Consider the following 57,671-nt stretch of genomic DNA (forward strand, 5'->3'; position numbering starts at 1 on the left):
GAAAATTCCCCAAGCTCCCTCTCTGTCCAGCAATGCTCTAAAGTTGATAAATATCAATCTAACAAAAACTCAAAGCCCTATTGTACAAGCTTTACAAGCATAAGTTGTTGATAGTTTTGCATGACAGGTTCGGTAGAGCCAACTTTACTAATTATTGAGGGTAATAATCTGGGCGCTAAAACCCTGTCTAGTTAACTCTTGTACCCGTTGTTTAGCTTGGTATTGTTGCTGAAATAACCCCACTTGAATAACATTTTCTCCCGCGCGGATAAATGCGAGGGGTTCAATTTCTTGAATTTTTGCCAACGCTTCTGTACTATTACTCTGAACTTCAACGCGAAAGAGTTGATTAGTTGCAATAACCCGCTGCTGTGGTGGGGGAGAAGGGGGTTTATTGGCGCGATTTTGCGGTGTGGGTGCTGGTGGATTGAGAGTTTGACGATTATTATTATTAACCACCGTAGCATCGGCAGGACGCACGGTAGCGGGAGCTTGAAAAACGTATTCTCTCAGGGGTTGATTACCGGAAACTGGGTCCGCCACCGGGGAGCGAACTGATGGAGAATTAACTGGGGGTAAATTTAAGGGTGAACATTGGGAACAATTAGCACCACTGGGACTGTCTGAACGTTTAGTTGGTTGTCTCACCGCTGGTGGTGGGGGTAAACGACGACCGGGATAAACATTCTGGGCAAAAGATAAGTCTGCTTTTAGCAGTAGCGTTCCTTGAGCGATTATCCCGACTTTTAACCAAAATAAAGCCGAGAAAAACAGTAGGTTTGTTCTCATCATACTGGTTTGTCCTCACACGAAATTTGGGTACACCATGTCCAAATTTTAAAGTAGGAGATGCTAGTCTAGAAAGTATATTGGTTAAAAATCATTACAAGATTTATGGGAAAAGTTGTTGTCGGTCTATCGGGGGGAGTAGATAGCTCTGTTGCCGCTGCCGCCTTACACGCTCAAGGTTATGATGTTATTGGCTTGACCCTGTGGTTAATGAAGGGTAAAGGTCAATGCTGCTCCGAGGGGATGGTAGATGCGGCCTTTATTTGTGAGCAGTTGGGGGTTCCCCATCATATCGTCGATAGTCGCGAGCTTTTCCAAAAAGAAATTATTGATTATCTGGTTTCTGGTTACGAAGCGGGAATCACACCGCTGCCCTGTTCTCAGTGCAATAAAGCGGTAAAATTTGGGCCGATGTTGCATTATGCTAAGGAAACCTTAGAAGCGGATACTATTGCCACCGGTCACTACGCTAGAATTCGTTTTTCTCCTGAAAATAACCGTTATCAACTGCTGCGCGCCGTCGATAAAAATAAAGATCAATCCTATTTTCTCTATGATCTAACTCAAGATGTACTGCGTGGGACTTTATTTCCCTTGGGAGAACAAACCAAGGCAGAAACCCGCAGAATTGCCCAGGAATTCGGCTTAAAAACAGCAGATAAACCCGATAGTCAGGATTTATGCTTAATTGAAGCTCACGGAACTATGCGATCGTTCTTGGATAAGTATATCGCCGTTAGTGAGGGGGATATCGTCGATCTCGAGGGCAAAGTTTTGGGTAAACATAGCGGTATCCATCATTATACGATCGGACAACGCAAAGGCATCGGCATCGCCGCCGCTGAACCCCTCTATGTGGTCAAACTGGATCCCGTCATGAATCGGGTTATCGTCGGTAATCGCGAAAGTGCCGTTAGTACCGATTGTCTTGTCGGACGCATGAACTGGGTTTCTATTGCTGAACCCACCACCCCTATCCGCGCGCAAGTACAGGTCCGTTATCGTTCTCCGGCCGTTCCCGTCAATGTTATTCCCCTGGAAAATAATCAAGTGAAGCTGGTTTTCGATGAACCACAATTTAGCATCACCCCGGGCCAAGCAGCCGTGATTTATGAAGGGGAGATTGTCCTCGGTGGGGGGATTATCTCAGGAGCCACCCCATAGGGAGAGCCACCAATTCACAGAATAACCTGATTATGGTTCGGGGGTCATTCTGCCAATTAGGGACTCTCCCCGGCAGGTTGAGCTAAAAATTAACGACGGGGTACAGAAGCCTCGATGTTAATATTCATAGCGGAGACTCTTGGTACAGGATTGCCTTTGGCGCTACCGAGACCCCGGGCCATAGCCAAGAAGCTGGAAGGATCGCCGGCTTTGGGTTTTTGCTCTTGGGGAACATAGCGACGGACAGCATTCTGCCAAACGATTTGGGGGAAGCCCAAAATACCACGATAGTAGCCATCGTAGCGAGGCGAGGTGATGTTGAATGGACGTTCACCAATTTCGCGGCTGGCTAGGGTGCGACGACGTTGGTAGGGAACGGTATCATAACCAAAGCTTTGCAGATACTCGTCACTGTTGAGAAGTTGATCGACAAAACCTTGAATGCCTTTGGTGGCAACGACAATCGACCAAGCAATTTTTTCTCTTTCGCTATAGACATCGCGACCGAGGACTCTTTGTACTACCTGTTCGACAAAGCGATAGTTGCTGTTTTTCTCGTAGAAGCTGTTATAGAAGGTTTTCGATAACAGTAAACCACGAATGAAATCCCGCACGGATAATTGTCCATTGCGTAATTGGGATTCGAGGAAGGGTTCCCGATCCCATTTGAAGGCATGGAAGAAAATCTGACGGTAAGCGGCTTCGATTAAATCGTCCAGGTCGCTAGGGGAGAGGACATTTTCTGTCGTGTAAACTCTCGGTTTTTCGTCTCCACCGACATCATAACCAGCTACCCGCACGTTTTGGGACTTGGGGGCGTAATTTAAAAGAGGAATGGCCAAGGGTAAACCTCCGTATCCTTAGAAATGCTTAAAAAACTTTCCTCCTAATGATAAGGGAGTAGGTGCCAACTAGAAAAGAAATATTAAAAATTCTTACAATTGTTAAGAAAACTTGCTTACCATCCGGGGAGTGGGGAGCGCCGGAGCAGGGAGAGGGGAGAAAAAAGCTGATGACTGATAACTGATAACTGATCACTGATAACTGAATTTACCAGCCACTAATCGAATAGGATGATGGTTCGGGGGAATCACTAGAGACTGACTCCGATGACTGATTGCGGGATTCAGCACAAAAAGTGGCCGTATTAAAACCGCCAAAACGTTGAACTGTGCTAGTGCGGAGACGTAAATCGGCATCGGCAAACCAAAAACGCTCGATCGAGGTCATAGTTTCGTATTCTGTAATTAAGACTAAACCTTCCTGTTCATCAATGTGATAACGGCCCGCCACGGGAATGATTTCCGCATAACCTCGCTCCCGCAGGAGAACACCCGCTTGGGGATTATCTTCGTCGGGAATTAGCGCAAAAACGGTGGTTCCTTGATGATTTTCGTTTTCTTTGTCCCACTGCATCGAACCATCCCAACTGACAAAGGCACCCCCCACCGCCTTGGCGGGATCGACTTCGTGCATTTCACAGATAGCGATAATTTTCGGGTTATCGGCACCTAAAGCTTCCACATAAATCTCGGAATCGCCGGTTTCTGAGCGTCGAAAGGGTAAATGATGGGTAGTGCGCTGAGATTTCCACTGTCCCGCACTTTTCTGAAAAAAGGTCATCCCGTCCATAGTTTTTATCCTCTATTTTTCCCATCTATTTTAACGCCATGGCCGTTTTCTGTAACCCTTGTCCTCCTGTCTCTCTCATTCATCCCCAAAATAATCATGATCAATTCTCTTGATTTCATAGATTTTTTGGGTCGATACACCTAAATTATAATCAATCATCAATTGACCTAATTCTTCCCCATCAATCAGCACTATTTTTATCTCATTTCTAGGGGCATATTCTAAAGCCTCTTTGGTAAAATAGGAAGTGGTGATGAAAATACCTTTTTTGGCTCCTTGTCCCGCTAATGCCCCGACAAATTTCTGGATTTCTGGACGACCAACGGCATTATTATCAGCCCATCTTTTGGCCTGAATATAGATTATATCTAAACCGAGTCTATCTTCTTTTATTATTCCATCAATCCCTTGATCACCGCTCTTACCTACCGCTTTACTGGCATCTCTAATCGAGCCACCATAACCCATTTTTACCAGTAATTCTACTACTAATTTTTCAAAAGCATCTGGGGATAATTTTCGCAGAATAAAAAGTAAGTCTGTTGCTAATGCTTGACGAATTTCTTGATAGAATTTTTCTAGTAATTCATCTGGTGTTTGTTCTTCTTCGTTTGATTTACGATGATCGTCAACGGAAATATTGTCATCTTGTTTTTTAACTCTAGTAAATTCTTGAAATTCGGGAAACTGTCTGAGAAATTTGGTATCAATTCGAGCAGGATTTTGAGATAAGATTTCTTTTCCTTTCTCAGAAATTACAAAAGTTGCCCTTTGGGGTGAGTCAATTAATCCCGCTTTCTTTAAATAGGTTTTTGCCCAACCGACTCGATTAGCAAAAATTTCTTGTTGTCCACTGGGAAGCATTTCTTTTCTTTCCGCTTCCGTGACTTGAAACTCTCTGACCAAGGCTTCAAAAATTTCTCGATATTTATAAACTTTGCCATCTGCAAGTATTTTTAATAGGGGCAACATAATCGATTGAAAATCGGGAATGGGCATAGTTCAGATAAAAAGCGGGGGCAGTCATCACAATTATACAGCCAAGAATTTAGATAATAATACCAAATCTGTTTTTAATAGTGCGATTAACTGCCAATCGAACTTTAAAAACCCACTCCCTACTTCCCTAATTCCCCACTTCCCAGAAAAGCCTTTTCAGTGATCAGTAAACAGTAAACAGTGAAATAAAAACTCACATCTGATAACTGATAATTGATAACTGATAACTGATTCAAAACTGACGGCTTTAAATATAACTTAACTCAGTAAAAAAGACCTATTCGGATGGACAAGAAAGCCTTTTTTCAGGGCCTCTCGTCCTAATAACATCCGAAAACCCATGACATCGCGATTAGTCAAGGTTAATTCGATCGCCCATTGACGACCGCCGAGCAATACACTTGTTCTAATAACAGGACGTAGTTGACTTTGACCCCCAGAATTTTTTACCTGTCGCCATTCGAGGATTTCTGCGGTGGTGGTGACAGTGTGGTGACTATCTTTTTGGTAGGGATGAACTTGAAAGCGCAGCCAATTGCGATCGCCATCTCGAAAAGGATGCAGATCAAAAGCGTGTAGGGCCGAGGAGCGAGCGCCTGTATCAATCTTGGCCTTTATTTTGGTAATGCCTAAATCAGGTAAATCCAGCCATTCTCGCCAACCGATGATGATTTTATCGGGTTTCATCCGTCTATTTAGTTTTTTCTTCTTCAATCTCCCGCTGCATTTGGGCGATTTCTTCGGGAGTCATCGCTTCCAGGCGTTTTTTAAAGACGGCATCTTCGTAATCCTTGCGCTGTTTGCCGTAGGTCATATTATCGGTGGCAACTCGAAACAGATAGGTAAAAATCCAACCGATGACACCACCTACCAACACCGCTTGACTCCAAATTCCCGCCGAAGCACTATCTAAACCGGTTTTTTGCAGGACAATGTAGAGGATGCCGCCCATAGCAAACATCCCTATACCGATCCCGATGACATCAATGCGTCTCATGGGTTTTTTGGGTTAATAACTTAAGCTTTTAGGGTACGACGTTGGGGACGGAAGTTAAGGAAAGGACTTAACAACAGCATCCCGGGGAAGAAAAAGCTCATCAGAAAGTACATAAACCCTCTTTCCCAAGAAGAAGCCACATACCAGCGCGTATTGAGGTAGTAGTAGATAACGGCGGGAATTACGAGCAAATACAAGACACTGAGAGATAGGTAGATCAGGGCGATGATAATGGTTTCTTGCGTCAGAATTGATTGCATAAGGATTTATTTTTATCAATGGCTGTCGGTGAACGGCAATTCACCTGCTGATTATTTTACCTTGTCTTTCCCCCTTTGTGGCGATCGAATTGGCGGGCTAAAATAATTTACTGAAAATACTCTTGCTAATTAAATTATTTGTGATATGATAAAAAATTGTCGGTCAAATAACGGGGGCGTGGCGGAATGGTAGACGCTACGGACTTAAAATCCGTTGAGCCTTATAAGCTCGTGAGAGTTCGAGTCTCTCTGCCCCCATCAATCGAAGTCTATATTTAAACTGAGTATTGGGTATTTTAGTACAAATGCCCAAACTGCCTTTCCTTGTCCCCAGAAAAAACTTTTTCAGCTAGACCTATCTAAAATATCCAATAATTCTAGGGGATGATGAATGAGATGATCGGGGTTAAATTGAGTGAGAATTTGAGGGGAATTAAAGCCCCAAGCGACGGCCACCACTTGCACTTGACTTTTTTTGGCAGCAGTAATATCTCTGGTTTCATCGCCGACATAAATCATTTCATCGGGACAGAATTTATTTTGTCGGATCAGGCGATCAAGAATTTTGTGTTTGCCGAATAAAGGCGTTCCCGAACAGATAAAATCAAATAAATTTAAGAGTTGATTATTTGCTAAAAATATGGTGACATTTTCTTTGGTATTAGAAGTTATTATTCCTAATCTATAGCCTCTTTCTTTAAGGGTAAGGAGGCAGTTATCCCAGCCATGGAAGGGTTTCAGACATTCAATTTGTTTATTTAATTCCCGTTTAACTCGATAGAGTAAAAAAGGGATTTTAACGCGGGAAACTTGGGATTGTTTAATAATTTCTTGGGAACTAAGGTTTTTTAGTCTGGCCAAATCTTCCTCGTTGACGGGTTGATAACCAAAATTTTTAGCCAAACGATTGACAATCTCCACGAAAGTATCGTGGGTATCGGCGATAGTACCATCAAAATCGAACACGACTACTTTAATTGTCATCTTGTGCGGGGTTCGGGGAATGAGCTAAATTAGCCTGGGCATTACGTCGCCACTGCTGGGGTTTAATTCGACGTAGGGCTGACGAGATGAAACGACGATCCCACTCCTCTATAGTTAGATTAGCTAATTCATCCAACCTTGGCGAAAGGTTTTCCGGACGAGGTTGAAAATCCTCCACGTCGGTAACTTGGGCAAAACGTTGATTCCAAGGACAGACATCTTGACAGATATCGCAGCCAGCGACCCAACCCTGTAAATTCTTGGCAATTTCTGTAGGCAAAGTTACAGAACGATTTTCAATGGTATGGTAGGCAATACAGCGATTAGCATCCACCACAGAGGGACTAACTATTGCTTGGGTGGGACAGGCGCTTAAACAACGGCTACAGGTGCCACAATGGGCGCTATGGGGTCGATCCGGTTCTAAAGGTAAATTAGTTAATATTTCCCCTAAAAAGACCCAACTGCCGTAATTACGGGTAATTAAGTTACCATTCTTGGCAATCCAGCCGATTCCTGCTCTTTGCGCCCAAACTTTATCCTGTACCGGTCCAGTGTCCACATAGTAACGGGTTTGAATTTGCTCCCCCTGACTTTCTAACCATTGACTGAGGGCTTTTAATTTTTTACTTAATACTTTGTGATAATCCCTTCCCCAAGCATAACGGGAAATTTTGCCATGGTTTTGTTCTTGACTGTGTTGCTGGGGGGTGTAGTAGTTAAGGGCGAGACAAATTAGCGATCGCACTTCCGGCCAAAGAGTTTTGATATCCTGTCGTTTCGGGTTAGTCATCCAATCCATATCAGCGTGATAACCGCGCTCTAACCAGCTTTTTAGATGGGATACCGCCGAGTCTTGGCTGTCCACAGAGGCAATACCGACCCCATGGAAGCCCAACTCTAGCGCTTTTTCTTTGATCTGTTTTTCTGTCACCATAGAAATATCTTAAGTCAAGTATTTGTAACAATTATTTACAATTATCAATTTATTGAGCCAAATCCCAGGCTGAACAGTTAGAAACCATGATCAACGAAGAAACTGTGGTTCCCGTCCCCGCTATATCGTCCTCATACTAAATCCAGTTATTAAAAACTGATTATTTATTCTCCGTTTTGCCTTTTGCATGAGTAGAAAACGGGTTTCTCCGAGAAACCCGTTTTCTGTGCGTTACTCAACGGATTTAGTATAACTATTGACTTGCTCAATTAACACCCGTCCCTAAAATGACTTGCACTTTGCTAGTACAATTATAGTAAAATAAGAAAGATTAAAACAAATAACCATGTCTCAACCGATTACCATCGAAGATATCTATAAACTTTTTGAGAAAACTAACGAAAAGTTTGAACAATCACGCCAAGAATACGATCGCCGGGCCGCCGAAGCCAAGGACGAAGCCGATCGCCGGGCTGCCGAAGCCGATCGCCGGGCCGCTGAATACGATCGCCGGGCCGCTGAAGCCAAGGACGAAGCCGATCGCCGTTTGGCCGATCTAGAGAAAACAGTGGCCAATACCAGTCGTGCTGTGGATAGTTTAACCACTCGCTGGGGAAGATTTGTCGAGGAATTAGTCGAACCTGCTGTTATTAGCCTATTTCGTGGCAAAGGTATCGATGTTAAAGAAACCTATAGTCGTGCCAGGGTAAAACGGCAAGGAATAGCCATGGAGATTGACGTTTTAGCCGTCGATGAAACCGAGGTAGTTTTAGTAGAATGTAAGTCTCGTTTATCGAAAGATGATGTCAATGAATTTTTAGAAAAATTAAGTCGATTTAAACAAGCATTTCCCCATTATAAAAACTATCAAGCTTATGGTGCAGTGGCAGGAATAGAAATAGATGAAGGAGTAGATCGTTATGCCTATAAACAAGGTTTATTTGTGATTAAACCATCGGGAGAAACGGTAGAAATCATTAATGATTCTGGTTTCGAGCCTAAATTATGGTAAGAGAAAGATGTTCCCCTCATCCGGCAAAGTGTTGACAGCAGGTTTAATTTTTCCAACCTAGGACTAGACTAACTTATGGATACGATGCACGATTAAGTAGTTGGACAAAAGTAAAGTTAACTGTAGGGTAAGGAGTCAGTAGCCGGTCGTCAGGAGTCGGTCGTCAGTAAGAATTGCGGCAATTTACATTTCTTAAGATAGACAACAGAATTTATGTCCGACTACTTAGTATTCATATTTTGATTCAGCAAACCCTAATTAATTTTTGAGGATTCAAAAACCGCAAAAATAAGGACTAAATCACCTAAAATCTGTGAATAGAGCATTTAAAATTCTCCTGACGACCGACGACAGGCTCCTAACCCCAACAACAATTTTTGATTTTTACCAGAGGTCTAGTAACGACTTGTCCTAAAATTGCCAATACCCAGTTTCAATGCACAAGAGCCTGATGGCTAAAAACCGGCTCCAGTTTTTGCCCAGGATAGCACAGCTTGATCGCAGTGGATCGTAAAATGAGATAATGCTAACTTTGAGAGTCAGAGAGACTATGAGTGAATTCGACTACGATTTAATTATTATCGGTGCTGGAGTTGGTGGCCACGGGGCAGCCCTACACGCAGTCAAATGTGGGCTAAAAACAGCTATTATCGAAGCCAAAGATATGGGAGGAACCTGTGTTAATCGCGGTTGTATTCCTTCTAAAGCTTTACTGGCAGCCTCGGGACGAGTGCGCGAATTGGCCGATAGTGACCATCTGAAAAGTCTAGGTATTGCCATCGGTGGCGTTAATTTTGACCGTCCGACAATTGCCGATCATGCTAACAACCTTGTCAGTAAAATTAGAGGCGATCTCACTAATAGTCTTAAACGTCTCAAGGTTGATACTATCCACGGTTGGGGAAAAATCGCCGGCCCGCAAAAAGTTAGCGTCATCGGGGATAGTGGCGAAAAAATCTACACCGCTAAGGATATTATGCTCTGTCCGGGGTCGGTTCCCTTTGTCCCACCGGGGATCGAGATCGATCATAAAACGGTTTTTACCAGTGATGAGGCCGTTAGATTAGAAACTTTACCCAAGTGGATCGCAATTATCGGTAGTGGTTATATCGGTCTGGAATTTTCGGATATATACACCGCTTTGGGTTGTGAAGTGACGATGATCGAAGCTTTAGATAGTCTCATGCCTGGATTTGACCCAGAAATCTCGAAAATCGCCGAAAGAGTTCTGATTAAACCTAGAGATATCGAGACTTATGTGGGAGTTTTGGCAAAAAGTATTAAACCGGGGAATCCTGTGGCCATTGAACTGGTGGACGCAAAAAGCAAAGAAGCGATCGAAATTTTAGAAGTAGATGCTTGTTTAGTCGCTACAGGGAGAATCCCTGCGACAAAGAATCTCGGATTGGAATTTGTCGGGGTAGAACTGGATAAACGCGGTTTTATTGCGGTTAATGACAAAATGCAGGTAATTCAGGACGGTGAACCGATTCCCCATCTCTGGGCCGTGGGCGACGCTACGGGTAAAATGATGTTAGCTCACGCTGCTTCGGGTCAAGGGGTAATAGCCATTGAAAATATCTGTAATCGCCCAAAAACCATCGATTATCGCAGTATTCCCGCCGCCGCTTTTACCCACCCCGAAATTAGTTATGTGGGTTTAACGGAACCGCAAGCAGAAGCTTTGGCACAGGAAGAAGGGTATAAGGTTGCTTCTGTCAAGACCTATTTTAAGGGAAATTCTAAAGCTTTAGCGGAAGGAGAAACGGAAGGCATCGCTAAAGTCGTTTATCGTCAGGATACGGGGGAATTACTCGGTGTTCATATTATCGGTATCCACGCATCGGATTTAATTCAAGAAGCGGCCAATGCGATCGCTGAACGTAAATCCGTCCATGAACTCGCTTTCCGCATCCACACCCATCCGACTCTCTCAGAAGTCCTCGACGAAGCTTACAAACGCGCTGAAGTGGCAGCATAGAGTCAGTTATCAGTTATCAGTTATCACCGTTAAGTTTCCGACTCCTGAATTCTGACTCCTTTCTCTTTTTTTACTTTTTACTTTCAAGATTATGTTTGGATTAGGTTGGCCAGAAATAGTCATTATTGCTGTAGTTGTTCTCCTGATATTTGGGCCGAAAAAAATACCCGAATTTGGGGCAGCTTTGGGAAAAACTTTACGGGGATTTAAAGAAGAAATCAATCAAGATGAGCAAGAAATTGAAGACAGTGACGAGAAGATGAGATAGACTGCGGCTGTCAGGGCGAAGGCAATTCGCCCCTACAATGAGTTTATCGAACTGCGTGCGCCCAAAAATTGAGATGCCCCCCCTAATTTGTTAAGCTAAAGGTTTTGATGTACTTAGTTTCTAACCTTCTTTTTAGGTAGGAGAATTGCCAGATTCTTTCTTGGAGCCTCTTGCCCTCAGAAGCTGTTTACTGTTTACTGTTGACTGTTCACTAAATATCTGCTTCTCCCCCCACCACCACATCGCGGATACGGAGACTGGGGCCACCGCAGCCGACGGGTAAACCACTTTGACCCCCTTTTCCGCAGCCTCCCGACTCGTCCCAGTAGAAATCATCCCCAATTGCCTCAATATTGGCTAGGGTTTTAAAGACATTACCAGAGAGAGTCACATCTTTAACCGGTTCAGCAATTTCTCCGTCGCGAATCATCCAAGCTTCCCCGGCGCTAAAAGTGAACATTTCGCCGTTAGTCATGCCTCCCTGCCAATTTTGGGCATAAACTCCCGTTTTTATCCCCGAAAATAACTCTTTAACGGGAGTGGTTCCCCGTTCAATCCAAGTGTTGGTCATGCGGACAATGGGCGGATAATGATAATTGAGACAACGAGCGTTACCGGTCGGTTTTTCGCCTAATTTGCCCGCCGTTTCCCGCGAATGCAGTCTTCCCACCAAAACCCCATCTTTAATTAACTGAGTCGTCGTTGCGGGGGTTCCCTCATCGTCATAAAAATAACTGCCCCGATGACCTTCCGGATAGGCCCCGTCAAAGATTTGCAGGTTATCCGGTCCGAAACGTTTGCCCATACTCATCACTTCCAAAAGGTCGGGATTTTCGTATAACATATCTGCCTCGGAAAGGTGGCCAAAAGCCTCATGGACGAACAGACCGGTTAAAATGGGATCGATGACGACGGTGTAGGTATCGCCCTTGACAGGGGGCAAAACTAGGGCTTGTAGGGCCCGTTTAGCCGACCCCTGCACCTGTTCTTCTAAATTGACCAGATCCTCGAAAGCTTTTCGGGATCCCGTGGTTTCCCGGCCTGTTTGTACGCTGTCGCCATCCCTAGCGGTGGCCGAAAAACGCATTTCTAAGTCCGACCATTTTTGTTCGATTAAAGTCCCGTCAGAAGTGCCTAAAAGAATATGTTGACTGCTATCGCTGTAACGGACGGAAGTGGTGGCAATACTGGGATGATGTTGACGCAGTAAGTTATTATAGCGATCGCAGAGGGCTTTTTTATCGGCTAATGGCACTAAACGCGGGTCTGTTCCCGTTAAAGGCAATTCACAGGAGATAATTACAGGTTCTACCGGAGCAATTAGGGTTTCTTCTTCCCCAATTAAACGGGCAGCAGCGATCGCATCTTCTAATCGTTCCTGTAAACTGGATAATTGATTAAAGCTGGCAAATCCCCAACCTCCTTTATAACAAGCGCGTACCTGACCACCGATAGCAATACCTTCGCTGAGGGTTTCCACTCGTTCGGAACGCAGTAGAATATTAGTCCCCCGCGCTTCTTCTAGACGAATTGTCAGAAAATCGACGCGGTTTTTATAACGGTTAATCAGTTCACTAATCAGGTTTTTATAGTCGGTGAGAGTATCGGTCATAGGAATTATGAATTATGAATTATGAATTATGAATTGGGAAGTGGGGTGATGGGGTAGTGGGGTAGTGGGGAGATGGGGTGTGGGGTGTAGGGGTAGTGGGGCATTTGGCTGAAATTTCGCTAAACCCCTATATCCCTAAACCCCTATATCCCTAAATCCCTAAACCCCTATATACCCTTTCTAACTGATAACTGATAACTGATAACTGAAATTAGGCGAGATAATCCTGTAAAGCTTTCACCTCTAAAGGTTGGGATTGCAGGGATTTTAAGGCCGCTACTGTCGCTTTTGCCCCGGCGATAGTGGTGATAATGGGTAACTTATAATCGAGGGCAGTGCGGCGAATTTGTCGGCCATCATTTTGGGATTCTTCACCACTGGGAGTATTGACAATAAACTGAATCCAGTCATTTTTGATCCAATCGATAACGTGGGGACGACCTTCGTGAATCTTTAGCACTAAATCGATATTTTCGCAACCGTTTTCTAACAAAACTTCACGAGTTCCCGAAGTGGCGACGACGCGAAAACCGAGGGATTGCAGATCCTTAACCACGGGGACCATGGGGGTTTTATCGCGATTGTTCATCGAGACAAAAACCGTCCCACTGGTGGCTAAAATCACGCCGGCGGCCATTTCCGCTTTAGCGAAAGCTTTGCCAAAATCGCTGTCAATCCCCATTACTTCCCCTGTAGAACGCATTTCTGGTCCCAGGAGAGTATCAGCACCGGGGAACTTCTGGAAGGGTAAAACCGCTTCTTTCACGGCAATATGACGGGGAATTGCTTCGCTGATGATACCCAATTCTGCTAGGGTTTTGCCCGACATGACGAGGGAGGCAACTTTTGCCAGAGGAACTCCCGTTGCTTTGGAAACGTAGGGAACAGTACGACTAGCGCGGGGATTCGCTTCTAAGATATAAACTGTCTCCCCCTGTACCGCATACTGGATATTCATCAAACCGATTACTTTTAAAGCTTTCGCTAGTTCCACCGTCCATTGTCGAATTGTGGTTAAAACCGAGGCACTCAGGGACGTATGGGGGATAGAACAGGCAGAATCGCCCGAATGTACGCCCGCTTGTTCGATATGTTCCATTAATCCCCCGATAACTACTGTTCCCGTGGCATCTGAGAGGGCATCCACATCCACTTCGATGGCATTTTCGAGGAATTTATCGATTAAAATCGGGTGATCCGGTTCTATCTGTACCGCATACTTCATATAGCGTTCCAATTCGCTATCGGAATAGACGATTTCCATCGCCCGACCGCCTAAAACATAGGACGGACGTACTACCACGGGATAACCGATGCGTTTAGCCACGGCTTGGGATTCTTGGAAATTGCGGGCAATACCGTTGGGGGGTTGTCGGATATCTAATTCTCGGAGGATTTTTTCAAACCGTTCCCGATCTTCGGCGGCATCGATCGAATCGGGTGAAGTTCCCCAAATTTTGGTATTTACGGGACAATTAGGCGATTCTAAATATTTTTGCAGGGGAACCGCCAGTTTTAAGGGAGTTTGCCCACCGAATTGAATAATTAAACCCTCTGGTTGTTCCGCTTCGATGATATTTAAGACATCCTCTTTAGTCAGGGGTTCAAAGTAAAGGCGATCGCTGGTATCGTAATCGGTGGAGACAGTTTCCGGGTTAGAGTTGACCATAATCGTCTCAAAACCGGCTTGACTGAGGGAAAAAGCGGCATGACAACAACAGTAGTCAAATTCTATCCCCTGACCGATGCGATTAGGACCACCACCAAGGATCATCACTTTGCGTTTATCGGAGGGTAAAACTTCCGATTCTACCCGTTCGTAGGTGGAATAATAGTAGGGTGTTAGGGCTTCAAATTCCGCCGCGCAGGTGTCCACCATTTTATAAACGGGAACAATACCTAAACCCTTGCGATAACTTCTTACTTCGTCCTCGCTGCTGTTGGTGGCGAAGGCTATTTGGCGATCGCTAAAACCCTGTTGTTTAATAGCGAATAGATCCTCTTTGCCGAGACTTTTCAGGGGAGTTCGTTTGAGGAACTTCTCAGTTTCCATCAAATCGGCCAATTTATCGAGGAACCAGGGATCAATCCCGGTTAGTTCGTGGATTTCCTCCCCATTCATGCCCAATTTAAAAGCATGATAGATACTATAAACTCGTTCGGGGTTAGGTGTCCGCAAACTGGCCCGGACTTCCGAGAGGGGGGGGAGAGTTTCGACTTTATCGCAACCAAAGCCAAAACGCCCCGTTTCTAGGGAGCGCAGGGCTTTTTGGAAGGATTCTTGGAAAGTTCGACCGATAGCCATAGCTTCCCCGACGGATTTCATCTGGGTAGTTAGAATCGGTTGCGAGCCGGGGAATTTCTCGAAGGCAAAGCGAGGAATTTTGGTGACGACATAATCGATAGTCGGTTCAAAGGAAGCCGGGGTTTTTTTGGTGATATCGTTGGGAATTTCGTCTAAAGTGTAGCCTACTGCTAGTTTAGCGGCAAATTTAGCGATCGGGAATCCCGTGGCTTTTGATGCTAGGGCCGAAGAACGGGATACCCGGGGATTCATCTCAATCACGATTACGTCGCCGTTAGTGGGATTAACGGAGAATTGGATGTTCGATCCGCCGGTTTCTACGCCAATTTCCCGAATAATTGCCTTAGAATAGTCCCGGAGGCGTTGGTATTCTTTATCGGTTAGGGTTTGGGCGGGCGCAACCGTAATCGAGTCGCCGGTATGGACCCCCATCGGGTCAAAGTTTTCGATCGAACAGATGATCACCACGTTATCGGCTAGATCGCGCATAACCTCTAATTCGTATTCTTTCCAGCCAATTAGAGATTTTTCGACGAGAATTTGCGATGTAGGCGAACAATCTAGCCCATACTGGGCCATCGGTTCAAATTCTTCTTGGTTATAGGCAATACCGCCCCCGGTTCCCCCTAAAGTGAAGGCTGGCCGGATAATGAGAGGATAGGAACCGATCTGATGACCGATCGCTTTTGCCTCCTCTAAATTGTTGGCAATCCCCGAAGGACAGACGGGAACACCGATTTTCTCCATTGCTTTTTTGAATAGTTCCCTATCTTCGGCTTTTTCAATAGCGGGGAGTTTTGCCCCGATCAGTTCCACGTTATATTTTTCTAAAACGCCGCTTTTGGCTAAAGCTACCGCAGTATTCAGGGCAGTTTGACCACCCATAGTCGGTAGAATCGCATCAGGACGTTCTTTAGCGATAATTTTCTCGACAATTTCCGGCAGAATTGGTTCAATGTAGGTGCGATCGGCCATTTCCGGGTCGGTCATGATCGAGGCGGGGTTAGAATTGACTAAAATTACCTCATAACCTTCTTCTCGTAGGGCTTTACAGGCTTGAGTTCCCGAATAGTCGAATTCACAGGCTTGTCCGATGACAATCGGGCCAGCGCCCAAGATTAGGATTTTTTGCAAGTCATCACGGCGTGGCATAGGCTTAGGGTTGCTTGAGGATAAACCCCAATCATTGTATATGTTGTCACCCTCGATCCCCCAAAGCTTTATTTAGGTTTAATGACCTTGTTTGCTTGAGCAGGCAGCAGGCAGCTTTTTTCTCCCCATTTCCCTGATAATTGATCACTGTTTACTGATCACTGATATCGCGTACAATGATAAGATTGTTTTCAAAGATACAATAGGCGTTTGTCTTCGCTAGAGAGTTTATGAAAGTTGGCGATCGAGTTCGTGTAATTGAGTCCGTGGTAGTTTATCATCATCCTGAACACAAATCGGATCCTTTTGACGTGAAAGGATTAGAGGGAGGGGTGAAAGCTTTTGTCACCGAATGGCGTGGCAGACCGGTTAGCGCCAATCTACCTGTCCTCGTCGAGTTCAGTAAAAAGTTTAAAGCCCATTTTCGAGATTTTGAGTTAGAAATCGTGGAAAAAGCCGCCGAATAGGGACTTTTTCGCTTATTCTAAGCTACGAAGCGAATAAATTTATTTTTGCCCACCTGTAGGACTTTTCCGGCTAAAGCTTCGGCTGTCTCAAAACTTTTGTCCACATCGGTGATTTTCTCGCTATCGATCCTGACTGCGCCCCCCTGAATCTGTCTTCTCCCTTCGCCGCTACTTTTACATAAGCCGGTGGCCGCAAGAAGATAGAATAATTTCAGGGGAAAAGTGACCGATGTGAGGGAAAATTCGGGTACAGAGGCCGCAGCTGCCGTATTTCCCTGTAGAACTATCTCCTGCGCCGTTTTTTGTGCCTTTAATGCCTCCTCTGTCCCGTGAAACTGGGCAACTACCTCGATCGCCAGTTGTTTTTGTGCCTCTCGCGGATTGCTTGGCATAGCATCTAAGGGCAAGTTTGTCAATAGTTCGTAATAATCTTTTAACAAAGCGTCGGGGGTTTTTTCCAGTTTCGAGTACATGGACAGGGCCGATTCCCGCAATCCCACATAATTATTCAGGGATTTGGACATTTTTTGACTGCCATCGGTTCCGATTAAAATCGGTAAAAGTAGCCCGAATTGCGGTTTTTTGCCGAAATATTTCTGTAAATCGCGACCGACGGCAATATTAAATTTTTGATCGGTTCCTCCCAATTCGACATCGGCCTCAACAGCTACGGAATCATAACCCTGCATTAAGGGATAGAGAAATTCATGGAGAAAAATCGGGTTTTCCTTGTCGTAGCGTTCGGAAAAGCCTTCTTTTGCCAACATTTGCCCGACGGTCATGGTGGAGAGAAGTTCGAGAATTTGCGAGAGGTCTAATTTCCCCAACCATTCCGAGTTATAGCGAATTTCTAGGCGATTAGGGGTGTTAAAATCTAAAATTGGGCGTAATTGTGCCAGATAATTCTCGGCATTGGCTCTCACTTCTTCGCTGGTCAATTGTTTTCTAACTTCCGATTTTCCCGTCGGATCGCCGATTCTAGCGGTAAAATCGCCAATAATTACCACTGCTATATGACCAGCATCCTGGAAGGCCCGCAGTTTCCGAAAAGGAATACTATGACCTAGGTGAATATCGCTGCCGGTGGGGTCAATACCTAGTTTAATTCTTAAAGGGCGATCGGTGGTTTGCAGTAGTTGGGTTAAATTTTCCCTAGGATCTTGGGAGTTGGGTTGATGGGGGAATAAATCACTGGTTCCACGGGTTAGCCAGTCTAGGGAGGAAGATACGGTCATTGTTGCACATTTTCCACAGCCTTCCTATTATAGTTTTTTAGTATGTCAAGTAACAAGCAAAAGATAAATAAACTGGTATCCCAATAAGAGTCGATAACATCTTGACAATTCTCTCGATCAAATATAGAGTCTTAAAATCTTACTATCCCGAATTATCAAAAAATTTCCCTGTCTTGAATTGCGATCAGATAAGCCGATGAATCCTAGTTATAACAACTCCATACTATTGCAGAGGATCAAAGTTTCTGTAATTGTTTCTACCTATAAATCAGCGGAGTTTATCCGGGGTTGTCTAGAGGATTTGGTTACTCAAACTCTTTATGAAAAGGGAGAAGTAGAAATTATTATTATCGATAGTGCTTCTCCGGAGAATGAAGGGGAGATTATCCAAGAGTTTCAAGAAAATTATCCTAATATTATTTACCAGAGAACTCAAGAACGAGAAACCCTTTATCAAGCTTGGAATCGTGCTATTAAACTAGCTAGGGGTTCCTATATCACCAATGGGAATACTGATGATCGTCGCTGTTTTAATGCTCTGGAAATTATGGCTAATTATCTAGATAACAATAGAGAGATTAGTTTAGTTTATGCAGATCAATTAATTACCACCCTCAAAAATGATACTTTTGCCACCACCCCAGCTTTAAAACATTGGAATTGGCCAAATTACTCCTATGAACAGATGCGTCAAGGTTGTTGTGTGGGTTCTCAACCAATGTGGCGAAAAATGCTGCACGATAAATATGGTTATTTTCAGGAAAATTTTCACTGTGCTGGTGATTATGAATTTTGGTTAAGAATCGGCAGTCAAGGTGAAAAAATGGCTTTGATTCCTGAGATTTTAGGGTTATATTATTTAAATCTCCAAGGCTTAGAACATGGCAGTAATGGTCAAGCATTAGAGGAACATTATCAAGTGTGTAAAATCTATAAAATTCCCCACCCAGACATTAAGGATCTAGAAATTAAATCCAATCCAGTTAAGATGGAAGATTTAGGCATAATTTTACAGGAAGAGGAGCGAGAAAAATTACAAATAATTCAAGCTATCTCCCAGAAAAGATGCCCTATTATTGTTATTGATGGCGTGATTTTTCAAATCAATCAAGGAAAATTAGCCAGGGTTTGGTCTTCAATTCTAGAGCATTGGAGTCAATTAGAATTGAGTCAACAGATTGTTATTTTAGATAGAAATAACAGCGCACCAAGATGGGAAGAATTTAAATATTGGCCTGCGGAATCCTACGATTATAATTGTACGGGAAAGGATGCCAGAAAAATCCAAGCTATTTGCGATCGCCTACAGGCTAATTTATTTATTTCCACTTTTTATACCAGTCCCTTAACCACTCCTTCTCTACTTTTGCTTGCTTCTGAATCCCCAGAAGAAAATGGTAATTTACCAGTAGATTTAGAAAAACACTATGCAATTTTATCCGCTTCTAGAATCATCGCTTTTTCCTCTGATATTGCCCAAGATTTAAGAAAGTTATACCCCAAAATTACCCCCGAAAAGATTAATATTATCGAGCTTTTTGAAGTTAATCAAAAAATCGCTGAAGAAATCACTAATTTTTTCCAGTATGCGCTCAGGGAAAGTAAGGAATCAAGTCAGAATCAAGTCTGGTTAGAGTTAAGAAAGTTACAGGAAGCACAACAGATAATGTATCTGAAACAACAGCAAGATTATCGTACTATGCAAGGGATGGAAATATCCTTAAAAGAATTAGAAAATCATCATAATTATCTCCAGAAAAATAATCAGGAATTACGGGAAGAAATCAACTATTTGTCCTCTCGTAAGGGAATAGTAAAAACCCTAGCAAAAACTTCTATTTTACTTCTTGCTAAGATCAAGAAAAAACTCCCAATATTTTAGAAAATTAAGGCCAAGTTTCCTAACAACGATCCGATCCTGGCACAGCAGTGCCGAAAAGTGGTAAAGTAATGTTAAGAATTAGAGGAGAAAACACTGTGCCACATTCGATCGTCACTGGAATTTGTGAAGGGGTTGCTGATTGCGTTTCCGCTTGTCCTGTTGCTTGTATCCATCCAGGACCGGGTAAAAATGTTAAAGGAACCGATTGGTATTGGATTGATTTTGCCACTTGTATCGACTGTGGTATCTGTTTACAAGTATGTCCCGTCGAAGGTGCAATTCTGCCAGAAGAACGTCCCGATTTACAAAAAACTCCCTAATTTATCAGTTATCAGTTATCAGTTATCAGATGTAAGTTTTCAGTTTACTGTTTACTGAAAATGCTTCCCACTTCCCCATTCATAATTCATATTACTCTCTCCTATCTCCTTTTTACCTTACCATGGATTATCTTTTAGAAGTTGAACAAGTTTATGCCGGTTATGTGCAGGATTTATACATATTGCAAGGGGTTAACTTTCGCATTGCACCGAGGGAATTAGTCACGGTCATCGGTCCCAATGGTGCGGGAAAATCTACCCTCGCTAAGACGATTTTTGGTTTATTAAAACCCAGTGCTGGAACTATCACTTTTAAGGGACAAAATATCGTCGGTTGGAAATCTAATCAAATCGTTACGCTCGGAATGGGTTATGTTCCCCAAATCGCTAATGTTTTTCCATCCCTGAGCATCGAGGAAAATCTCGAAATGGGAGCTTTTACGAGCAAAGGAAATATAAAATCTTTAAAAGAGCGCATTTATGCCATGTTTCCCCGTTTGCTCGAGCGCCGTCGTCAGAAAGCTGGCACTTTATCCGGAGGAGAAAGACAGATGTTAGCCATGGGACGAGCGCTGATGTTGCAACCAGATTTATTAATTCTCGATGAACCTTCGGCAGCTTTATCTCCTATCTTAGTAACCAGCGTTTTTGAACAGATAAAAGCGATTAATCAGACGGGAACTGCAATTATTTTAGTGGAACAGAATGCCAAAAAAGCCCTAATGATGTCCGATCGAGGTTATGTTTTAGAAAGTGGTCAAGATCGTTTTCAGGGATCGGGTCAAGATTTACTCAATAACCCGAAAGTAGGGGAATTATACCTCGGGGCGGCTGATCATGGGGCCAAACGAGATGATTAGGAATTTGTTAAGGATTGAGGGGGATTTTGATTTCTTCCAGGAATTTATCCATCTGCATCAGTTCCAAGCTTCTTGCGGGAAGCTTTTGTTGCCTATTCTAGTGACAATAACCCCCAAAAACATGAGGTACATAGGGTTTGCTGAAAAAGTTTTTCAGCAAACCCTAAATATATCTGTGGATATTTATTAATCGATCAAGACAGTTGTGCTACTGCATTGAGAGCATAACTTTTAGTAATAAAAGGAGAAGTCATGGCTGTTAAAAGTCCTCCGTAATCAAGATTAAAACTGACTTCGCTTCCTACTTTTAACCTCTTGTTATGACTATCAAGAACTAGATGATCGCTACTGGAACCTAATATTTTTATCTCCTGACTTGTTTGTAATCCAGAGATAAGAACATCCTGTCTTCCTAATGCAATAATAACTCGACGGTGAATGCCTTGATCGATAAAGCTGGGAACATTACCAAAAGCATCTCGACCAATTTCTCCAGAGGGTAGAGATGGTTTATCTTTAGATTCGATTACTTCAGCAATTAACCGAAAAGCATCGGTATATAAGCCAGGTATCACTTGTCGATTAACTGTTTCACAACCTAATAAAATTGATTCTCCTAAACGCAGATTATTAATCCGACCAACTTCGCTACTTTTTTGATACCATTGATAGTTAGCAGAATTGCCTCCTGAAATAATCGGTAATTTTATTAAAAATTCCTGCTCAATTGTATCTGTTAACACAGATAATTTGCTCATATTATGGCTATCAGGTTTAATACCTCCATAACAAGCCAAATTACAACCCAGTCCAACAATTTTGATAAAGGGAAAAGCGAGGGTCTTTTTGATGAACTTGACGAGATCTTTCGGCAGTACACCTTCGCGTAAATCCCCTAACTCCGTCATGATAATAATGCGGTGTATTTTTTGCTTTTCTTGAGCATAATAGGAAAGTTCCTGAATTGTTGCTAATTCGGTATTTAAGCTGATATCTGCAATGTTAACCACTGATTCTGCTTGACTCAAGGCAGTACGCAACAGAACAAAAGTTGTCACTATTCCTGCTTGTTTCATTTTGAGAATATTTTCGATTCGAGAGTCAGCGATAAAGTTGACTCCACCTTGAATCATCGCCAAGGCGATCGAGGGATCACCCAAAATCGCTTTGGAAACTCCCATCACAGAAAGTCCCTTGCTGCCGTATAATTGGCAGAGTAAACGAGCATTATGGCGTATTTTCGGGAGAGAAATCTCGATTCTGGGTAAAAGGTCTTTCATCAGCCTATTTGCTCCCAATTGCGGGAATTGCAGCTAAAATTTCCCCTTTGATTTTCCGGTTTAATTTCGGAAAGCGATCGCATAAAGCTTGGACTAATTTCTCACATCCGTGTAACAAAACATCAGTAGTCGGTAACTGAAAATCTCGCTCATATTTGGCAATAATACGCTCAGTGGCTGCTGCGGTGAGATTTTCGTGATTAATCGCAATAGCGATAACTTTAGTGGGAGAAATTGCCTCAATTAGTGAAATTTCTTCCTGTAATTTTGGCATGGCTAAATGAGGAAAATCACAGCGAAATTTTCGGGCTGGGGGATGTTGTAAAATAATCCCATCAGGCCTACTTCCTTTCAAAATTCCCACGGAACTCATAAAAGCAGGATGACTCAGAGAACTTTGTCCTTCCACTAAAATAATATCGGGTTTTTCTTGCTCAAAAGCTTGAACCACAGCATTTTCAATTTCACCGATGACAAATTGAGAAACCAAAGCATCGATCGAAACCCCATATCTTGCTCCCTGCATCAAGCTAGTTTGTCCAGTAGCGACTAAGACAGACTTAATACCCAAGCCTTGGAGAGTTTGATTAACTGCCACCGCAGTGGTCATTTTTCCGCAAGCACAATCGGTTCCTAAAAAGGCAATAACGGGTATATTTACTTGGGAAATTTGCCCAGTAAATACATGAAGATCAGCTAATTGTGGTGGTTTACGAATGTCTGTAATTTGTACACCATACTGACTAGCTTGCTCCCTAAATTCTAAATCCTCGGAGAAGAATTGATGCAAACCATTAATAATATCCATTCCTGCTGCCATTGCTTCTAAAATTAGCAGCCTTTCTAGGGGGGGAATAAACGCTTCTAAGGGTGCTTTGCCGTAGATATAACAATTGGGAACATCTCTAAGTTTTTCTAAGGCTGTTTGTAAATTGGCAAAAATGGGAATATGATTTTTTTTGTCTCCTAATGCTTCTCCCGCATCTTTTCCTGTTAAGGAACTATCCAGCACACCAACAATTGTATATATTTCTGATTGTCGGATCAAGCCAGCTGCCGTTTTTCCGTCCACACGTCCAAACTGATTTTCACAGTAAATTAAAGCCGTTTTTTTCGTTGATACCACTTTCTTAATCTCCTGAATATTAGATAATTGAAATTTCACTCCTAACTCCCAGTAAGTAGGGAGGCACAATTATTTGTAGGATGGTTTAGCGGTAGCGTAACATGAGCGGGCGTTGGTTTTCATGCTTCAACCGTTCGGCTGAGCTCACGGCCGAAGCCCAACCTACGTTCATCTTATATTTAATTCCACCCACCTACTTAAGACTATTTATTCTTCTTCTTCTTCTTCTTCTTCTTCTATAGCATAATTATCTGGATCGATAATATCGTCTAGTTCTTCTAAAATTTGCAAATCGGGATGAGCATCAGGTTGACGTAATTTTAATCTTCCTGTCCGTTCTAACCAATGGAGAAGGGTTTCTTTGGAAGTTATCTGCATAACAGGAATTGCCTGATAGCGAGGTTCTTGACTAAGAGAAGGATTAAATTTCATACCTGTTGAATTTCCTTTGAGAAGTTATCTCTATTGGTTGTTCTATTGTTGATCACGAAGCAACCCACAAAAAACTGAAAAAAATTGTCAAGTTTAGCAAAGTAAAAAAGTTCAGCTGTCAGATTTACTATTTGGACAGATAGATAGAGTCGGTTCCAATATATGCTCCCGATACTTGGGATGCAGACTCTATGGTGTAAATTAAAGTTTTCTTGTCTCGCTCAACTTAAATGTCAATCCTACGGTTTTTATCTAGCTAACGGAAAAGGTGATTAATAACACCAAAGCAACCAATAAAACCGCCCCTAATCCTTGCAAAATATACCATTTTTGCTGTTCTAAAGATGGGGATTTTGATAGATAAATCTTGGGTTCGCTACCATAGTTATTGATGATTCCTTCATCATCTACTGTATAGCCCTCTGGGAGAGGTATATTAAGTGATTGATAGTTTTGCCCGTTTATATCTAGTTTAACCTCAGCAGGAATTAATTCACTTCCATCGCTTGGGGAATAGACTGTCGCACCTGTCTCTTGATTAGATTTAGTAGAGTAGTGCATGATTATCTCTCTTCAAAACCTGAGTATAACACAGAATAAGGCGAAATGGTTTTTCGGCTAATTTTTTCCTAGGGCTTTAATCAGCAAATTTGGCTAATGTCGGCAAATTAAAGCCAAAAATATGATTTTATAACTTGACAAAGCTAGATAAAAACATTTAGTCAACTCGCTATTCACTTTTTAGCATACCAGCGCCATAAAACTCGCGCTAAACGTTGGGGATCATGACTAACTTTGGCAGTAACTTCATCTTCTGCCATTACATTCGCTAAAACAATCCGATAACCCATTTTTCCCACCTCCTCGCGATCTAAAAACACAGGATGACTATGCTCTTGGGCGTATAATTGTAGAGATTGGGGCGATGGTGCAGTTCTTTGGGCCAAAACCGCATCAAAGATGCGTTCCTCGCAGACTTTTTCGATCGCCCGAATATGATCAGCCACCGAATAATTATCCGTTTCCCCCGGCTGGGTCATAATATTACAAACATAGACACGGGGGACTGTCACCTGTGCTAGGGCCTGACGAATTGCGGGAACCAACAAATTAGGGATAATACTGGTATAAAGACTACCCGGCCCGATGATAATATAATCTGCCTCCTTGATCGCCGCTAAAGCCGCCGGTAAAGCGACTGGATCGGCAGGATGACAGCCAATCTGACGAATTTGTCCCATAGCTTCGGTTATCTTCGATTCTCCCTCAATAATGCGCCCATCGGCTAACTTAGCCCAGAGACTAACATCGGTAAGGGTAGCAGGTAGCACTTTACCGCGAATGGCCAAAACTTTGGCACTAGCATCGATCGCCTGTTCCAGATCCCCAGTAATCTCGGTCATAGCGCTGATAAATAAATTACCAAAACTGTGGCCTGATAAACCATCTCCGGCATGAAAGCGATATTGAAACAATTCCGTTAATAACTTTTCCTCATCGGCTAAAGCGGCGATACAATTGCGAATATCCCCCGGGGGTAAAATGCCCATTTCCCGACGTAATCGGCCCGAAGAACCGCCATCATCAGCTACAGTGACAATAGCGGTGATATTAGAACTATACTGTTTTAAACCGCGTAAAAGCGTCGATAAACCCGTACCGCCACCAATTGCTACAATTTTCGGGCCGCGATGAAGACGACGATGGGTGCGTAGGAGATCAACTAATTCCTCCGATGCGTCCGGTTGTAGTGCTTCTGTAATCGTTTCGACGGTGCGACTCTGACCCCAGAATAACAAAAAGACACCCAGCAAAACCGCCAGCGGCCCAGAAACAGAATTAGGGACTAAACGGGCGATCGTTTCTAATGCTTGGGAAACAAACTCTAAAAAGCGATTAACTGGGGTTAATTTTACCCAAATAGCCAAACCGAAGGAGGTGAGAAAAACACCGGTTAAACTGATTAAAAGCCAGCGTTTGACAAAAAGACCGGGAGAAAGCCATTTAAACCAACGATTAACCCGTTTAGGCGTTTTTCTGCCCACAGAAGCGGCTATTTTCCCCTTCTGAGCGTTGAGTTCCCGTAGCGTCTGTTTAAATGGACTCATAGATGTGGCCTGGCAGCGAACGCATTGATTCTGGAGAGACTGTAGCCGAAAAACGGGACAAACTCAAGTTAACCTAACCTCCCACTTGGGAATAGGCCGCCTCGGAAATTGTGGGAATCTCGGCGTATTTGCCGATAACCGACTGTATAATGCTGTAAACACAGGCGGCAAATGCTCCCAAAAAGACGACGTTAAAAAGAGTTTCTACCACTAAATTCGCCCCACCCCTAGCGACGAAACCTAAGACCAATCCCAATAAATACACCAAAATATCGATTAAAATCGCCTGCATGGTGTTAAACCGGATAAAATGACTGATGCGGGGATTGCGTACCACAGCCAAAAAGAGGACGAAAAAGATAATTAAACTGCCAAAGCTTCCCAGAGAACTATAGAGAAAAGCTAAGGGAGTTAAAACTATTTCTAAGGCCTCTTTTAAAAAAGGGATTTGCTGAAAGATAAAGATCCCGAAGGCAAAAGCCGAATATAAGGGTAAAAGATATACTAAAGCTGCAAAAATGCGATCTTTTGTATCGGTTGAGCCGCGCCAAGTCATAATCTATTGTCTCCTGAGACTACTGCTAACTCTCTCCAAGATAACCCGGCAGCCCACCAGACTTCCCATAACCAAAGAAATTGATCGAGGCCGAAGATTGTTAGGCCTCGATCGAGTTATTCTCAAACAGAGACGGGGTGCTTGCTTTCCTGTAACAGAGCCAGATATTCCTCCTTAAAATACTTTAGGGTACTTAAAATCGGATTGGGGGCGCTTTGGCCAAGACCACAAAGACTGGTTTCTTTGACCATTTGACAGAGATGTTCTAGGTTTTCGAGGTCGTGAATATCGGCCTTTCGAGCGATAATTTTGGACAATAATTCAAACATTTGTACTGTTCCCGTGCGACAGGGGATACATTTACCACAGGACTCCTCGCGACAGAATTCCATATAGAATTTCGCCACTTCCACCATACTGGTGGTATCATCCATAACCACCATCCCCCCGGATCCCATCATCGAACCGAGTTTGGCTAAGGATTCGTAATCCACGGGAGTATCGAGTAAATTAGCGGGAATACAACCCCCAGAGGGGCCGCCGGTTTGTACCGCTTTCACTTGACCATCGGGAATACCACCCCCCATCTCCTCGACAATTTCCCGGAGAGTAATGCCCATCGGCACTTCAATCAGCCCATTATTGCGGATTTTTCCCGTTAAAGCGAAGATTTTTGTGCCTTTACTGCTGGCAGTACCGATATTGGCGTACCAAGCGGCTCCCTCGCGGATAATAGCGGCGATATTAGCGTAGGACTCCACGTTATTAATCAGGGTGGGACAACCATCGAGGCCCGATTGGGCCGGATAGGGGGGACGGGTGCGGGGAGTGCCGCGGCCGCCTTCGATGGAATGGATGAGAGCGGTTTCCTCTCCACAGACAAAAGCTCCCGCCCCGATGCGGATATCCACCTTAAAATCGAAAGTGGACTCGAATACTTGGGAACCCATTAAACCAAATTTTTTGGCCTGATTAATCGCTTTTTGCAGACGATCAATCGCCAGAGGGTATTCGGCTCTAACATAGATATAACCATGATCCGCCCCCACGGCATAGGCAGCGATCGCCATTCCTTCTAGGACTAAATGGGGGTCACTTTCCAAAACACTACGGTCCATAAACGCCCCGGGGTCGCCTTCATCAGCATTACAGATAACGTATTTTTGTTTACCCGGTTGTTTAGCCACCGTCGCCCATTTTAAACCAGTGGGATAACCGGCACCGCCCCGGCCGCGCAAACCGCTTTGGGTGATTTCCTCCACCACCTGGGCCGGAGTCATCTCGTAGAGGGCCTTGTAGAGAGATTGATAGCCACCGACGGCGATATATTCCTCAATGCGATCGGGATCGATTTTACCGCTATTTTCCCGGACAATTTTGACTTGATGGGAGAAAAAGGGATGTTTTGAGTCCCCTAATTGCACCTCGGTTTTGCCGCCGTTTAAGGCCGCAATAATGCTGGCCGCACTTTCCGGGGTGACTTCTTCGTATAGGAGATCCTGGGGATCCACTTCCACCAACGGACCGCGACCACAAAAACCCATACAACCGACCCCCACCACTTCGACTGTATCCTCTAGGTGTGCCTCTTTGACGGCGGTGGCGAGGTTTTTTTCGATTTGGAGGGAGTTAGCAGCTTGGCAACCGGTGGAAGTGCAACAATGCACCCGGATGCTTTTTTGTCTAGTTTTTTCCTTCTCGGCCACTGCCAATAATTCTTGTAAGTCCATATTCTTCTCAATCCACTAGAGTGAAAAATTACTGGGAGAAACTCTGTAGTTTCGCTAAGACAGTTTCCGAATCTTGTTTCGGGGCCACGACTCCATCGAAGACCACGGCCGGTGCAATCCCACAGGCCCCGATACAACGGGCCGACACTAGGGAAATTTCTCCATCGGCGGTGGTTTCTCCCACTTTGACATCAAAGGCGTTTTCGATGTCTTCGAGGATTTTGCCACTGCCTTTGACATAACAAGCGGTCCCCATACAGACGATACAGGTGTGTTTTCCCGCCGGTTTCAGGGAAAAGAGATGGTAGAAGGTTGCTACCCCATAGACGCGACTGAGGGGCAGTTTTAGCGCCCGGGCAACGTAGAGGAGAACATCTTCTTCTAGGAATCCGAAAGCTTCTTGGGCCTTGTGCAGGACTTCAATCAGGGCTGATTGATTATATCCTGCCCGCTTCATGGTGATGTCGAGGACTTTGAAGCGTTTATCGCCACTGGGATGCTCTTTTTTCTCCGTTTGACGAGGATTGGCAGTTTGCATAAATCTGAACCAAATAAATTTTAGGGGCGATGACGGGAAAAAGATGGAGAGTTGTCGGTTTTCCTTGGTCATCTCCCTGCTTTTATTCTGACACTGGCTCCCGAGGGCGATCGATAACTTTATCTTTCCTTTAGTTATTGGGGGATATTCAGTTATCAGTGACCAGTTATCAGTTATCAGTCAGGGATTAGGAGATGGGGAGATGGGGTAAAAAGCTGCACTTGTCTCAACACTATAACACCCTGAAGCAATCTCATATATTTAGAAAACGGGTTTCTTCGAGAAACCCGTTTTCTGAAAGCATCCCCCTTTTTTCCTAGGTTAAAGGGGTAAGGTCATAACAATATGTTGCCAAAGGCGACTTTTCAGAATATAATGTAGAAGAGTAGTCATTCATCGCTCAGATTAGTTAAGATGACATTACATGACTAATAATATTGACCATGATCGCTTATTTAAGGAGTTAATCTCCACCTTTTTTCTCGAATTTATCGAGTTATTTTTTCCTCAAGTAATGGATTATTTAGATAGGGACTCGATTACTTTTTTAGACAAAGAAGTATTTACCGATGTCACGGAAGGAGAAAGGTATGAAAGCGATTTAGTCGCACAAGTTAAGTTTCGCGGAAAAGAATCTTTCTTTCTGATTCATCTGGAGGCGCAGGAAAGTTCCCGCCAGTGGTTTAATCGGCGAATGTTTACTTATTTTGCTCGCTTTCATGAGAAATTTGTCTTACCGATTTATCCGATTGTAATTTTTTCTTATTCAAAGCCAAAAAGAGCAGCGATTAGTCAATATGTGGTCGATTTTCCCGATTTTAAGGTCTTAGAATTTAACTATCAAGTCGTGCAATTAAATCGGTTAAATTGGCGAGATTTTCTTAATCAACCGAATCCGGTTGCTTCGGCTTTGATGGCTAAGATGAACATTGCCGAGAAAGAGCGAGCAAAAGTTAAGGCCGAATGTCTGCGCTTGTTAATTACTTTAAGGTTAGATTCAGCGAGAATGCAATTAATTTCCGGATTTATTGATACATATCTCAATCTAAATCCTGCCGAAGAGATACAATTTCAAGAAGAGATTAGCACATTTAGTCAACCCGTACAGGAGGGAGTTATGCAAATTACCACCAGTTGGATGCGTCAAGGTATTGAACAAGGTATCGAACGGGAAAAGACATTGATTCTTCGTCAACTTAAACGCAAGTTAGGGGAGATTAATCCTTCATTGGAAACTAAAATCATGCAGTTAAGTATTGATGATGTTGAAGTATTAGGAGAAGCTTTATTCGATTTCTCTACGGTTGAAGATTTAATCAATTGGTTAAATACTTTAACTGCCTAGGTTTGACGTTAGCGATCGCATCTTCGCCATGACAAGGGGTAAGATTGCTTCGGAGAGAGAATTTCAGTTAACAGTTAATAGTTAGAAGTGAGGTCTGCCAAAGGGAATTGACAGACCGCAAAACATAGGATAGCATTTGTATAATTCTTATCAAAATACGGAGAAAATATGACTCTAGTTATTTCCCAAGAAGTGATTAAAGCAAGTGGTTTATCAGAGGATGAACTGTTGAAGGAAATTGTTGTTATGTTATTCCAACAAGATAAGATTAGCTTAGGAAAAGCAAGTGAGTTATTAGGTATTAATCAAATAAAGTTTCAACGGATGCTTTCTGAACGAGGAATTTGTATTCACTATGATGTTGCTGAGTTTCAGCAAGATATTAAGCATTTAAAAGAGAAAGGTTGGCTATGATTATTATTAGCGATACTTCTCCTCTCAGCAGTCTTGCTCTTGTTGGTTATCTGTCAATCTTAAAAGATATTTATACTAATGTTGTTATTCCCCAAGCAGTTGCCAATGAATTAGCCAATTTAACTGAGGAAGATATCCGCATTAAAGCGATAATTTCTCTGAACTGGATACAGGTTAAACAAGCCGCTAATTTGGAACTTGTGGCTTGTTTGAGGAATGAATATAATTTAGATATTGGCGAAGCAGAAGCAATCGCTCTTGCCTTAGAATTAAAAGCAGATGAATTGTTAATTGATGAACGTCTCGGACGGAGGGAGGCTGTGCGTTTGGGACTGTCAATTACGGGGGTTCTAGGAGTTCTTTTAATTGCTAAAAATAGAGGATTAGTTTCTAAGGTTAAACCGATAATGGAGTCTCTAATTAGCCAAGCAAACTTTCGCATTAGTCATCAACTTTATGAGGAGGTTTTGCAAACTGCAAATGAATTAGATTAAGTTGTGAGGGGGGAATTGAGAGACAATATTCAGAAAAACTGATGATTTAGAAATACAGTTTTCCCGATCAATGTTAATTTCTGTTAAAGAGGTCTTGAAAAATTGGGGATTGTTGGGCTAAAACTGTTAGCAATAAACTTTTGCAGTTAACGTCATGACTTCTTCACTGTTGCCGATTCTTCCTGTTGTTGACGATGTTTTGTTCAATTTTGCTCAATCTGATGGTTTTTGGGCGAATTTGGCTATCGCTTTTGGCACAAGTTATGATGTGGTTAAAGCGACGCAATTACGACAACAGTGGAAAAGCCGAAATTTTAGTCAAATTCCCCCAATTGAGGTACTTAGTGATGAGGTTTTGGGGACGGCGAATGGTGCATATTCCAGCAGTACCAATAAGATTTATCTATCAGCATCTTTTTTGAATACGGCATCGTCAGCAGCGATAATTCATGTAATTTTAGAAGAAATTGGGCATTATGTAGATGCTCAAATTAATCCGGTGGATAGCGCCGGAGATGAGGGGGCAATTTTTGCGGAGTTGGTGCGGGGAAATAGTCTGGATGTGGCAACCTTAGACGCTTTACGAGCAGAGAATGACCAGACAACAATAATAGTAAATGGGGAAAGTATTCAAGTAGAACAGGCAGATTTTACAGGAACGCCAGGGAATGATAATATTACGGGTACATCAGGAAATGATCGTCTCTACGGGTTAGATGGAAATGATACTTTAAATGGTAACGATGGACAGGATCTCCTAGAAGGTGGAGATGGCGATGATGTGTTGTTGGGAGGAGCAGGAAATGAGCAAGGTTGGACTGGAAGCTTTGACGGTGGAATTTATGGGGGTAATGGTAATGATAGCTTAGACGGGGGTTCAGGAGATGATTATCTCGATCCCGGAGACGGGAACGATACTATTAACGGTAGTTCAGGTATTGACACCCTGTTATTAAACTATGGTAGTCAAACGACAACTGTTACTGTCACCTATACAACTACTACAAACGGCACATCTTCAGTTGGTGACACCTTCCAATCTATTGAAATTATTAATCTTACCACTGGTAGTGGCAATGATGTTCTTAACCTCAGTGCTATCAGTGGCAATAATAGTATAATTAATAGCGGTAGTGGTAATGACTCTATCATCTCTGGACTTGGTAATGATCGTCTCTACGGGTTAGATGACAATGATACTTTAAATGGTAACGATGGACAGGATCTCCTAGAAGGTGGAGATGGCGATGATGTGTTGTTGGGAGGAGCAGGAAATGAGCAAGGTTGGACTGGAAACTTTGACGGCGGAATTTACGGGGGTAATGGTAATGATACTCTACAAGGAACCAATAACGGTACAGGAGAATCTGATTATCTACAAGGAGGTTCAGGAGGCGATCGCTTTATCCTTGCAGATACTACAAAGACCTTCTATGATGACGGTAATAGCACCCTTCCGGGTGATAACGACTACGCGACAATTGCCGACTTTAACACCACTGATGATATTATTCAACTACGAGGTTCAAGTAGTAACTATCTGTTATCGGTTGATGGTTCTAATACTAAACTCTACATCAACAAACCAGGCAGCGAACCAGATGAACTTATTGCAGTTATCAACAATCAAACAGCATTAAGTCTAACTGCTAGTTATTTTAGCTATGTTTCTAGTCCGACTCTTCCCAGTATTACTCTTGCAGTTTCTCCCGCAAGTGTGACAGAAGACGGGACAACAAATCTGGTTTATACCTTCACTCGTAGCGGAGTAACAACTAATCCTTTAACAGTCAATTACACCCTCGGAGGGACAGGGACTCTTAATACCGATTACACTCGTACAGGGACTACCAATACTGTCACCTTTGCTGCTGGTTCATCCACTGCGACGGTAACCGTTGACCCCACTGCTGATGCTACAGTTGAAAGTAATGAAACTGTTATTTTAACCCTTGCTGCGGGGACAGGTTATACAGTAGGTACGACCACCCCAGTGACGGGAACAATTAATAATGATGACAGTGCCTCTATTTCAATCAATGACGTAACTGTTAGCGAAGGAAATAGCGGGACTACCAATGCAGTCTTTACCGTCACCCTTTCCAATCCAGTTGATACATCTGTCACCCTCAATTACTCTACAGCCAATGGAACCGCTACCACAGCAGATAATGATTATACGGCGATTGCTACTACTCCCTTAACCTTCAATGTTGGGGAGACTTCTAAGACGATTACTGTTGCTGTCAATGGCGATACTAAAGTTGAAAATAACGAGACTTTCTTCGTCAATCTGAGTAACTTACAAGCCAATGGTCGTAATGTTACGATAAACGATAATCAAGGACAAGGTACGATTAATAATGACGATAGCACTGTCACCTCGCAACTCTCCATCAACGACATCACCGTGGTGGAAGGTCAAAATAGTAATGCCATCCTCACTGTTACTGTCAATAACCCCAATCCACAACAAATTACTGTCAACTATACCACTACACCCATTAACGCTATCGCTAATGTAGATTACACTATCCAGACAGGAACCCTCACCATTGCTGCTAATACTTCCACTGCTACTATTAGCATTCCCATCTTCAATGATAACCTCAATGAAGCCGATGAAGCTTTTACAGTAACCCTATCAAATCCGGTTAATGCTACCATCAATCCCGACGAAGCAATTGGACAGGTAATTATTACTGACACCCTACAAAGCGCAATTACTCGCACCTTACCCACTAATGTGGAAAACCTCAGACTAATTGGCAGTAATAATATTAATGGTACAGGTAACGCTGCTAACAATAAAATTACCGGAAATAGCGGTAACAATATCCTCGCTGGTGCTAATGGTAACGATATTTACTGCTTCAATGCTTCAACCCCATTAGGAAGCGATACCATCCAAGAAACTACCACCGGCGGTATCGATACCCTCGACTTTACTGGGACAAATACCTCAGTAAGAGTTAACTTGGGTGTTACTACAAACCAAACCGCCGTTACCAATAATCTAAGATTGACTTTTTCGGCAAATAACACCATCGAAAATATTATTGGTGATAGCGGTAATGACCGACTAACTGGGAATAGCCTTAATAATACTCTAACTGGTGGTGGTGGCAACGATCAATTAACTGGTCAAAACGGAAACGATAGTTTAATTGGTGGTTTTGGCGATGATTTACTCACCGGTGGTAATGGTAGCGATAATTTTATCTTCAATAGTAGTAATTTAGGCATCGATGCCATCAGCGATTTCACCCCCGGCAGTGATAAAATAGTATTAAGTAAAGCCATATTTACCGCCTTACAAAGTGTCATTGGCAATGGCTTCAGTCAACTGGCTGAATTTGCCAGCGTCGATGATGATGATTTAGTCGCCATTAGCAGCGCCTTTATCGTTTACAGTAACAGCAGTGGCAGTATTTACTACAATCAAAATGGTAGTGCTGCTGGCTTAGGAAGTGGCTCTGAATTTGCCAATTTGTTGACTGTTCCTACCCTGATAGCGGCTGATTTCACACTGATAAATTAACCTAGCCACACAGAGAAAAAGGGTTTCTCGAAGAAACCCTTTTTCTGGACTTGTGTTAAGGGTTACAGGTTCACCCATAGACTGACATCGAAAACAAAACACCCCAAGAGAGCGAGAGAGCAAAAACGAGGAAAATATTAAGAATTGTGTAAAAAGCTTGACAAATAGGCAAAAGTGCAGTATGCGAAACCGAGGACTAAGCTAACCTGTGGATAGGATGCACAATCAGTATTCAGGTCTTGATTCGGTAGGGCCAGCACTCAAATTAATATTTGCAACCATAGAGAAAAGGTTATATAAATCTAACTAATCATTGACTTGAGTAATTGGTATTTTACAAATCCCTGAAAGCAAGTCACCATAGGAATTAAGCAAATGCAGTTCCGAATCAAATCCTGTGGGAGATAGAAATTATGGTTGCTTTAATCACCCCAAAACCCGCTAAAACCAGCCGTTTAACCACACAAATCCAAGAAATCGCTGAAAATACCTTTACCCTGCGCTGTTTGGATTGGGACCGCGATCGCTTTGATATCGAATTTGGTTTAGAAAACGGTACCACTTATAACTCTTTTGTTATTCAAGGGGAAAAAACGGCCCTCATTGATACATCTCACCGCAAATTCGATCGCCTTTATCTGGAGGAATTAACTAAACTAATCAACATCAATCATCTTGATTATTTAATTATCAGTCACACCGAACCCGACCACAGTGGTTTAGTCAAAGAAGTTTTAGAATTAGTCCCAGAAGTTACCGTGGTGGGGGCAAAAGTTGCCATGCAATTCCTCGAAAACATGGTACACAGACCCTTTAAACAGTTAATAGTTAAAAGTGGTGATACTTTAGATTTAGGTAATGGCCATGTTTTAGAATTTGTTGCGGCCCCTAATCTTCATTGGCCTGATACTATCTTCACTTTTGATGCTAAAACTGCCACCCTTTTTACCTGTGATGCCTTCGGAATGCACTTTTGTGATGATCAAACCTACGATCAAGAAAAAGAGCTGCTAGAAGGCGATTTTCAAACCTATTATGACTGTCTGATGCGACCGAATGCTCGTTCAGTTTTAGGGGCAATTAAAAGAATCGAGAAATTTGAAATTAATCTCATTGCCACTGGTCACGGCCCCCTATTAAAACACCATATTTCTGATTGGGTGGGACGCTATCAAACTTGGAGTCAAGAACAAACTTCTGCTGATACTTTAGTGACTGTATTTTTTACCCAAGATTACGGACAAAGCGAACATTTAGCTACTATGATCAGTCAGGGTTTGACTAAAAATGATGTGGTGACAGAATTAGTCGATATGAATAATGCTGATCCCCACGAAGTCAGAGAATTGATCAATCAATCTAAGGGAGTTATCATCGGAATGCCTCCCCAATCTTCCCCGATTAACCAGACGATTTTAAGCACGATTATTGCTTCAATTAATGGCAAACAAGCGGTGGGATTATTTGAGTCAGGAGGTGGGGAAGATGAACCAATTTTCCCCTTAAGAAATAAATTACAGGAAATCGGGGCGATCGAAGCTTTTCCTCCTCTTTTAGTTAAAGACAATTCCAATCAATCCCTCGATTTGATTGCCGATGAAGCAGGAACCGACCTCGGCCAATGGTTAAGCCGAGAAAAAACGATTAAACAAATTAAATCGATTAATAACGACTTAGAAAAGGCTCTAGGACGTATTAGCACCGGATTGTACTTAATTACTTCCCAAAAAGCTGATTTATCCAGTGCCATGATTGCCTCTTGGGTGACACAAGCAAGTTTAAATCCTTTAGGTGTGGCGATTGCAGTGGCTAAAGATCGAGCAATGGTATCCTTTTTACAGCCTAGCGATACCTTTGTTTTAAATGTTTTGGCTGAGGATAATTACCAGAAATTAATGAAACATTTCCTCAAGCGTTTCTCTCCCGGTGCCAATCGTTTTGAAGGCATTAAAACCTATACTGCTAACAATGGATCACCAATTTTAGCCGATGCCTTAGCTTATATAGAATGTGAAGTAACCAGTCGTTTAGATTGCGGCGATCATTGGGTAGTTTATTGTACTGTTAATAGCGGACGAGTTGCCCGTTTAGATACCTTAACTGCTGTCCATCATCGCAAAGTTGGCAACCATTATTAACAGTTATCAGTTATCAGTTATCAGTTATCAGTTATCAGTTATCAGTGAAAAAGGCTCCCCAATTCATAATTCATAATTCACAATTCCCTAACAGCTAACACCAAATTCTATCAATCTTAGGAGCAATAAAATGTACGAACCAATTAAAAATCCTTCCCCAATGATGGTGCGAGTAGTGCAAGTCTTAGAAATGATTCAAGATTTAATTGTCATTTCTCTCTGTATTGGTTTATTTAGCTTCATGGTGTTAGAAGTCAGAGAAATGTTTATGTCGCTGCTGCCACCGATTCAATTTCGGATTATTACCGCCGATATTTTATTCCTCTTAATTCTAGTAGAATTGTTCCGATTGTTAATTATTTATTTGCAAGAAAAACGAGTTTCTATCGGTGTTGCTGTGGAAGTTTCTATCGTCTCGGTTTTGCGAGAATTAATTGTCAGAGGAGTCCTAGAAACTAATTGGACACAAGTATTAGCCGCCTGTGCTTTTCTAATAGTTCTTGGCACATTAATGGTGTTAAGAGTTTGGCTTCCTCCCACCTTTGAAGGTATCGATCCCGAACAAAAAGTTTCGGAGCGTTATCGTCAACATTTAGTTAAAGAATTAACTGAAATAAACAGCAAAACTTAATCAGTTATCAGTTATCAGTTATCAGTACAACTAATAACCAAATTAACAACTATGACCACTACTACCTTAATTGCTAATACTGCTATCAATAATCGCTCCCGCGATGTTCAAACCGCCGAAATTGCCGATCAAACTTGGGTTTTTCGCTCGCGTACTTGGGACAGATTAAAATTTGAAATAGAATATGCTCGTCAACGGGGAACCACCGCTAATTCCTATCTTATCCGGGGCGATAAAACCGCCTTAATCGATCCTCCCGGAGAATCCTTCACCGAAATTTATTTAGAAGAAATTCGTCAATATGTCCCCTTACATCGTCTTGATTATCTAATTCTCAGTCACGTTAATCCTAACCGTATCGTCACTTTAAAGGCATTATTAGCCGAAACCCATCAAATCACAATCCTCTGTTCTAAAGCTGCCGTCAATACCCTGAAAAATGCCCTACCTGATGCCCAAATTTTGGGCATACGAACCGATGAAATCCTTGATTTGGGGCAAGGTCATCAACTCAGTTTTACTAATGTCCCTACCCCCCGCTGGCCTGATGGAATATGCACTTTTGACCAAAAAACCCAAATTTTATACAGCGATAAATTCTTTAGTGTGCATCTGTGCAGTGACGATATTTGGGATAAAAATTGGAAAGAATTAGACGCAGATCGTCGTTATTATTTTGATTGTCTTCATGCCGTGCAATCTAAAACAGTAGAAACAGCCCTCGACAAAATTAAAGAATTTCCCGCCCAATATTATGCACCTGCCCACGGTCCGATAATTCGTTATAGTCTTAGTCGTCTTGCCCACGATTATCGCTATTGGTGTCAAGAACAAAAAACTCGACCCCTACAAGTGGCTTTATTATATGCTTCTGCCTACGGAAATACTGCCACCCTGGCCCGCTCGATCGAACGAGGATTATTAGAAAATGATCTGGCCGTAGAATCAATAAATTGTGAGTTTGCCACTCCTGCCGAAATTAGTCAAGCGATCGAAAATTGTGACGGATTTATTATCGGTTCTCCCACCTTAGCCGGTCACGCTCCTACCCAGATTCAAACCGCTTTAGGAATCGTTCTTTCCACGGCAGCAAAAACTAAATTAGCCGGGGTTTTTGGTTCCTACGGTTGGAGTGGAGAAGCGGTAGATTTAATTGAAACTAAACTCAAAGATGCCAATTATCGCCTCGGTTTTGAATCCTTGCGCGTGCGTTTTAACCCCACAGAAAGCAGTTTACAAGCAGGTTATTCAGCCGGAGAAACTTTTGCCCAGACCTTGAAAAAAACCAAAAAATTGCGGGTTCCCCAACAGGGAATGACCGAAACACAAATCGATCGCACTGCCCAGGCTGTTGGTCGGATCGTTGGTTCCCTTTCTGTTCTCACCACTCGTCAGGGCGAGGATCATGCTGGTTTCTTGACCTCTTGGGTATCCCAAGCCAGTTTTAACCCCCCGGGACTAATTATCGCCGTTGCTGACGAACAAGCCGCCGATCGCCTAATTAACTCGGGAACCGTCTTCACCTTGAATATTCTCAAGGAAGGGCGCAATTTACGCCGCCATTTTTCCAATTGCATCAAATCCGGCAGCGATGTCTTTACGGAATTAGAAACCCAAGTCGGGGAAAATGGCTGTCTGATTTTAAGCGAAAGTCTCGCCTATCTGGAGTGTACGGTGAAAGAGCGACAACTCTGCGGCGATCGCTGGTTAGTCTATGCCACCGTCGAGCGGGGTCAAGTTTTGGATAGTAACGGTGTCACCGCCATCGGTCATCGTAAATCCGGTAGTCAGTACTAAAACTGGACTAGCGGGGCAAAGTTCCTGACTTTCCCCGTGTAATCAGCCTAGATTTCTGGGAAACATAGGTTATGTTAATATCCAAGGTTGTCCGACCGGGCCATTTTGTCTTTAGTTTCCCCATGAAAAAATTGCCGCTAGTCCTATCGGTGGGGAGTGTCGCTTTATTGTTGGTGGGATGTCCAGCTTCTGACCAAGCTAATCAATCCCCACCACCCAGCCAAGAAACCCCCACCCCCTCTCCTAGTCCCCCGGCTGCCCAACCACCCGCCTTTAGCGGTGCTGTGCAACCGGCTACCGAACCAGCCACCCCAAAAGTACCCGGATTGATTCCCGCCACCGATCCCGACCAAAAACGGGCAGAAATTAATCGCGGTCGCAGGGATCCCTTTGCCCCCCTTCCCCTACAACCAAATATTACAATCACAGTGGCGGAAGAACCCCCGGGTGGGACTCCGGGGGCTACCACAGCCGGACCAGCAGCAATGGGCAATCCTCCCACCCCCGGACGACCGATAGTGAAAACGCCGCCACCACCACCGCAACCGACGGAAGCGGAAGAAGTGCAAGTATCGGGCATTCTCCGGTTGCCTACCACTCCTATGGCGATCGTGAAAGCCCCCGGAGAAGCCACGGAACGTCGAGTTATCCCCGGTTCTACCCTCTCTAATGGTTTAATTTTAGTTAAAGCGATCAACACCGATCCCGATAACCCCTATATTGTTCTACAACAAAGCGGTCGAACTATTACCCGTCGCCTAGGGGATGGTGTCCCCGAACCCGCCGCCGCACCGCAAGCCTCGATCAGCTATAATGTTTCCGAATCAGGAGAATAAAACCCGTGCGATCGATTGCTATTCAACAAAAACAAACCATTATTTATCCCCAAATGCCCTTGGCTATCTATCGAGAATTAGCCAGCCATTTACAACAGGTTCAGGGGGTCGAAACCCATCTCACTCCCCAGCAGTTCCAACAATTTGATTATCACCAAAGTCAGATCGGTAGTCTAGAAATTAACTATACCGAGACTTTTCAGGAAAGCGATCGCGCTCTGGTGACAGCAATTCTCGGTTATTATGCCCAACGTCACGGCTCCTATCAGCTTTCCTAAGCTTTCTCTCCTCACCTTTTCTGCTGATTACCGACTTTCTTCTTAAAAACTAAAGGTATTTTATAGGATTTATCTTAATGCTGGGGATGATGCCAGATATCGTCATACTTCATCTAAACTTAAGTAGGGTTTGCGGCAAAAAGTACGGGCGAAGCATTCGGATAGAAAATCTACGGTTTCACCGATAGGTTATTGCCCGAATGCTTCGCCCCTACAGGACGTAGGGTTCATTCATGAATCAACCCTACCTTTTATAAAAATTAAAATCTTTCTGATTTTAAGCCACCGACGACCAGAGGTAGTCACTGATAACTGCTCACTGATAACTGATAACTGATAACTGAAATGACCCTACCCAATTCCCTAGAAGAAACGATCCTGCAAGCGAAAGCCGCCACCCAACTGGCTCTAGAATCGGGAGCTAGACGCATACAAGTGGAATTAGTTATCCCAGAAATTGCTCTACAAGCGCAAGCTTTAGCCCTTGATTTTACCTCTATTTTTGACAGTTATGGTTCTGGTTTAAGGGTAATTTTTCCCGATACTGGAGCCGCCATGTTAGCTCGAAGGGATTGGGGAGAAACAGTTTTTCAACTGGGAGATTTAGGTAGTCGTTTTATTCCCGTCGAAAACAAAATTAAGCCCGAAGATGAAGTTTTTTTAGTTGTTTGTCCCTCCTCGGTGGAGATTAATTCCGTAGAAAAACTCTGTTACCTTGCCGAAGATCGCCCCGTAGTTCTTCTAATTCCTCAATTGGAAGATGTATCGGTAGTGGGTATCGGTTACGCAGCCCGACAATTGCGAGAAAGATTTTTAAGTATCCTAGAAAGTTGTTATTATTTTCGTCCCTTGGAATCAGCGATCGTGTATCGTTCCTATCCTTCCTTGTGGCAAGTTTGGCTCGAAAAAGAAGACGGTTACGAGTTAATTTCTGAACAATCCACTAAACCCATGGGCGAAGCTTTAGAAAATCTGATTCTGAAAGCTTCTAGTAATACTCCTAATGATAGTTCTAATCCTGCTAATAAAGCCAAAAAGTCCGGTTTATTTGCCACTATGGGACGCTTCTTAAAAGCATTGCAACAGTGACATACTCCCCCCGTCAAGCTAGGCTGTGACTGGGGATTCTTTCCCCATTGCTGTTAGAAATTCCTTGCTTCGACGGATTGACCTCGATTGCAACTTTTATCCTTCTATTTTAACCGATCATTTGGCAATGCTATAATAAAATTAATCGGTAGTTTCCCTAGAGGTAAACTTTTATGATTGTCAATAAGCGAGAACTCAAACAAGCCTTAAATCGGGTGTACTTAAAAATCAAGCCTGATACTGAAACAATTCAGGTTTTTCAAGCTAATTTAACGCGCTTGTTGGAGCAATGTGACAGCAAAAAGTCGGAAGAGTTTAATAAAAATTTGCTGATAGATTTTTTAAAAAATACCTATTATACTGATCGCTATTTTATCAATACAAAAGAGCGCATTGATCTGGTGATTCATAATAACCAGGATGTTAAAAGTCCAGTGGGGATCATTTTTGAGACTAAGAAACCTACTCGGACAATAAATGCAGAAATGCCAAGACTGGATAATCTCAATACTAAGGCTTTTCAGCAGTTAGTTTTATATTTTCTCCGCGAAAGGGTGACGGATAAAAATCTTGAGATTAAACACTTGATCGTGACAAATATTTATGAGTGGTTTATTTTCGATGCGAAGATTTTTGAGGAGTTGTTTTTTGCTAATAAGGCTCTAGTTAACCAGTTTTGCGATTTTGAAGCAGGGAGACTGAGTAGTACAAAAACGGATTTTTTCTATCAACAAATTGCCGAACCAGCAATCACTAAAGTTATTGAGCAAATTAAATTTACTCATTTTGATCTGCGAGATCTGGAAAATTTAGATTTGCTTGATATTTACAAGATTCTTTCGCCAGAACATTTACTTAAGTTACCTTTTGTTAATGACAGTAATACTTTAAATAAGCCTTTTTATAATGAGCTTTTGTATATTATCGGTTTGACGGAAATTAAGGAAAAAGGGAAGAAGTTAATCGGACAAATGAAAGAAGGCGATCGCTGTGATGGTTCCCTAATTGAAAATGCGATTAGTCGGTTGGATAGTTTAGATAAAATTGCACAATTAAAAAATCCAGAAGAGTTTGGAACTACGGATGAGGATCGGCTTTATAATGTGGCGTTGCGGTTATCAATTAATTGGATTAATCGGGTTTTATTTCTCAAACTATTGGAAGCGCAGTTAATTAAATATCATCAAGGCGATCGAGATTTTGCTTTTCTCAATTTGGCGAAAGTTCCCAGTTATGATGATCTCGATAGTTTGTTTTTTGATGTGTTAGCCAGGGAGACAAATAAGCGCGAGGCTAAGGTTAAAACGACTTTTGCTCATGTACCTTATTTAAATAGTTCGCTATTTGAGCCAACGGAGACGGAACAGCAAACGATTTTTATTGGCAATTTGCGGGAGCGAACTTTACCCATTTTTACAGCGACGGTGCTAAAAGATAATCAGGGTAATAAGCGAGTAGGTGAGTTAAATGCGTTGGCTTATTTGTTTGAGTTTTTGGATGCTTATAAATTTGATCGAGATGAGTTAGAAAATCCTCAAGAAGATAGCGAAAAGTTAATTAATGCTTCGGTGCTGGGGTTAATTTTTGAAAAGATTAATGGTTATAAGGACGGTTCTTTTTATACACCGAGTTTTATTACCATGTATATGTGTCGGGAAACGATACGAAGAGCGATCGTGCAGAAGTTTAATGAAGTAAAAGGCTGGAATTGTCAAACTTTAGATGATTTGTATGAACGAATTGAGGATAAAAGAGAGGCGAATACTATTATTAATAGCCTGAAGATTTGCGATCCGGCGGTGGGTTCGGGACATTTTTTAGTTTCAGCTTTGAATGAGATAATCGCGATTAAGAGTGAGTTACGGGTTTTATTAGATAGTTCGGGTAAGTCGCTAAAAGATTATCGGGTAGAGGTGCGAAACGATAAGTTATTGGTTTATGATGATGAGGGGAATTTATTTGCTTATCATCCGAATAATAAAGAAAAGCAACGGGTACAGCAAGCCTTATTTCATGAGAAACAGACGATTATCGAGGGGTGTTTATTTGGGGTGGATATTAATCCTAATTCCGTGACGATTTGTCGCTTGCGGTTATGGATTGAGCTTTTAAAAAATGCTTATTATCGAGAGGATGGCAATTTAGAAACTTTGCCAAATATTGATATTAATATCAAGTGTGGTAATTCTTTGATTAGTCGCTTTGCTTTGGATGTGGATGTTAAACAGGTTTTACAGAAGCAGAAGTTTAGTATTGAGGAATATCGCAATGCGGTACAGACTTATCGCAATGCGGAAAATAAGGAACAAAAGCGGGAGATGGAAACGCTGATTGCTAAGATTAAGGCTGGGTTTAGTGCTAATTTATTAATTAGTGATCCTAAGAAGGTGAAGTTACGTCAATTACAAGGGGAACTTTATAATCTGGAAAATCAGGGTTTATTGTTTGAGGAGACTAAGACGGAGCAAAAAGCGCGGGAGAAAAAAGTAACTAAGTTAAATAATGAGATTGATAAGCTAACTGCTGAAATTGCAGATATTGAAAGCGGTAAGCTGTATAATAATGCTTTAGAATGGCGGTTTGAGTTTCCCGAAGTTTTGAATGATGACGGGGATTTTGTTGGGTTTGATGTTGTAATTGGGAATCCTCCTTATGTTTATAGAAATGCTGACATTGAGAATGTTAAGGAATATTTTAACAGTAATTTTTATAATACATCAGGTAATTATGAATTGTATAAGTTCTTCATTGAGCAATCACTTAAAATCACTAAACAGAATGGCTTTAATTCTTTAATTACTAACTCATCTTTCCTTCTTCAAACATCATTCGACAAAACAAGAAAGTTTCTTTTAGAAAATTCCACACTTAAAAATATTGTTCCGCTTGGTGGTTCAGTGTTTGAAGAAGCTACAGTAGACTCTGCGATATATATTCTTCAGAAGTTAAAATACAATGGTGAAAAAACAAGCGTAATTAATCCGCAAAAACCAATTGATGTGGCTACAACTCCAGCATATACTCTGAAACAGGATAGATTTTTGTCAAATGAGTTTTTAGTATTTGACTATTTACTAAATGACGAAGAATATAATATTGTAAATAAACTACTCTCAAATTTTCCAAAAATTGAAACGGGTTATGACTTTGGGGTCGGTATAAATACAGGTTATATAAAAGACGAGTTAACATCAGAAACAAAACTTGATAAAAGATACCATCCAATGGTTCCAGGAACGGGAGTATCAAAATATGGTAATATCAAGACAGAAGGCTACATAATGTATGACAAAGAGTTTGTAAAAAGCAAAGGCAAGTTGGGTAGAACTTTGCCAGATGAAAAGTTTTTTACAGAACCAAAAATATTAATTGTGCGGACAAGAAATATTTCTCTAAAGGAAAGAATAATTGCTTCGATTGATTATAACAAAAAATATAACCTCAATAGAATTTCAAACATAATTTTAAAAGGCAATAATTCACTTGAAGGTCTTTTGGGTATATTAAATTCTAAGCTTTTTAATTGGCTTTATTCAAAGAGATATTTCGATTATGAAATAAAACCAATCTATTTACGAAACTCGCCCCTTTGTGACACCAACAACAAAGAACTTAACCGACTTGTCAAAGAGATTATTTCAATAAGAAATGCAGACGAAAAAGCTGATATTTCCAAAATCACAGATGCCATAGACAAATTAGTTTACAAACTCTATCAACTCACCTATAATGAAGTAAAAATCATTGATCCAGAATTTGCCCTAACAGAACAAGAATATCTGGACTTACCCTAATTTATTCCCTTACACCCCCGATGTCCTGTAGGGCTAATTCATGAATTAGCCCTACAATGGTTGTTGTCAAATTGAAAGATGCTGGGAATCAGCTTTGCCTTTTGCCTTGTGCCTTTTGCCTCGTCTCAACAAGCAATTTCAATGCTTGACAGCTTAATTTCTGGCCAACTAGCTACCACCGAGGCCAATTTATCCAAATCCCGACGATCTTCGATAAAGGGAAAAACACCTAAAACCGGACAATTAGTCAAGGATTGAATTAAATCGATCGGTGTTAACTGCTCTATCTCCGTCTCCGTGCGCGGTTCGAGACAATTAAGGATAATTCCGCCCAAATTGACCTTTTTCTGCTCTGCCAGGGCAATATTAGCCACCGTTTGGGAAATCGCCCCCAATTTCACCGGCACCACCAAAAGCGTTTTTAACCGCCATTGAGCCGCTAAATCCGCCAAAGTTAGCTCGTAAGTGACAGGACAACCTAAACCCCCCAAACCCTCAATTAAAACCAAATCTTGGCTTTTTTGTAGGTTCAGCAGAGCTTGCCACACCGTCCCCAAAGGAATATTTCGACCTTCCAAATCAGCAGCCACAGGAGGCGCTAAGGGTGCTTGATATTGCAGCGGTGTGATCATTTCTAATTGACCCTGAAATAAGCCCTCATACCATTCTCGATCGCCTTGACCCGTTTGCATTAATTTCATCAGACCCAAGGCCTTGGATGGATAGTATTTTTGCCAATAAGCCACTAAAGCAGTGGTGACAACGGTTTTACCCGCATCGGTATCCGTAGCCGCAATCAAAAGACTATTCATAAAACTCCCAGGCTCAGTCAAGATCAGGTGAAATCACCAGCATTTATTATCTTATCCCCCATCACCCCACTTCCCCATCACCCCACACCCGTTCGGACTTCGGCGTGAGACTTCGGCGTGAGACTTCGGCGTGAGACTTCGGCGTGAGCTCAGTCGAACGCTCAGTCGAACGCTCAGTCGAACGCTCGGTCGAACGCTCGGTCGAACGCTCGGTCGAACGCTCGGTCGAACGCTGAGCTCACGGCCGAAGCCTGTCTCCTGTCTCGACTAGGAAATCAATTTTGCACGACTACTTAATATTTATAACTTACAATTCAGAATATAGCTCGATAGGAGGAACAATCCAATGCTATCAGAAAATGAAAAAAGAATTAAAGAGTTATGTCAAGAGTTAGGGCAATGTCTTTATAAACAATCCCAAGTTGAGGAATTTAATAACTTGGCAGAGATAGAGGAGACTGTTAGAGATTTAATGATTGAGTATGTCAACCCAGAAATCGGTATTTTTTTGTCAAAACAAGCACTGGAGAAACCGTCGGTCGGATGAGAAAAGTGAAAAGCATTTTGGGGGAATTAGCAATTACAGAAAAACAAGCAAAAAAATTAGATATAAAGTCTCGGACTCAGATGAGTCCAATGTTAGAGAAGAACTGTTTGCTATTAAGTGGCGATGAATCCTACGAGAAATCGGCGCAGAAAATCAAATCATTGACAGGGATTGCTGTTTCTCACAGTACCCAACAACGCCTCGTACATCGCTATGCTTTTGAAGAATTACCGTCTAACCCAGAAGTAGAAGTGGAAGAAATGAGCCTAGATGGCGGTAAGGTACGACTAAGAACTGCCAAGGGAAAAGCCTTAATTTGGCGTGATTATAAAGCAGTGAGTTTTCATCAACTGGGGGTAGCGGCTTTTTTTCAAGATAACTCAGCTTTATTAGATTTGGTTAATTCTCAAGTTTTGGCTAAACCTTTAATTTGTTTAGGAGATGGACATGATGGTATCTGGAATTTATTTGGTCAGATAGGAGAGAAACAGGAAAGAATTGAAATTTTGTACTGGTATCATTTAATCGAAAACCTCTATAAAGTTGGCGGGTCATTCCAGGGAATTGAGGAGGTAAAATGTTTTCTCTGGAAGGGGGACGTGGACGCGGCTATCTCTTGTGCGCGAAGGATGCTCAGAGCCTCAAGTTGAGAATTTTATTATTTATTTGAACAAGCATAAACATCGAATTGTCAATTATGGTTATTTTCAAGAAGAGTGGATTTCCATTGGTTCTGGCTCCGGGTCATCTCAGGTGAAACAAATTGGGTTTCGTGTTAAAATTGCTGGCGCAAGTTGGAATTCTGGCAATGTACCGCAAGTCCTTCGTCATCGCTGTGCCTATCTGAATGGTTCTCTTTTTTAACTTTTTTATTGACCTCACCTTTGCATTAAGCATTTATGCAAAGGTGAGATGCTCCCCTATTAAACAATTGGGTGACATCTTCATAAAGATTTCCTTGATTAGCTTTCAATGCTAATACATAATCAGCGCCTTGCTCAATAATTGTAGAGGCAATTTCAGTTTGACATCCCATGGCATCAATACTTACTAAACAACCTCGAATTTCTCAAATCTTCAATAATTCAGGAATAGCAGTAATCTCATTGGATTTTTCAGCGACTTTTCGTTGACCAAGTACCAAATGATTAGTGGCTGACCAGACACTTACCATAGGAATTAAACTGCGGTTATTTCCTCGTTCTTTTGCCCCTCGTAAGGTTTTCCCGTCCACATTTAAGAGTTCTCCATTGGTCACCTGATGAACCGCTTGCATCCAACTAATAAAGCATGACTGGAGTTCTTCTGATTTTAAACGGGCAAATAATCGGATCAATGTATCATGAGAGGGAATCCCATTAGGCAGAGCTAGAAAAGTTTTTAGCCATTCATATTTGATTATACCATAGGCAGCAACTGCTTCCCAGTTGTTCGCCCCACAAATGGTTGCACAGATATTAATCGCAATAATATCTATCACAAATGCTCAATGTTGTGTAACGCTCTAGGGTCTTTTAGAGTGCCAAAGTGTTTTTCAATCAGGGCTGTTGGTGATGAACATTTGTCCGTTAACATTGTTTTGTGCGAACCTGTAAACAGATAGTTAATATTCTGTATACTAACTTGAAAAATTTAATATTTATCTCCTAATTGCTATTCCATGAGGATATATTGTAGATTTATTGCGTATCTTCAAGAATTGTGTGCGATTGCCCGGGCTACCTAACGAGCATATATAAACAAGCATATATAATAATGAAGAGAATAAAATGCTTGACGAAACTCATTAGATCGGAGAAAGGAGGTCAGTCACGGATCTGGTACAGTTTATGGTAGTTATCATCGTGGTTGGGGTTCTATTGTGGCTCGTGAACAACTACATTCCGATGGACAGCAAGATCAAGCAAATCCTGAACATTGTGGTTGTCATCGCCCTCGTTTTGTGGATTCTTAAGGTGTTCGGATTGCTGAGTTTTCTCAAGGGAATTCGTATCGGTAGGTGAGTGATGTTCTAGACGGAAGGAAAGGTTGAATTATTATGGATCTGATGTCCATCACACTGGTGGTGCGCTGGCTAATAGGCTGGGGATTGATGTGGCGGTTGCCGCGACTTCCAGACCTTTCAGTCGTCGGTTCGCCTAAAGTCTCGGTCTTGATTCCGGCGAGGAATGAAGAGAGTACCCTCCCTAATTTGCTAACAGCCTTAAAGCAGCAAACATTCAAGCCCTACGAAATCATTGTCATCGATGACCAGTCCGCCGATGCTACCCCACAGATCGCCGAACAGGCCGGGGTGAAAGTAGTGCAGACTAGCCCTTTGCCCACAGGTTGGACAGGGAAAAACTGGGCACTCAAAACCGGATATGCAGCCTCATCTGGCGATATTCTCGTCTTTCTCGATGCCGACACTGAGCCAGGGGAGGAGCTGCTCCGCAGGCTGGTGGCAACTGTTCAACACTTAGGTGGTCTGGTCTCAGTTCAGCCCTATCACCGCACTGAACGCCCCTACGAACTGTTAGCGGTTCTGTTCAATCTCGTCGGCTTGATGGCCGTCAAACTGGGAGCAAGAGGTGGTGTGGCTTTTGGACCGGCTATGGCTACCAGCAAGGATGACTATGAGCGGGTCGGCGGCCACGACGCTGTGGCAGGATATGTTGTAGAAGACTGGTTCATGGCTCATATTTATGAGAGTGCGGGACTGCCAGTGAGTGCATACATTGGTCATGGCCAACTGGACTATCGGATGTACCCCGGCGGGCTGCGGGACCTGGTTGTTGGTTTCGACAAAAACTTTGCAACGGCAGCAGGGGAAGTCTCTTGGCTGCGGATGCTGGCCGTTGTGTTCTGGCTTTCAGGGTTGTTCTGGGCGGCTTGGTGTCTGCCCGCATCCCTATTCGGCTGGCCGATTGTCGGGAATTCATCCTTACTATATAACGTACTGCTTTATCTTGCCTTCGCCATACAGTTAGCCATAATTGTATGGCCAGTGGGTTCATTCGGAGCAATCGTCTTTTTCTTCCCCATTCCGGTTGCCTTCTTCATTGCAGTGTTCCTGCTGGCAATTCTGAATCTCGAACGTGGTCAAATCGAATGGAAAGGACGAAGGATAAGTACCCGATGGCAAGGTGAATGAATGAGATTATCTATACTACAGTTACCGGATGGGGTAATCGTCGGGCTGTGTGTGGTCGGTTGGACAGCCTGGTCACTTTTGATCGGTTTTGTCGGTCATCGACTTCCCCTGAAATTCCTAGAAACGGACACCTGCCTGACCCGGCCACGAATCTGGGGGGAAGATAGACAATGGTACAATCGGGTACTGCGGATCAAGCGATGGAAGGATCGGTTGCCAGAAGCAGGGGATTTCTTCCCAGGAGGTTTTCGCAAAACATCCGTTGGCGGTGGGGACTGTGCCGTAATGTCCCGTTTTTTGGCTGAAACCCGTCGCGCGGAATACGTTCACATCGCCATCTGGCTGTTTTGGTTAGTGACGATGCTCTGGACTCCTGGCTGGGGTGTGCTGGTAAACCTCGCCGTGGGAACAGCCTTCAACCTGCCTTGTTTGTGGGTGCAGCGTTACAATCGGCTTCGGCTCCAGCATCTGCTCGTATTGAAAGGACAGGGAAAAACGATATGCTAAAGTATGAGCTTGGCTGTGAATTAACCTACAGCATTGAGCAAGCAAGCACTCTGATTTTTAATATTGCTATTGTCAGCAACAACCATCAGATTATTGTTCAGGAAGACCTTCATTCTAACTCTCAACGGTCGATTGAGGAATACATCACTTCTGTCAGTGGAAATCGATACTTTCGACTCAATGCCCCTCCTGGCAATTTGCAAATTTCCTATCGAGCAACCGTTGGCTTATCTCCTTATTATTCAGACCCCAGTACGATTTTTGAAGTAAAGCCAGCCGATTTACCCCTCGATATCTTGTACTATCTTTATCCGAGTCGTTACTGTCAGTCAGATCGATTATTGCGCTTTGTCGCGGCTGAATTTGGCCATTTAGTCCCTGGTTATTCTAGGGTGACAGCTATCTGTAACTGGATTTATGACAATGTTTTGTATCTCTCTGGTAGCAGTGATTCTTTAACTTCTGCTTGCGATACAGCGATAGAACGGGTAGGCGTTTGTCGTGATTTTGCCCATTTAGGCATTGCTTTTTGTCGGGCCTTGAATATTCCAGCACGCTTTGTTTCCGGCTACGCCTATGGTTTAAATCCCCCCGATTTTCATGCCTGGTTTGAGGCTTATCTAGGGGATCGCTGGTATCTTTTCGATCCTACCCGCCTTGTGCCTCAGAGCGGGCTAATTCGCGTTGGCACAGGACGAGATGCAGCCGATGTTTCTTTTGCCACTATTTTTGGTCCCGTACAAATGAATCAGATGAGTCTTTTTATGGACTACTTACCCGATGCCAAGCCGATTTCCGAGAATATTTTGATACCGACAACAGAGGCGATCGCCATCTCTTGAGCGTACCCCAGTCAGGTATTCTATTATCGAAAATTTGGGTTGAAAACCCCGTCCTTTGAGGACGGCTTTAAGCTACAATGGAAAAAGCGATAACCAAGCTAAAAACTGAACCCTGACCACAGATAGTAGGGGGTTTCGTTCAGAAAAGACTTCAAATTCGGCCTTGAACGAGTAAAACTTTCTAGGAAATAAGGTTGAACATGAGATTTTTTCGACTTGTTCAAAGTGGCCGGAGGGCATTCGGACACTCAAAACGGACGGGTCGAAAGTGTCAGACTTAAGCAATTAAGCGTTTTTCGCTATCTGCGTCAACCCCATTGACGCGACCACCCTAAAAAAGTGGCGTGGTGAGGATGTCAATAACATTGTCTTTGAAAAACCCATTTTAGGAGTTGCCCATGTCATCCTCATCCCTACCCATTAAACCGGCTGTACTGGTTGTCATCATTGGTGAAACCGTCTTGCAAGACCGCATGATCAAGCTGCTGCAAGAGTTAGGCGTAACTGGCTATACCCTCTCGCAAGCCCAGGGCGCAGGTCGCCACGGCAACCGCCAGGGAGATATGGTCGGTTATAACACCAATATTGAGATCAAAACCGTTGTCTCGCAGGAAGTCTCGGAGGCGATCTTCTCTGGTCTCGTCGAGTATCAAGCTAATCATGCCTTAATCGCTTTCCGACAAAATGTCGAAGCGTTGACTGGGTTTGAGATAATTTGATTCGTCACTAACCCCGCCCTAAAAGGGACGGGGCTTGCCTAGACCAATTTAGGCGACGCAAGTAGAGACTACCGCATCGAGACACAATCTGGCCCAGACCTCCGAATACTTCCCTAGTTCGGATTCCCTCTCAGCTTTATTGGTAAAGCGTTGTTAGACAAGACATCTTGATTGTGTTGCGGTAAGGGACATTAACTTCACTCTTAAGGATTATCTCCATAGCAAGAGTTCCTGTTATCTCAAAAGACGGAAAGTCGTTAATGCCCACCAAACCCAGTCGGGCCAGGCGGTGGATTAAGGAAGGAAAAGCTATCGGTAAATTCAACGACTTAGATATTTTTTATGTCCAGCTAACCACTGAACCTTCCGATAGCAAAACCCAACCGATTGCTATTGGTATTGACCGGGGTAAATTATTCTCTGGAATTGGCGTTCAATCCTTCCTTTTTACTCTTTGGAAGGCTCACTTAGAACTTCCTTTTAAGCGAGTAAGAGAGCGCGTAGACAATCGCTGCTTAATGCGAAGAGGACGTAGAAAAAGACGGATTAACCGCCAACTTCCCTTTAATCTAAGAGCGCATCGACAAAAACGATTTTCAAATAGAAGACAAGGAAAATTAGCTCCCTCAATCAGAGCTAATCGTCAACGTCGAGCGAAGTCGAGTCGTTTCTGAACTAACCAAAATCTATCCAATTACTGACATTTACTTTGAGTATGTCAAAACCGATATTGATCTAACTTCCAGTAGAAAAGGAGCTAAGTCTGGAAAAGGTTTCTCGCCAGTTATGGTCGGACAGAAATGGGCTATTGAGCAACTATCTCAGTTTGCAACAGTCCATACTCGCTTTGGTTGGCAAACCTCTAATCTCAGAAAATATTTGCGACTAGAAAAGTCCAAAAATAAAGGAAAACAATCACCAGAAAGTCATGCTAACGATGGCATTGCTAAGAGGGAGGGAGCATCTCACCTTTGTAACCCCTAAATCAGGTTTTTATGTCAAGCTATTTTGAAAGCCTTGCTAGAAACCAGTTTTAGGGACAAGTATAATTACTCACTTGCATAAATGAGATACTCCCAAAGAGGGATATTTATGAAGTGGAATCTGACCTGCGGAATGTTGGATATAATCTAATTATGTACTAAAAACAGGAAATTCATGACAAATATTCACTCGATCATCGGTATATTCCCCTCCAATGAAGAAGCAGACATAGTTGTAAGGTGGTAAACGACGTAAATGTGGCTCTACCACAAGACATGGGTTCCGTAAAGGAGATTTAATTTCTTCTCCCAAAGGAATTGGTTATGTTAGTGGAGATACCGAAAAACAGCTATCTGTAAGCGATGCCAATGGTCAACAATTGGGACAGATAACTGTTAGTAAGATTCAGTTAATTCGTCGTTCTAACGGTTTAATTGTTTCTCACTAACTTATGTAAAGCCGCCCTCCGCTATCGCTAAAGGGCGGGGTTTCAGACCCAGTTTTTCGATGAAAGCCCTGTTACTCTACCCTAAGTTTCCCCAGTCTTTCTGGTCTTACGATCGCTTTATGGAAATCGCGGGACTGAAAGCCACCATTCCACCCCTCGGCATCATTACTGTCGCCGCCCTCCTCCCCCAAAACTGGGAGATTCGATTTTATGATCGCAACGTCAATCCTGAAACAGAAGCCGATTGGGAGTGGTGTGAGTTGGTTATCCTCTCTGCCATGTTAGTCCAGAAGCCAGATTTTCAAGCTCTGATTCAAAAAGCCGTGCAGTTAGGCAAAAAAGTCGCCGTTGGCGGTCCCTACCCCACCTCTGTCCCCCAGGATGCCCTGGATTCTGGAGCGAACTATCTCATTTTGGATGAGGGAGAGTTAACCGTTCCCCTGTTTTTGGAGGCGATCGCTCAAGGGCAAAGCCAGGGAATTTTCCGCTCTGGGGACAAGCCAGACGTGACCCTCAGCCCCATCCCCCGCTTCGACCTGCTTCAGCGAGACGATTACTTAATGATGGCAGTGCAATTCTCTCGCGGCTGTCCTTTTAACTGCGAATTTTGTGACATTATTTCCCTCTACGGGCGCAAACCTCGTACTAAAGAGCCGAGTCAGACTTTAGCCGAGTTGCAGACTCTCTACGACCTAGGCTGGCGCGGTTCGCTGTTCATCGTCGATGACAACTTTATTGGCAATCAGCGCAACGTCAAACGCTTTCTCAGAGACTTGATTCCCTGGATGAAGCAGCACGACTATCCCTTCACCTTTATTACTGAAGCCTCGGTCAATTTGGCAGAGGATGATGAATTGTTAAGCCTGATGGCTGAGGCGGGGTTTTATTCTGTATTTCTGGGGATTGAAACTCCTGACCAAGATAGTCTGCAAGTGACGCGCAAACTGCAAAATACTCGCAATCCACTGGTGGAAGCCTGTCGCAAGATTAATGCAGCCGGTTTGCTAATCTATGCTGGATTTATCTTGGGGTTTGATGGAGAGCGCTCTGGTGCGGGGGAAAGGATTCAAGCCTTTGTGGAAGAAACCAGTATTCCTCAACCCATGTTAGGAATTCTCCAATCTTTGCCGAATACGGCTCTTTGGCATCGTCTCCAGCAAGAACAGCGTTTAGTTGAGGGTGACAGCATCCATCCGACGGGAGATCAGAATAGCTTGATGAATTTTATCCCCACTCGCCCGATTGCCGAAATTGCCAAAGAGTATGTCGAAGGCTTCTGGACGCTGTACGAACCCAGCCACTATCTCCGACGCTGTTTCCAACAATGTCTCGGTCTGGGTTTGCAGTCAAAACACAAGCAAACCATGCAATTTCCCGTGGGTAAGGGGTTACGGCTAATTACCCAGTTAATCTGGCATCAGGGTATCCGCCGAGGGGACATTCGGGGACAGTTTTGGCGGCAATTATGGACGATTTGGCAAAAAAAGCCCCAAGTTCTCAATCTCTATTTAGGTCTGTGCGCGGCGGGAGAACATTTTTGGGAGTACCGGGCCTTAGCCAGAGAACGGATTACTCAACAACTAGGCTACGATCCCTTAGAAGTTTCTGGTCGTCCCAACCAGAACTCATTCTGACTCGATAGGGAGGATTGGATTGTATGGTCAAGAGATCGCTCCAGGCCTCCCCTTCGGGAATTAAACAGGCTAAACGAGCCTTTGCGCTCAAGGGGTGGACTCAGGAAAATCTAGCAGGGGAAGTGAACTTAAAGACCCGCCAGCCGATTTGGCGGTTTTTCACAGGAAAACCCGTTGATCGCCAGGTTTTCCTGGAAATTTGTTCGATTCTGGATTTGGATTGGCGGGAGATTGCCCTCGCTCCGCCCGCAGAATTTCCTGAACCAGGAGAACTGGCGAAAACTAATATTGATGCTCTGGTGCAAGAGGTGCGAGCGCAACGCCTGGACACCATCCAAAACCAGTGCGGCATCTTGCAGTTACTAGATATCAGCCATCCAGTCAACATTGATGACATCTATGTGGATGTCAATATTTTGGCGGAAATTGCCAGTCAACAGTGGGTGGAGATTGCCGATTTGCAAAACTTGGGTCCCGCTGAATTCGATCGCGTCGGTTTGGGAGAGGTTGAGCAGAAGCAAATACCCGGAATGCAGGCTGTTGAAACTTACTCAAAGCTCAGAGTTTTGGGCAGGCCGGGGGTTGGCAAAACTACCTTTTTGCAACATCTGGCGATTCAGTGCAACCAAGGCGAGTTTGCCGCGAATCAAGTGCCGATTTTTATCTTATTGAGAGAATTTGCCGAGGAGTCCAGTCCCAGGGGTGAATTTAGCCTGTTCAACTACATCCGTCAGGCATTGCTCACCTCGGGAATTTCCAACCCGTCTGTGCTGGAAACCTTACTGCAAGCGGGCAGAGTCCTGCTGTTGCTCGATGGCATGGATGAAGTGCTCACCCAGGACATTACAGCAGTTCTGAGAGAAATTCGTCAATTCTCAGAAAAGTATCATCGCAATCGATTTGTAGTAACCTGTCGCACCGCTGCCCAAAAACTCCAGATTAGAGGTTTCACTGATGTAGAAATTGCCCCCTTTACCCAGGCACAAATCAGCACCTTCGCGCAAAAGTGGTTTGTGGCACTGAGCAAAACGACTGCTCAAGCGGGGCAGGAGCAGTCGGCTGAGTTTATGCAGAAGTTGGACTTGCCGGAAAACTGGCAATTTCGGCAACTGGTGGTGACACCTCTGTTTCTGCATCTCGCCTGCTGGGTGTTTCAGGGTCAAGGGAAATTTCCGAGCAAGCGGGCTGAGTTTTATAAACAAGGGCTGGATTTGCTGCTGGGTAAATGGGATGAAGCGAGAGGAGTCGAACGCGATCAGGTTTACCGGGGGTTTTTATTGCCCCAAAAATTGAGGCTGTTGAGCCAGCTTGCAGCAGTGACTTTTGAACAGGGGCAGTATTTTTTTGAGCAACGCACGATTGAGCAATACATTGGCGACTATTTGCGGAATTTGCCAGGTGCAACCCTCGAAGCAGAGGAACTCCAACTCGAAAGCGAAGCCATGCTGAAAGCGATCGAGGCACAGCATGGAATCCTCACAGAAAGGGCGCGAGGCATTTTTTCATTTTCTTATCTGGCATTTCAAGAATACTTCACGGCTCGAAAAATAGTTGCCAGCCATAATTTGCAGGCATTAGAACAAGCACTGGGAGGGTTGGTGAGTCACATCACCGATTCCCACTGGCGCGAAGTCTTCTTGTTAACGGCTGCCATGTTGCGAAGTGCAGATGCGCTGGTGCAGTTGATGAAGCAACAAATTGATGCCTTAGTCGCGCAAGACTCCTATCTGCAAGAGTTTTTGAGTTGGGCCAGCCAAAAATCCCAGCAGCTCCCAGACCAAACCAAAGTGGCGACCGCACGCGCATTTTACCTTGCCCTTGCCCAAAGCCCGCATACGGCAGATCGCTTTGCCTTAGCCAGCACGCTCGATCAGGGGATGTTTTTAGATGCGGCGTTGGAGAACTTGCTGGTAGAGTTTGCCATCGACCACAGTCAGGATTTTGCCTATGTCAATGCTTGTAGCGAGGCACTCAACAACATTCTGGTGATGGTTCTGGATGCTGGATTTTATAAGTCTTTGCAACAATTGAGAGACCAACTGCCACCTCCGAGTCAAAACCTGGAACGGCTTCAGCACTGGTGGCAGAAAAACTATTCTGCCTGGGTGGAACAGTTGCGGGGTGCGATCGCCAATTATCGCAATATTCATCATCCCTGGCAGTTTACGACTGAGCAACAGCAGCTGCTCCAACGCTACTATGAGGCCAATCAACTCCTGATCGATTGTTTGAATAGTAACTGCGAAATAACAGCCGCAATCCGGCAAGAAATTGAAGCCACGTTGCTGTTACCTCAAAAGGACTTGGAAGATCGGGAATGGCAAGGAGATTAAATTGATAGACCACTCATTTGGATTTTACGGGTTCGCTTTCTTTGGGATCATCCTGGCGCGATACTTTCTCGTGGCTGGGGGAACCTATTTGTTCTTCTATTCGCCCTTGAGTCAGTCCTTTGTCAATCACAACCTGCGGCATTGGTCTCCCTCTTGGCGATCGATTCAACAAGATATCACGCTCTCGGTTCTTTCGGCGGGGGTGTTTGCGCTGGCGGCGGCTTTGATCATGACAGGATACAGTTGGGGTATTACCCGCTTATACAGCCACCCTCAACAGTATGGGCTGTGTTATTTAGGGGTTAGTTATGGTGCTGTGTTGGTTCTCCAGGATGCCTATTTCTATTTCACCCATCGCTTGTTTCACCACCCGTCACTCTTTCGGTGGTTACACCAGGGACATCATCGCTCGCGCTATCCTACCCCGTGGACTTCGTTTGCCTTTGACCCACTAGAGGCGATCGTTCAGTCTCTCTTCCTGGTCGGCATTGTCTTTGTCCTTCCCCTGCATTTCATCACGTTAATTGCGGCACTCACCACGATGACGATCTGGGCAGTGTTAAATCATCTTGGGATCGATCGCTTGCCCTCCTCATTTCCCCATCATTGGTTGGGTCGGTGGTTTATTGGTCCTGCCCATCATTCCATTCATCATCGCAAGTACACCGTACATTACGGTCTATATTTCACGTTCTGGGACAAACTCCTCGGAACTCAAGACCCCGATTA

Annotated in this window: 48 protein-coding genes, 1 tRNA gene and 4 pseudogenes (1 of these 53 running past the window's edge); 31 read left to right on the forward strand and 22 right to left on the reverse strand. The window is 43.3% G+C overall.

Going from position 1 to position 57,671, the window contains the following annotated elements; all coding sequences use genetic code 11:
- Positions 1 to 147: 147 nt before the first annotated feature.
- The gene (locus ACOCD9_RS16810; RefSeq protein ID WP_419548010.1) at positions 148 to 792 is read right to left on the reverse strand and encodes a hypothetical protein; all 645 of its coding nucleotides are present in this window, start codon (positions 790 to 792) and stop codon (positions 148 to 150) included.
- Positions 793 to 894: 102 nt separating this feature from the next.
- Between ACOCD9_RS16810 and mnmA the strand changes: the two genes are divergently transcribed.
- Positions 895 to 1,953 carry a tRNA 2-thiouridine(34) synthase MnmA gene (gene mnmA, locus ACOCD9_RS16815; RefSeq protein WP_419548011.1) on the forward strand — a complete coding sequence of 353 codons (1,059 nt, stop codon included), beginning with the start codon at positions 895 to 897 and terminating at the stop codon, positions 1,951 to 1,953.
- 89 nt (positions 1,954 to 2,042) lie between these two features.
- On the opposite strand, the gene ACOCD9_RS16820 is transcribed toward mnmA, so the two are convergent.
- From ACOCD9_RS16820 to ndhL, 6 genes are all read right to left on the reverse strand, one after another.
- On the reverse strand, positions 2,043 to 2,795 hold the full coding sequence (locus tag ACOCD9_RS16820) for a phycobilisome rod-core linker polypeptide (protein ID WP_045359953.1): 753 nt from the start codon (positions 2,793 to 2,795) through the stop codon (positions 2,043 to 2,045).
- A 208-nt stretch (positions 2,796 to 3,003) separates the two neighbouring features.
- A complete protein-coding gene (locus tag ACOCD9_RS16825) occupies positions 3,004 to 3,585 on the reverse strand; it encodes a phycobiliprotein lyase (RefSeq protein ID WP_287702198.1) in 582 nt (193 codons plus the stop codon).
- Positions 3,586 to 3,660: 75 nt separating this feature from the next.
- Positions 3,661 to 4,584, reverse strand: coding sequence for a restriction endonuclease (locus tag ACOCD9_RS16830; protein WP_419548012.1), 924 nt, complete (start codon positions 4,582 to 4,584; stop codon positions 3,661 to 3,663).
- A gap of 258 nt (positions 4,585 to 4,842) precedes the next feature.
- Entirely contained in the window at positions 4,843 to 5,271 is a 429-nt protein-coding gene (locus tag ACOCD9_RS16835) for an ATP-dependent zinc protease (protein ID WP_419548013.1), read from the reverse strand.
- A gap of 4 nt (positions 5,272 to 5,275) precedes the next feature.
- Entirely contained in the window at positions 5,276 to 5,581 is a 306-nt protein-coding gene (locus ACOCD9_RS16840) for a DUF3007 family protein (protein ID WP_002783731.1), read from the reverse strand.
- A gap of 20 nt (positions 5,582 to 5,601) precedes the next feature.
- Positions 5,602 to 5,841, reverse strand: a complete 240-nt coding sequence (gene ndhL, locus ACOCD9_RS16845; protein ID WP_002732218.1) for an NAD(P)H-quinone oxidoreductase subunit L — start codon at positions 5,839 to 5,841, stop codon at positions 5,602 to 5,604.
- Positions 5,842 to 6,013: 172 nt separating this feature from the next.
- On the opposite strand from ndhL, the gene ACOCD9_RS16850 reads away from it, so the two are divergent.
- A tRNA-Leu gene (locus ACOCD9_RS16850) sits at positions 6,014 to 6,099 on the forward strand.
- A gap of 87 nt (positions 6,100 to 6,186) precedes the next feature.
- Here the strand turns inward: ACOCD9_RS16850 and ACOCD9_RS16855 are convergent.
- A complete protein-coding gene (locus tag ACOCD9_RS16855; RefSeq protein WP_287702204.1) occupies positions 6,187 to 6,825 on the reverse strand; it encodes an HAD-IA family hydrolase in 639 nt (212 codons plus the stop codon).
- On the reverse strand, positions 6,815 to 7,762 hold the full coding sequence (queG, locus tag ACOCD9_RS16860; protein ID WP_419548014.1) for a tRNA epoxyqueuosine(34) reductase QueG: 948 nt from the start codon (positions 7,760 to 7,762) through the stop codon (positions 6,815 to 6,817). The genes ACOCD9_RS16855 and queG overlap by 11 nt, the downstream gene beginning before the upstream one ends.
- Positions 7,763 to 8,108: 346 nt before the next feature.
- Here queG and ACOCD9_RS16865 point away from each other — a divergent pair, with 346 nt between their 5' ends.
- The 3 genes from ACOCD9_RS16865 (at position 8,109) to tatA (ending at position 11,023) form a co-directional block, all read left to right on the forward strand.
- Positions 8,109 to 8,774, forward strand: a complete 666-nt coding sequence (locus tag ACOCD9_RS16865; RefSeq protein WP_419548015.1) for a DUF3782 domain-containing protein — start codon at positions 8,109 to 8,111, stop codon at positions 8,772 to 8,774.
- A gap of 550 nt (positions 8,775 to 9,324) precedes the next feature.
- Positions 9,325 to 10,755: a dihydrolipoyl dehydrogenase gene (gene lpdA, locus ACOCD9_RS16870; protein ID WP_002803425.1), complete on the forward strand. Its 1,431-nt coding sequence runs from the start codon at positions 9,325 to 9,327 to the stop codon at positions 10,753 to 10,755.
- Between the two features lie 91 nt (positions 10,756 to 10,846).
- Positions 10,847 to 11,023: a twin-arginine translocase TatA/TatE family subunit gene (gene tatA / locus ACOCD9_RS16875; RefSeq protein WP_002733416.1), complete on the forward strand. Its 177-nt coding sequence runs from the start codon at positions 10,847 to 10,849 to the stop codon at positions 11,021 to 11,023.
- A 211-nt stretch (positions 11,024 to 11,234) separates the two neighbouring features.
- On the opposite strand, the gene ACOCD9_RS16880 is transcribed toward tatA, so the two are convergent.
- Both ACOCD9_RS16880 and carB read right to left on the reverse strand, forming a co-directional pair.
- Positions 11,235 to 12,635: a TldD/PmbA family protein gene (locus tag ACOCD9_RS16880; protein ID WP_419548016.1), complete on the reverse strand. Its 1,401-nt coding sequence runs from the start codon at positions 12,633 to 12,635 to the stop codon at positions 11,235 to 11,237.
- Between the two features lie 211 nt (positions 12,636 to 12,846).
- A complete protein-coding gene (gene carB / locus ACOCD9_RS16885) occupies positions 12,847 to 16,092 on the reverse strand; it encodes a carbamoyl-phosphate synthase large subunit (RefSeq protein ID WP_419548017.1) in 3,246 nt (1,081 codons plus the stop codon).
- A gap of 230 nt (positions 16,093 to 16,322) precedes the next feature.
- Between carB and ACOCD9_RS16890 the strand changes: the two genes are divergently transcribed.
- On the forward strand, positions 16,323 to 16,559 hold the full coding sequence (locus ACOCD9_RS16890) for a ferredoxin-thioredoxin reductase variable chain (protein WP_002732972.1): 237 nt from the start codon (positions 16,323 to 16,325) through the stop codon (positions 16,557 to 16,559).
- 17 nt (positions 16,560 to 16,576) lie between these two features.
- Here the strand turns inward: ACOCD9_RS16890 and tyrS are convergent, their stop codons facing one another.
- Positions 16,577 to 17,794 (reverse strand): tyrosine--tRNA ligase, encoded by a 1,218-nt coding sequence (tyrS, locus tag ACOCD9_RS16895; RefSeq protein WP_419548018.1) that lies wholly within the window; start codon positions 17,792 to 17,794, stop codon positions 16,577 to 16,579.
- A 196-nt stretch (positions 17,795 to 17,990) separates the two neighbouring features.
- Between tyrS and ACOCD9_RS16900 the strand changes: the two genes are divergently transcribed.
- The 3 genes from ACOCD9_RS16900 to ACOCD9_RS16910 all read left to right on the forward strand — a co-directional run bounded on the left by ACOCD9_RS16900 (position 17,991) and on the right by ACOCD9_RS16910 (position 20,856).
- A complete protein-coding gene (locus tag ACOCD9_RS16900; RefSeq protein ID WP_287703479.1) occupies positions 17,991 to 19,676 on the forward strand; it encodes a glycosyltransferase in 1,686 nt (561 codons plus the stop codon).
- Between the two features lie 95 nt (positions 19,677 to 19,771).
- The gene (locus ACOCD9_RS16905; protein ID WP_016516721.1) at positions 19,772 to 19,996 is read left to right on the forward strand and encodes an indolepyruvate ferredoxin oxidoreductase subunit alpha; all 225 of its coding nucleotides are present in this window, start codon (positions 19,772 to 19,774) and stop codon (positions 19,994 to 19,996) included.
- Between the two features lie 122 nt (positions 19,997 to 20,118).
- Positions 20,119 to 20,856: an ABC transporter ATP-binding protein gene (locus ACOCD9_RS16910; RefSeq protein WP_287703477.1), complete on the forward strand. Its 738-nt coding sequence runs from the start codon at positions 20,119 to 20,121 to the stop codon at positions 20,854 to 20,856.
- A 194-nt stretch (positions 20,857 to 21,050) separates the two neighbouring features.
- On the opposite strand, the gene ACOCD9_RS16915 is transcribed toward ACOCD9_RS16910, so the two are convergent.
- The 8 genes from ACOCD9_RS16915 to hoxE all read right to left on the reverse strand — a co-directional run bounded on the left by ACOCD9_RS16915 (position 21,051) and on the right by hoxE (position 28,626).
- Positions 21,051 to 22,136 carry an alanine/ornithine racemase family PLP-dependent enzyme gene (locus ACOCD9_RS16915; RefSeq protein ID WP_002803441.1) on the reverse strand — a complete coding sequence of 362 codons (1,086 nt, stop codon included), beginning with the start codon at positions 22,134 to 22,136 and terminating at the stop codon, positions 21,051 to 21,053.
- Positions 22,137 to 22,140: 4 nt separating this feature from the next.
- Complete coding sequence (locus ACOCD9_RS16920; protein WP_004158270.1) at positions 22,141 to 23,301, reverse strand: DUF1611 domain-containing protein; 1,161 nt, start codon at positions 23,299 to 23,301, stop codon at positions 22,141 to 22,143.
- 168 nt (positions 23,302 to 23,469) lie between these two features.
- Positions 23,470 to 23,694 (reverse strand): DUF3134 family protein, encoded by a 225-nt coding sequence (locus ACOCD9_RS16925; protein ID WP_287703473.1) that lies wholly within the window; start codon positions 23,692 to 23,694, stop codon positions 23,470 to 23,472.
- Positions 23,695 to 23,946: 252 nt separating this feature from the next.
- Entirely contained in the window at positions 23,947 to 24,255 is a 309-nt protein-coding gene (gene psb34 / locus ACOCD9_RS16930; RefSeq protein WP_149987205.1) for a photosystem II assembly protein Psb34, read from the reverse strand.
- 173 nt (positions 24,256 to 24,428) lie between these two features.
- A complete protein-coding gene (locus tag ACOCD9_RS16935) occupies positions 24,429 to 25,802 on the reverse strand; it encodes a gluconeogenesis factor YvcK family protein (RefSeq protein ID WP_287703471.1) in 1,374 nt (457 codons plus the stop codon).
- Between the two features lie 73 nt (positions 25,803 to 25,875).
- On the reverse strand, positions 25,876 to 26,358 hold the full coding sequence (locus ACOCD9_RS16940) for a Tic20 family protein (protein WP_287703469.1): 483 nt from the start codon (positions 26,356 to 26,358) through the stop codon (positions 25,876 to 25,878).
- Positions 26,359 to 26,480: 122 nt separating this feature from the next.
- The gene (nuoF, locus tag ACOCD9_RS16945; protein ID WP_419548019.1) at positions 26,481 to 28,088 is read right to left on the reverse strand and encodes an NADH-quinone oxidoreductase subunit NuoF; all 1,608 of its coding nucleotides are present in this window, start codon (positions 28,086 to 28,088) and stop codon (positions 26,481 to 26,483) included.
- A gap of 28 nt (positions 28,089 to 28,116) precedes the next feature.
- Positions 28,117 to 28,626, reverse strand: coding sequence for a bidirectional hydrogenase complex protein HoxE (gene hoxE / locus ACOCD9_RS16950; protein ID WP_419548020.1), 510 nt, complete (start codon positions 28,624 to 28,626; stop codon positions 28,117 to 28,119).
- A 424-nt stretch (positions 28,627 to 29,050) separates the two neighbouring features.
- Here hoxE and ACOCD9_RS16955 point away from each other — a divergent pair, with 424 nt between their 5' ends.
- The 11 genes from ACOCD9_RS16955 (at position 29,051) to ACOCD9_RS17005 (ending at position 44,983) form a co-directional block, all read left to right on the forward strand.
- On the forward strand, positions 29,051 to 29,971 hold the full coding sequence (locus tag ACOCD9_RS16955; protein WP_419548021.1) for an Rpn family recombination-promoting nuclease/putative transposase: 921 nt from the start codon (positions 29,051 to 29,053) through the stop codon (positions 29,969 to 29,971).
- Positions 29,972 to 30,139: 168 nt separating this feature from the next.
- On the forward strand, positions 30,140 to 30,385 hold the full coding sequence (locus ACOCD9_RS16960) for a UPF0175 family protein (RefSeq protein WP_002739258.1): 246 nt from the start codon (positions 30,140 to 30,142) through the stop codon (positions 30,383 to 30,385).
- Positions 30,382 to 30,879 carry a DUF3368 domain-containing protein gene (locus ACOCD9_RS16965; RefSeq protein WP_287703463.1) on the forward strand — a complete coding sequence of 166 codons (498 nt, stop codon included), beginning with the start codon at positions 30,382 to 30,384 and terminating at the stop codon, positions 30,877 to 30,879. The genes ACOCD9_RS16960 and ACOCD9_RS16965 overlap by 4 nt, the downstream gene beginning before the upstream one ends.
- Positions 30,880 to 31,033: 154 nt before the next feature.
- A complete protein-coding gene (locus ACOCD9_RS16970) occupies positions 31,034 to 34,420 on the forward strand; it encodes a beta strand repeat-containing protein (protein ID WP_419548022.1) in 3,387 nt (1,128 codons plus the stop codon).
- A 413-nt stretch (positions 34,421 to 34,833) separates the two neighbouring features.
- Positions 34,834 to 36,558 (forward strand): diflavin flavoprotein, encoded by a 1,725-nt coding sequence (locus ACOCD9_RS16975; protein ID WP_419548023.1) that lies wholly within the window; start codon positions 34,834 to 34,836, stop codon positions 36,556 to 36,558.
- 130 nt (positions 36,559 to 36,688) lie between these two features.
- Positions 36,689 to 37,189 carry a phosphate-starvation-inducible PsiE family protein gene (locus tag ACOCD9_RS16980; RefSeq protein ID WP_419548024.1) on the forward strand — a complete coding sequence of 167 codons (501 nt, stop codon included), beginning with the start codon at positions 36,689 to 36,691 and terminating at the stop codon, positions 37,187 to 37,189.
- A 51-nt stretch (positions 37,190 to 37,240) separates the two neighbouring features.
- Positions 37,241 to 38,986, forward strand: a complete 1,746-nt coding sequence (locus tag ACOCD9_RS16985) for a diflavin flavoprotein (RefSeq protein ID WP_419548025.1) — start codon at positions 37,241 to 37,243, stop codon at positions 38,984 to 38,986.
- A gap of 122 nt (positions 38,987 to 39,108) precedes the next feature.
- Positions 39,109 to 39,822 (forward strand): hypothetical protein, encoded by a 714-nt coding sequence (locus ACOCD9_RS16990; RefSeq protein ID WP_287701295.1) that lies wholly within the window; start codon positions 39,109 to 39,111, stop codon positions 39,820 to 39,822.
- A gap of 5 nt (positions 39,823 to 39,827) precedes the next feature.
- Positions 39,828 to 40,100: a hypothetical protein gene (locus ACOCD9_RS16995; RefSeq protein WP_194014630.1), complete on the forward strand. Its 273-nt coding sequence runs from the start codon at positions 39,828 to 39,830 to the stop codon at positions 40,098 to 40,100.
- 345 nt (positions 40,101 to 40,445) lie between these two features.
- Complete coding sequence (locus ACOCD9_RS17000) at positions 40,446 to 41,189, forward strand: DUF1995 family protein (RefSeq protein WP_419548026.1); 744 nt, start codon at positions 40,446 to 40,448, stop codon at positions 41,187 to 41,189.
- 173 nt (positions 41,190 to 41,362) lie between these two features.
- Positions 41,363 to 44,983, forward strand: a complete 3,621-nt coding sequence (locus ACOCD9_RS17005; protein WP_419548027.1) for a DUF7149 domain-containing protein — start codon at positions 41,363 to 41,365, stop codon at positions 44,981 to 44,983.
- A 125-nt stretch (positions 44,984 to 45,108) separates the two neighbouring features.
- On the opposite strand, the gene bioD is transcribed toward ACOCD9_RS17005, so the two are convergent.
- On the reverse strand, positions 45,109 to 45,795 hold the full coding sequence (bioD, locus tag ACOCD9_RS17010; RefSeq protein WP_287701290.1) for a dethiobiotin synthase: 687 nt from the start codon (positions 45,793 to 45,795) through the stop codon (positions 45,109 to 45,111).
- Positions 45,796 to 46,141: 346 nt separating this feature from the next.
- On the opposite strand from bioD, the pseudogene ACOCD9_RS17015 reads away from it, so the two are divergent.
- Positions 46,142 to 47,206 (forward strand): annotated as a pseudogene (locus tag ACOCD9_RS17015) (ISKra4 family transposase).
- A gap of 37 nt (positions 47,207 to 47,243) precedes the next feature.
- Here ACOCD9_RS17015 and ACOCD9_RS17020 read toward each other — a convergent pair.
- Positions 47,244 to 47,917: pseudogene (locus tag ACOCD9_RS17020) on the reverse strand (ISAs1 family transposase); the annotation flags it as partial.
- Between the two features lie 254 nt (positions 47,918 to 48,171).
- On the opposite strand from ACOCD9_RS17020, the gene ACOCD9_RS17025 reads away from it, so the two are divergent.
- The 10 genes and pseudogenes from ACOCD9_RS17025 to ACOCD9_RS17070 form a co-directional block, all read left to right on the forward strand.
- Positions 48,172 to 48,345: a Thivi_2564 family membrane protein gene (locus ACOCD9_RS17025; protein WP_304598356.1), complete on the forward strand. Its 174-nt coding sequence runs from the start codon at positions 48,172 to 48,174 to the stop codon at positions 48,343 to 48,345.
- A 35-nt stretch (positions 48,346 to 48,380) separates the two neighbouring features.
- On the forward strand, positions 48,381 to 49,475 hold the full coding sequence (locus ACOCD9_RS17030) for a glycosyltransferase (RefSeq protein ID WP_008206545.1): 1,095 nt from the start codon (positions 48,381 to 48,383) through the stop codon (positions 49,473 to 49,475).
- Positions 49,476 to 49,982 (forward strand): hypothetical protein, encoded by a 507-nt coding sequence (locus ACOCD9_RS17035; protein WP_002752255.1) that lies wholly within the window; start codon positions 49,476 to 49,478, stop codon positions 49,980 to 49,982. It abuts the gene before it with no gap.
- Complete coding sequence (locus ACOCD9_RS17040) at positions 49,976 to 50,824, forward strand: transglutaminase-like domain-containing protein (RefSeq protein WP_419548028.1); 849 nt, start codon at positions 49,976 to 49,978, stop codon at positions 50,822 to 50,824. The genes ACOCD9_RS17035 and ACOCD9_RS17040 overlap by 7 nt, the downstream gene beginning before the upstream one ends.
- Positions 50,825 to 51,222: 398 nt before the next feature.
- Complete coding sequence (locus ACOCD9_RS17045) at positions 51,223 to 51,543, forward strand: P-II family nitrogen regulator (RefSeq protein ID WP_002752253.1); 321 nt, start codon at positions 51,223 to 51,225, stop codon at positions 51,541 to 51,543.
- A 218-nt stretch (positions 51,544 to 51,761) separates the two neighbouring features.
- Positions 51,762 to 52,491: pseudogene (locus tag ACOCD9_RS17050) on the forward strand (RRXRR domain-containing protein); the annotation flags it as partial.
- Positions 52,492 to 52,765: 274 nt separating this feature from the next.
- Positions 52,766 to 52,975, forward strand: a pseudogene (locus ACOCD9_RS17055) (hypothetical protein); the annotation flags it as partial.
- 59 nt (positions 52,976 to 53,034) lie between these two features.
- Positions 53,035 to 54,609, forward strand: coding sequence for a B12-binding domain-containing radical SAM protein (locus ACOCD9_RS17060; protein WP_287704219.1), 1,575 nt, complete (start codon positions 53,035 to 53,037; stop codon positions 54,607 to 54,609).
- 23 nt (positions 54,610 to 54,632) lie between these two features.
- Positions 54,633 to 56,942 (forward strand): NACHT domain-containing protein, encoded by a 2,310-nt coding sequence (locus ACOCD9_RS17065; RefSeq protein WP_419548029.1) that lies wholly within the window; start codon positions 54,633 to 54,635, stop codon positions 56,940 to 56,942.
- Between the two features lies 1 nt (position 56,943).
- Positions 56,944 to 57,671, forward strand: partial view of a sterol desaturase family protein gene (locus tag ACOCD9_RS17070; RefSeq protein WP_288138449.1) — the 5' portion only. The gene runs 49 nt beyond the window's last position; 728 of the gene's 777 nt are visible here — the first part of the coding sequence; it begins with the start codon at positions 56,944 to 56,946; its stop codon lies beyond the right edge, outside the window.

The sequence above is a fragment of the Microcystis sp. genome (assembly GCF_048564745.1).
Lineage (GTDB): Bacteria > Cyanobacteriota > Cyanobacteriia > Cyanobacteriales > Microcystaceae > Microcystis > Microcystis ichthyoblabe_A.

Excerpts from the sequence above, each read along its gene's own strand:
- ACOCD9_RS16960 (WP_002739258.1), top strand. The coding sequence starts at position 30,140 with ATGACTCTAGTTATTTCCCAAGAAGTGATTAAAGCAAGTGGTTTATCA.
- nuoF (WP_419548019.1), bottom strand. The coding sequence starts at position 28,088 with ATGGACTTACAAGAATTATTGGCAGTGGCCGAGAAGGAAAAAACTAGA.
- ACOCD9_RS16865 (WP_419548015.1), top strand. The coding sequence starts at position 8,109 with ATGTCTCAACCGATTACCATCGAAGATATCTATAAACTTTTTGAGAAA.
- tyrS (WP_419548018.1), bottom strand. The coding sequence starts at position 17,794 with ATGACCGTATCTTCCTCCCTAGACTGGCTAACCCGTGGAACCAGTGAT.
- bioD (WP_287701290.1), bottom strand. The coding sequence starts at position 45,795 with ATGAATAGTCTTTTGATTGCGGCTACGGATACCGATGCGGGTAAAACC.
- ACOCD9_RS16835 (WP_419548013.1), bottom strand. The coding sequence starts at position 5,271 with ATGAAACCCGATAAAATCATCATCGGTTGGCGAGAATGGCTGGATTTA.
- ACOCD9_RS17035 (WP_002752255.1), top strand. The coding sequence starts at position 49,476 with ATGAGATTATCTATACTACAGTTACCGGATGGGGTAATCGTCGGGCTG.
- ACOCD9_RS16990 (WP_287701295.1), top strand. The coding sequence starts at position 39,109 with ATGAAAAAATTGCCGCTAGTCCTATCGGTGGGGAGTGTCGCTTTATTG.
- ACOCD9_RS17060 (WP_287704219.1), top strand. The coding sequence starts at position 53,035 with ATGAAAGCCCTGTTACTCTACCCTAAGTTTCCCCAGTCTTTCTGGTCT.
- ACOCD9_RS16910 (WP_287703477.1), top strand. The coding sequence starts at position 20,119 with ATGGATTATCTTTTAGAAGTTGAACAAGTTTATGCCGGTTATGTGCAG.
- ACOCD9_RS16890 (WP_002732972.1), top strand. The coding sequence starts at position 16,323 with ATGAAAGTTGGCGATCGAGTTCGTGTAATTGAGTCCGTGGTAGTTTAT.
- ACOCD9_RS16985 (WP_419548025.1), top strand. The coding sequence starts at position 37,241 with ATGACCACTACTACCTTAATTGCTAATACTGCTATCAATAATCGCTCC.
- ACOCD9_RS16855 (WP_287702204.1), bottom strand. The coding sequence starts at position 6,825 with ATGACAATTAAAGTAGTCGTGTTCGATTTTGATGGTACTATCGCCGAT.
- ACOCD9_RS16935 (WP_287703471.1), bottom strand. The coding sequence starts at position 25,802 with ATGAGTCCATTTAAACAGACGCTACGGGAACTCAACGCTCAGAAGGGG.
- ACOCD9_RS16840 (WP_002783731.1), bottom strand. The coding sequence starts at position 5,581 with ATGAGACGCATTGATGTCATCGGGATCGGTATAGGGATGTTTGCTATG.
- ndhL (WP_002732218.1), bottom strand. The coding sequence starts at position 5,841 with ATGCAATCAATTCTGACGCAAGAAACCATTATCATCGCCCTGATCTAC.
- ACOCD9_RS16980 (WP_419548024.1), top strand. The coding sequence starts at position 36,689 with ATGTACGAACCAATTAAAAATCCTTCCCCAATGATGGTGCGAGTAGTG.
- ACOCD9_RS16900 (WP_287703479.1), top strand. The coding sequence starts at position 17,991 with ATGAATCCTAGTTATAACAACTCCATACTATTGCAGAGGATCAAAGTT.
- ACOCD9_RS16830 (WP_419548012.1), bottom strand. The coding sequence starts at position 4,584 with ATGCCCATTCCCGATTTTCAATCGATTATGTTGCCCCTATTAAAAATA.
- ACOCD9_RS17005 (WP_419548027.1), top strand. The coding sequence starts at position 41,363 with ATGATTGTCAATAAGCGAGAACTCAAACAAGCCTTAAATCGGGTGTAC.
- ACOCD9_RS16825 (WP_287702198.1), bottom strand. The coding sequence starts at position 3,585 with ATGGACGGGATGACCTTTTTTCAGAAAAGTGCGGGACAGTGGAAATCT.
- tatA (WP_002733416.1), top strand. The coding sequence starts at position 10,847 with ATGTTTGGATTAGGTTGGCCAGAAATAGTCATTATTGCTGTAGTTGTT.
- psb34 (WP_149987205.1), bottom strand. The coding sequence starts at position 24,255 with ATGCACTACTCTACTAAATCTAATCAAGAGACAGGTGCGACAGTCTAT.
- ACOCD9_RS16970 (WP_419548022.1), top strand. The coding sequence starts at position 31,034 with ATGACTTCTTCACTGTTGCCGATTCTTCCTGTTGTTGACGATGTTTTG.
- ACOCD9_RS17065 (WP_419548029.1), top strand. The coding sequence starts at position 54,633 with ATGGTCAAGAGATCGCTCCAGGCCTCCCCTTCGGGAATTAAACAGGCT.
- ACOCD9_RS16940 (WP_287703469.1), bottom strand. The coding sequence starts at position 26,358 with ATGACTTGGCGCGGCTCAACCGATACAAAAGATCGCATTTTTGCAGCT.
- queG (WP_419548014.1), bottom strand. The coding sequence starts at position 7,762 with ATGGTGACAGAAAAACAGATCAAAGAAAAAGCGCTAGAGTTGGGCTTC.
- ACOCD9_RS16810 (WP_419548010.1), bottom strand. The coding sequence starts at position 792 with ATGATGAGAACAAACCTACTGTTTTTCTCGGCTTTATTTTGGTTAAAA.
- hoxE (WP_419548020.1), bottom strand. The coding sequence starts at position 28,626 with ATGCAAACTGCCAATCCTCGTCAAACGGAGAAAAAAGAGCATCCCAGT.
- ACOCD9_RS17040 (WP_419548028.1), top strand. The coding sequence starts at position 49,976 with ATGCTAAAGTATGAGCTTGGCTGTGAATTAACCTACAGCATTGAGCAA.
- ACOCD9_RS17045 (WP_002752253.1), top strand. The coding sequence starts at position 51,223 with ATGTCATCCTCATCCCTACCCATTAAACCGGCTGTACTGGTTGTCATC.
- ACOCD9_RS16955 (WP_419548021.1), top strand. The coding sequence starts at position 29,051 with ATGACTAATAATATTGACCATGATCGCTTATTTAAGGAGTTAATCTCC.
- mnmA (WP_419548011.1), top strand. The coding sequence starts at position 895 with ATGGGAAAAGTTGTTGTCGGTCTATCGGGGGGAGTAGATAGCTCTGTT.
- ACOCD9_RS16880 (WP_419548016.1), bottom strand. The coding sequence starts at position 12,635 with ATGACCGATACTCTCACCGACTATAAAAACCTGATTAGTGAACTGATT.
- ACOCD9_RS17030 (WP_008206545.1), top strand. The coding sequence starts at position 48,381 with ATGGATCTGATGTCCATCACACTGGTGGTGCGCTGGCTAATAGGCTGG.
- ACOCD9_RS17000 (WP_419548026.1), top strand. The coding sequence starts at position 40,446 with ATGACCCTACCCAATTCCCTAGAAGAAACGATCCTGCAAGCGAAAGCC.
- ACOCD9_RS16925 (WP_287703473.1), bottom strand. The coding sequence starts at position 23,694 with ATGAAATTTAATCCTTCTCTTAGTCAAGAACCTCGCTATCAGGCAATT.
- lpdA (WP_002803425.1), top strand. The coding sequence starts at position 9,325 with ATGAGTGAATTCGACTACGATTTAATTATTATCGGTGCTGGAGTTGGT.
- ACOCD9_RS16915 (WP_002803441.1), bottom strand. The coding sequence starts at position 22,136 with ATGAAAGACCTTTTACCCAGAATCGAGATTTCTCTCCCGAAAATACGC.
- carB (WP_419548017.1), bottom strand. The coding sequence starts at position 16,092 with ATGCCACGCCGTGATGACTTGCAAAAAATCCTAATCTTGGGCGCTGGC.
- ACOCD9_RS17025 (WP_304598356.1), top strand. The coding sequence starts at position 48,172 with ATGGTAGTTATCATCGTGGTTGGGGTTCTATTGTGGCTCGTGAACAAC.
- ACOCD9_RS16965 (WP_287703463.1), top strand. The coding sequence starts at position 30,382 with ATGATTATTATTAGCGATACTTCTCCTCTCAGCAGTCTTGCTCTTGTT.
- ACOCD9_RS16975 (WP_419548023.1), top strand. The coding sequence starts at position 34,834 with ATGGTTGCTTTAATCACCCCAAAACCCGCTAAAACCAGCCGTTTAACC.